The following is a 54,882-nucleotide window of genomic DNA, read 5'->3' on the forward strand; positions in this document are numbered from 1 at the left end:
GTGGGGAACCCCACCGCCTCGGCGTTAACGCTGGATCAGATAGCGGATGGTCGGCCCGTCCTGCTGGATATCCAGCACCTTGTAGCCGTGGTTGCGCGCATCGAGCGGGATGTTGTTGATCGACTGCGGGCAATCGCTGATCACCTCCAGAATTTCCCCTGGCTTCAGCTGCGGCATCGCCTCCAGCGTCGCCACCGCCGGGTACGGGCAAGGCTCACCCAGCATGTCCAGCCGGTAGTCCGGCACTATCGTCGTCTCTTTCATGGCAGGCTCCTCAAATTCACCACCTGCGCCTCAGGCCGGGCGCGGAAAAAGCGTTTCTCCCACCACAGCATGGCAGCGAAGGCCAGCGCCAGCAGCAGATAGGTCACCAGCAGGCCGCCGATCGGGCCGAAGGTATCGAGCAGGTTGATCTTGTCGTAGTCGGTCGCCAGCGCCGGCGCCAGATCGTCCCAGTAATAGGCCAGCAGCGTGGCGCCGATGATGTTGCCCAGCCCCACCCACCAGTAGTGCACCTGCCCTTCCACCGCGCGGTACATCCAGCCGGTCTCGCAACCGCCGGCCAGCACGATGCCGAAGCCGAACAGCAAGCCGCCCAGCACCGCATTCGGGCCGGCCCACATGATTTTCGGCGCCACGCCGAGCTGCACGTAGCTGAAGATGCCGATGGCGCTCACCGCCATGCCGATGATGATGGCTTTCGCCATGTGGGTGCGGCCGGTGATCCACAGATCGCGGAACGCCGAGGTGAAGCAGATCTGCGCGCGTTCGATCAGCAGACCGAAGCCGATGCCGAACAGCATGGCGATACCGAGCTTCGGCGCATCGAACAGCGTCCACAGCGACCAGGCCACCGCCAGGCCGAAGACCGCCATGCCCAGCCGGAAGCGGCGGCGCGCCTGCTCAGGTTTCTGCGTCAGCGGCGCGGCGGCCTTCACCTTTTGCAATTTGACCGGGATACGGAACATCGGCAGCAGCGTGAATTTGGCGCCGAAGTAGGAGCCGGCGGCGGTCGCCAGCGCGAAAAACCAGGCGTGCAGCGAAAACTGCGGAATGCCGGTGAAGAACGCCGCCAGGTTGCAACCCATTGCCAGGCGCGCACCGAAACCGGCGATAATGCCGCCCAGCAGCGCCTGCACGATGCGAATGCGGTGCTGCGGCTGGCGCAGCTTGATGTTGTTAGCCCACAGCGCGGCGGCGATGCAGCCGGCGAACATACCGATGATCATGCGCCCGTCGATGCGCTCCAGCGGCGTGCCCTGCAGGCCGATAACCTTGAAATAGCCCCACTGCTCAGGGTGCAGGCCGAACCACTGCAGCACATGGCCGCCCCAGCGAGTGAATTCGCCGGTCACCGCCCAGAAGGTGCCGGTCATGCCGAAGTAGTAGGTAGAAAGGATCCCGGCGGCGATCACCGCCGGCAGCGGCGCCCAAAAGCGCACCAGGTATTGAGATTTGAACTGCTGCCAACTCATGGCATCTCCCGTGCATATCATCCGTAAGAAAAAACCTTATGAATGATACGCCATTCAGGGGCGTTTGACGGCAACTTTCAGGCATAAAAAAACCAGCCTGCAGGCTGGTTTTTCAGAGCGCTTCACCGCGAACGGTGAATCAGCGATTACGCGTCGCCGAAACGACGACGTGGTGCGGCAGGTGCTGCGTCATCACGGCGTGGCGCTGGCTTACCGTCACGGTTGAAGTTACCGCCACGACGCTCGCCGCCGTTACCGCCTTCACGACGTTCGCCGAAGGAACGACGTGGGCCGCCTTCGCGACGTTCGCCGTTGAACGGACGACCGTTGCCGTTGCCACGACGCTCGCCGCCGTTGCCACCGTCACGACGCTCGCGACGTTCGAACGGCTGTGCATCGCCCAGCAGCTGCATGTTCATCGGCTTGTTCAGGATGCGGGTGCGAGTGAAGTGATTCAGGATCTCGCCCGGCATGCCTTTTGGCAGCTCGATGGTGGAGTGGGAAGCGAACAGCTTGATGTTACCGATGTAACGGCTGCTGATGTCGCCTTCGTTAGCGATAGCGCCAACGATGTGACGGACTTCTACGCCATCGTCACGGCCCACTTCGATGCGGTACAGCTGCATTTCGCCAACGTCACGACGTTCGCGACGCGGACGGTCGCCGTCACGGCTATCGCGGCTGTCGCGACGGTCGCCACGATCACCGCGACGATCGTCACGGTCGTTGAACTCGCGACGCTGACGCGGCTTGAAGACCGGATCCGGCGGCAGGATCAGCGGACGTTCGCCCTGTGCCATTTTCAGCAGCGCTGCGGCCAGGGTTTCCATATCCAGCTCTTCTTCCGGCTGCAGTTTGGTCAGCAGTGCGCGGTACAGATCCAGATCGCTGCTTTCCAGCTGCTGCTGAACTTTTGCGGCGAACTTGGCCAGACGACGCTCGCCCAGCAGTTCTGCGTTCGGCAGTTCCACTTCCGGGATGGTCAGCTTCATGGTGCGTTCAATGTTGCGCAGCAGGCGGCGTTCGCGGTTTTCCACGAACAGCAGCGCGCGGCCGGCGCGGCCCGCACGACCGGTACGGCCGATACGGTGAACGTAAGACTCGGAGTCCATCGGGATGTCATAGTTGACAACCAGGCTGATGCGCTCAACGTCCAGGCCACGGGCCGCAACGTCGGTCGCGATCAGGATATCCAGACGACCGTCTTTCAGGCGCTCCAGGGTCTGCTCACGCAGCGCCTGGTTCATGTCGCCGTTCAGCGCGGCGCTGCTGTAACCGCTGCGCTCCAGCGCTTCGGCCACTTCCAGGGTCGCGTTCTTGGTGCGCACGAAGATGATCGCCGCATCAAAGTCTTCAGCTTCCAGGAAACGCACCAGCGCTTCGTTTTTACGCATGCCGTAGACCGACCAGTAGCTCTGGCTGATGTCCGGACGGGTGGTCACGCTGGACTGGATGCGCACTTCCTGCGGCTCTTTCATGAAGCGGCGGGTGATGCGACGGATCGCTTCCGGCATGGTGGCGGAGAACAGCGCGGTCTGATGTTCAGCCGGGATCTCAGCCATGATGGTTTCTACGTCTTCGATAAAGCCCATGCGCAGCATTTCGTCGGCTTCATCCAGCACCAGACCGCTCAGGTTAGAGAGGTTCAGGGTGCCGCGCTTCAGGTGGTCCAGCAGGCGGCCTGGGGTACCCACAACGATTTGCGGGCCCTGGCGCAGAGCGCGCAGCTGCACGTCGTAACGCTGGCCGCCGTACAGGGCTACCACGTTGACGCCGTTCATGTGTTTGGAGAAATCGGTCATCGCTTCAGCAACCTGAACCGCCAGTTCGCGGGTCGGTGCCAGCACCAGGATCTGAGGTGCTTTCAGGTCTGCCTGCAGGTTGTGCAGCAGCGGCAGCGAGAACGCTGCAGTTTTACCACTACCGGTCTGTGCCATGCCCAGCACGTCGCGGCCGTTCAACAGGTGAGGAATACACTCAGCCTGGATCGGAGATGGTTTTTCATAGCCCAGATCGTTCAGGGCGGAAATGATTGGAGCAGACAGCCCCAGATCAGCAAAAGAGGTTTCAAACTCAGTCGTCATGTACACGTGCCTCATTAATAATGGCAGCCAGTCTACATAACTCGTCGAGAAAATTTTCAGTCATTTTCATTGAAAAGTGTGAACCGGCTCAAATTAGATTATAAAACGAACAAAAAAGCCCTCGCCCGTGAAGGCGATAACTTTGGTTAAAAACCAATGTCCATCAGGCTGATAGGTGTTCGTCAGCTATTGCTGGTCCGATTCCGATAGGTCGTCTTGCTCTTGGCCCAAAAGCGCCAATTCCAACAATGCATAGCGGTGCTCAACGAAGTTGTGAACGTTGTTAGACACCGTCAGTTTGAACAGCGCCGAAGCGGTGTCCTTGTCCCCCAGACTCAGGTAGTGTTTACCCAAATAGAAGTCAGTTTCACTGAGATGCTCAGCGAGCGAAGTGTTATCCGTTGCATCTGCCTTGAGGCGTTCCATCAGCGTTTTTTCGCTGATCTTGCCCAGGTAGAATTCGACAATATTCCATCCCCATTGCCCTCTGTCCGCTTTGTCATAGCGCTGCTGAAGCGCTACCTCGGCCTTCTTGGGATCGATTTCTCGCTCCACCAGATACAGCCATAATGAACGGAAGGGATCGTTTGGGTCGTCTTGATAAAACGCCTGCAGATCATCCTGCGCCAACGGGAAGCGGCCGCCATAATACAGTGCGATGCCCCGGTTTAAACGCGCGTAATTGTAAGTTGGATCAAGCTCTAGTACAGAATCAAACGCTTCATAGGCAGCATCAAAATTGCCTGCCTGCGTTAAGTAAATGCCCAGGTAGTTGAAAACTTCCGGCATGTCGGGACGTATCGCCAGCGCCTGCGAGAAATCGTTGCGCGCTAATGCACGTAACCCGAGGCTATCATACAGCACACCGCGCTCATATAAAAGCTGTGCGCGTTCGTCGTCCGTCAGTGCCCGGCTGGCAAGAATTTGTTCCATGCGCGCCAGGATCACTTCCTGCTGCAACGTTGGCTGCAACGGGATTGCCAAAACTTCGTCTTTACGCCAATCATGGTTGCTGCATCCTGCCAGCATGAGTGCTGTCGCAACGTAACACCAGCGCAAGAAAGGCTTCATTTCCCACTCCCGAAGACAAACATTGGATGAACGTCCTGTCCTCCGTTTGCTAAAACGCGGGCATCCTACCCGCGCGATACGAACAGCTCCCAACCCCATGGTGGGGAGCTGTAAAACTATCTATACAGTTATTCTGCTTCAGGCGCAGGTGAACCCGCTTCCGGCGCCATCGCTTCTTTGATGCTCAGACGCACGCGGCCCTGACGGTCAACTTCCAGTACCTTAACCGGCACTTCCTGACCCATCTGCAGATAGTCGGTCACTTTCTCGACGCGCTTGTCGGCGATCTGAGAAATGTGTACCAGACCTTCTTTACCACCGCCGATAGCGACGAACGCGCCGAAATCAACGATACGGGTCACTTTACCCTGATAGATACGGCCCACTTCGATCTCTGCCGTGATCTCTTCGATACGACGGATAGCGAATTTCGCTTTCTCACCGTCGGTCGCAGCGATTTTAACTGTACCATCATCTTCGATTTCGATGGTAGTGCCAGTCTCTTCGGTCAGTGCGCGGATAACGGAACCGCCCTTACCGATCACGTCTTTGATTTTATCCGGGTTGATGCGGATAGTATGAATACGCGGTGCGAATTCGGAGATATCGCCGCGCGGGGTGCTGATAGCCTGTTCCATCACGCCCAGGATGTGCAGACGCGCGCCCTTGGCCTGGTTCAGAGCCACCTGCATGATTTCGCGGGTGATACCTTCGATTTTGATGTCCATCTGCAGCGCGGTGATACCGTCGCGGCTACCGGCCACTTTGAAGTCCATGTCGCCCAGGTGATCTTCGTCACCCAGAATGTCGGACAGAACCACAAAGTTATCGGCTTCTTTCACCAGGCCCATCGCGATACCCGCAACGGCAGCCTTGATTGGCACGCCGGCGTCCATCAGCGCCAGAGACGCGCCGCACACGGAAGCCATGGAAGAAGAACCGTTGGATTCGGTGATTTCAGACACCACGCGAACGGTGTACGGGAAATCTTCCGGTTTAGGCATCATAGCCAATACGCCGCGTTTCGCCAGGCGACCGTGACCGATTTCACGACGCTTAGGTGAACCGACCATGCCGGTTTCGCCCACGGAGTACGGAGGGAAGTTGTAGTGGAACAGGAAGCTGTCGGTCTTTTCGCCCATCAGCTCGTCCAGGTTCTGTGCGTCGCGCGCGGTGCCCAGGGTCGCGGTAACCAGCGCCTGAGTTTCGCCACGGGTGAACAGCGCGGAACCGTGGGTGCGCGGCAGTACGCCGGTGCGCACGTCCAGGCCACGGATCATGTCTTTTTCACGGCCGTCGATACGCGGCTCGCCACGCAGTACGCGGCTACGCACCACGTTTTTCTCGACGTTGCCCAGGATGTCTTGAATTTCAGAGGCATCCAGAGTCTCGTCCTGCGCCAGCAGGGTTTCAACGACGCTGTCTTTGATCGCGTCAACCTGAGCGTAGCGCTCTTGTTTTTCGGTGATGTGGTAAGCGTCGCCCAGGCGAGCTTCGGCCAGTTCAGCCACGCGCGCGTGCAGCGCTTCGTTGACCGCAGGCGCCTGCCAATCCCACTTCGGCTTGCCGGCTTCGGCAACCAGCGCGTTGATGTTTTCGATAACCACTTGCTGCTGGTCGTGGCCGAACACCACGGCGCCCAGCATCTGGTCTTCGCTCAGCACGTCCGCTTCGGATTCAACCATCAGCACCGCACCCGCAGTACCGGCAACCACCAGATCCAGACGGCTTTCTTTCAGTTCGTCAGTCGTTGGGTTCAGTACGTACTGGTCGTTGATGTAACCCACGCGCGCTGCGCCGATTGGGCCGTTGAACGGAATACCGGACAGGCTCAGGGCTGCGGAAGCACCGATCATCGCAACGATGTCCGGGTTCACCTGCGGGTTAACGGAAACCACGGTCGCGATCACCTGAACTTCGTTCAGGAAGCTGTCCGGGAACAGTGGGCGGATCGGGCGGTCAATCAGACGGGAAGTCAGCGTCTCGCCTTCGCTCGGACGGCCTTCGCGACGGAAGAAGCTGCCCGGGATACGGCCGGCGGCGTAGGTACGCTCTTGGTAGTTAACGGTCAGCGGGAAGAAGCTCTGGCCCGGCTTGGCTTTTTTCTGGCCAACGACGGTAACGAAGACGGCGGTGTCATCCATGCTCACCATAACGGCGGCGGTGGCCTGACGAGCCATCATCCCGGTTTCGATGGTGACGGTATGCTGGCCATACTGGAATTTGCGAATGATCGGTGTCAGCAAAATTATATCCTTGATTAGCGGCGCGCAATCGCATTGACGACTCGACACGCCTGTGACTCGATTTGCCTTCTCACTACATCCTCGCGACTAATGACAATCCTTATCTCAGGCGGGAGATAAAGCCTCTCATTAGCCGCGCGAACCTCTGTAACGGAAGAACCTGTTTGGAAACATCAGTAATACATTAACCTGATTTGCTTATGCTTCCTAGAAGAAAGGGGCCAAAATAGGCCCCTTTCCACTGAAACTTGCTAGATTAGCGACGCAGACCCAGACGCTCGATCAGGCTGGTGTAACGTGCTACATCTTTACGCTTCAGGTAGTCCAGCAGCTTACGACGCTGAGAAACCATACGCAGCAGACCACGACGGCTGTGGTGATCTTTTTTGTGCTCGGAGAAGTGGCCTTGCAGATGGTTGATCTGCGCAGTCAGCAGGGCAACCTGAACTTCGGTAGAACCGCTGTCGTTAGTACCACGACCGAAATCAGCTACGATTTGAGCTTTAGCTTCAACACTTAGAGACATTGTAATACTCCAGATTATAGATAATAAAAACAGGCGCCGATCTCTAATTCAGCAACCCAATGCATAAGCTGCGCCATTCTACTCTTAGCGCAGTGCGATCGCAAGGCGACGCAGTGCCCCGCCGTCAGTCGAAATGCTCGACCACCAAGCGGCGCGGCGCCACGCGACCGTCCTCGGCGATGTCACCAACGCCGATGAATTTTCGCTCTTCACCCTCGGTGATCCGCACCAGGCCGGAAGCCGGCGCGCCGGCCACTTGCACCGGTTGCCCCTGCTTGACGTAGCCCGCCACCACCGGCAGCAAATTCACTTCCGGATAGTTCTCAACCGGGCTGTCCATCGGCATCAGCAGCGGATCGAGCAGTTCGCCGGGTGCGATGTCTTGTTCCTGCGCCTGTGCCAGCAAAGCGTTCAGCTGTTCCAGCGTCACCATGCGCGCGATCGGATAAGTCGCCACCTGCAGGCGGCGCAGATAGATCACGTGCGCGCCGCAGCCCAGCAGCTCGCCGAGATCGTCGGTGATGGTGCGGATATAGGTGCCTTTCGAGCAGTGGATCTCCAGCTCCAGCTCATCCCCTTCCCAGCGGATAAACTGCAGCTCGTACACCGTGATGCTGCGCGCTTCGCGCGGCACTTCAATCCCCTGGCGCGCATACTCGTAGAGTTTCTTGCCTTGGTATTTCAGCGCCGAATACATCGACGGCACCTGCTGGATATCGCCGCGGAAGGTGTCCAGCGCCGCGTCGAGCTGCGCCTGGGTAAAATTCACCGGGCGCTCCTGCACGATCTGGCCGTCGGCGTCGGAGGTATCGGTGCGCTGCCCCAGCTTGGCGATCACCCGATAACGCTTGTCGGAGTCGAGCAGGTATTGCGAAAACTTGGTCGCTTCGCCCAGGCAGATAGGCAGCATGCCGGTCGCCAACGGATCGAGCGCGCCGGTGTGGCCCGCTCGGTTGGCGTTGTACAGGCGTTTTACTTTTTGCAGCGCATCGTTGGATGACAAGCCCTGCGGCTTGTCCAGCAACAGCACGCCGTGGATATCACGGCCGCGGCGACGAGGGCGACTCATTAATCCTCCTTGTCATCGCCTGAGGCGGAACGGCGCTCGGCGTCGTTCTTCACCACGTTGGTCACCAGGTTGGACATGCGCATGCCTTCCACCAGGGAGTTGTCGTAGGCGAAGGTCAGCTCCGGCACCACGCGCAGGCGCATCGCTTTGCCCAGCAGGGTGCGGATGTAGCCGGAAGCGTCCTGCAACGCTTTAATGCCGTTGGTGACCAGATCCGGATCGTGGTTCTCGGTCAGCACGTTCAGGAAGGTGACGTAAACCTTGGCATACGCCAGGTCGCGGGACACTTCCACGCCGGAAACGGTCGCCATGCCGACGCGCGGATCTTTCACTTCACGCTGCAGAATGATCGCAATCTCTTTCTGCATCTCTTGCGCCACGCGTTGACCGCGGCTGAATTCTTTTGCCATTTTGGATTCTCCAGACAAATCGGGGGGCACAAAGGCCCCCCGTAAACAGATATAAGCAGATGTGCAATCGTTAAGCGATGGTGCGTTGGATCTCAATGATTTCGAACACTTCGATCATGTCGCCGACGCGCACGTCGTTATAGTTCTTAACGCCGATACCACATTCCATGCCGTTACGGACTTCGTTAACGTCATCTTTGAAGCGGCGCAGGGATTCCAGCTCGCCTTCATAGATAACCACGTTGTCGCGCAGTACGCGGATTGGGTTGTGACGCTTGATGGTCCCTTCGGTAACCATACAGCCGGCGATAGCGCCGAACTTAGGCGATTTGAACACGTCGCGCACTTCGGCCAGGCCGATGATCTGCTGCTTGTATTCCGGCGCCAGCATACCGCTCATCGCCTGCTTCACTTCGTCGATCAGGTTATAGATCACGGAGTAGTAACGCAGATCCAGGCTTTCCGCTTCGATTACGCGGCGCGCAGAAGCGTCGGCACGCACGTTGAAGCCCAGGATGATGGCGTTGGAAGCCGCAGCCAGCGTCGCGTCGGTTTCGGTGATACCACCTACGCCGGAGCCGACAATCTTCACCTTCACTTCGTCGGTGGAGAGTTTCAGCAGCGAGTCGCTGATCGCTTCGCAAGAACCCTGTACGTCGGACTTCAGTACGATGTTCAGCTCGGACACTTCGCCGTCGGTCATGTTGGCGAACATGTTTTCCAGCTTGGACTTCTGCTGACGCGCCAGTTTGACTTCGCGGAACTTGCCCTGACGGTACAGCGCCACTTCACGCGCTTTCTTCTCGTCACGCACCACGGTCGCTTCGTCACCCGCTGCAGGCACGCTGGACAGACCCAGGATTTCCACAGGGATAGACGGACCGGCGGAGGTCACTTCACGGCCCAGCTCGTCGCGCATCGCACGCACACGGCCGTATTCGAAGCCGCACAGGACGATATCGCCCTTGTTCAGCGTACCTTCCTGAACCAGCACGGTAGCCACAGGGCCACGGCCTTTATCCAGGAAGGACTCGATCACCACGCCGCTCGCCATGCCGCTGCGAACCGCTTTCAGCTCCAGCACTTCGGCCTGCAGCAGGATAGCCTGCAGCAGCTCGTCGATACCGGTACCGGCTTTCGCGGACACGTGGACGAACTGCGCTTCGCCGCCCCACTCTTCCGGCATAACGCCGTACTGAGACAGTTCCTGCTTAACGCGGTCCGGATCGGCTTCCGGCTTGTCGATTTTGTTCACCGCAACCACCAACGGCACCTGCGCCGCTTTCGCGTGCTGGATAGCTTCGATGGTCTGTGGCATCACGCCGTCGTCGGCCGCCACCACCAGAACCACGATGTCAGTCGCCTGAGCACCACGAGCACGCATCGAGGTAAACGCGGCGTGGCCCGGGGTATCCAGGAAGGTGATCATGCCGTTCTCGGTTTCTACGTGGTAGGCACCGATGTGCTGGGTAATGCCGCCGGCTTCGCCCGCCGCCACTTTGGTGGAGCGGATGTAGTCCAGCAGAGAGGTTTTACCGTGGTCAACGTGGCCCATGATGGTCACGACCGGCGCGCGCGGCTCGGCCGCAGCGCCCGTATCACGGTCGCTCATCAGCGCTTCTTCCAGCTCGTTTTCACGACGCAGGATAACTTTGTGGCCCATCTCTTCGGCAACCAGCTGTGCGGTTTCCTGGTCGATAACCTGGTTGATGGTGGCCATGGCGCCCAGCTTCATCATCACTTTGATGACCTGAGAACCTTTTACCGCCATCTTGTTGGCCAGCTCGGCCACGGTGATGGTTTCGCCGATCACCACGTCACGGTTAACCACCTGCGCCGGCTTGTTGAAGCCCTGCTGCAGAGCGCTAGGCTTGCGTTTGCCTTTACCGCCACGGGTAACGGCACGCGCTTCTTCGCGGTCCGCTTTGGACTCGGACAGCTTGTTGCCTTTCTTCTGCTTGGTGGCTTTGCCGCCGCGGGTGCGGCTGCGACGATCGCCTTCAACTTTGGCGTCGTTCTCGTCTTCTGCGGCACGGGCGTGCTGAGAGGTGGTCACGTGATAGTCGGCGCTTTCAACCGCGGCGCTTGCCGCGTCTGCCTGGGCCCACTTCTCGCCGTTCTCTTCGGCCATGCGACGGGCTTCTTCCGCCACGCGCTTGGCTTCCTCTTCAACCTTGCGGCGCACTTCCTCTTCCGCTTTGCGTTTCAGTTCAGCGGCTTCGGCTTCACGGCGTGCTTTTTCCGCCTGAGCTGGCTTGGTCATTTCGTCGGTATGTTGATTGGTCACTTTTTCTTTTTCCGCTGAATTACGCTTAGCAATCTCCGCGGCCTCACGTTTGGCTTGCTCTTCGGCAGCGCGCTTCGCTTCCGCTTCGCGTTTTGCGAGCTCTTCCGCTTCGCGCCGTGCCTGCTCTTCCGCTTCACGCTGTGCCTGCTCTGCCGCTTCAGCCAACTGGGCTTCCTGCGTATCGCGATTTACATAAGTGCGTTTCTTGCGGACCTCAATTTGCACCGATTTACTTTTACCGCCGGTGCTCGGGATATTCAAGGTGCTGCGCGTTTTGCGCTGCAAAGTGAGTTTACCCGGCGCGCTGCCGTGTTCACGGTTCAGGTGCGCCAGCAATGTTTCTTTTTCTTGCTGGGTAACAGAGTCCGACTCGGACTTGTTGATCCCTGCATCAGCAAACTGCTGTACCAGGCGATCAACCGGAGTCTGAATCTCTGCTGCCAGCGATTTTACGGTTACATCTGTCGTCATGCTGTTCCTTCCTGCTACAGTTATTACGCGTTGTCGCCAAACCAACAGATATTGCGTGCAGCCATGATCAGCTCACCGGCTTGCTCGTCGCTAAGCCCTTCAATATCAGCCAGATCGTCAACACCCTGCTCGGCAAGATCTTCCAGCGTACAAACCCCACGCGCGGCCAGTTTAAAGGCCATGCTGCGCTCAAGACCCGGCAGGTTGAGCAAATCGTCGGCCGGTTTGTTGTCGCCCAGGCTTTCTTCTTGTGCCAGGGCCAGCGTGGTCAATGCAGCTTTGGCGCGTTCGCGCAATGCTTCAACCGTATCTTCATCCAGACCGTCGATTTCCAACAGCTCTTTGATCGGCACGTAGGCCAGCTCTTCCAGCGTGGAGAAGCCTTCTTCAACCAGTACGGTGGCGAAATCTTCGTCGATATCAAGATACTTGGTGAAGGTATCAATAGCGGCATGAGCCTCGGCCTGGTGCTTGGCCTGCAGGTCGTCCGCCGTCATCACGTTCAGTTCCCAACGATCGTCGCCGCGGTGTTGTTTCAGCAGCTGGGAAGCCAAACGCACGTTTTGGCCGTTACGGCCGATCGCCTGCGCCAGGTTGCTGGCTTCAACGGCGATATCCATGGTGCAGTTATCTTCGTCTACCACGATCGACGCGACGTCGGCCGGCGCCATGGCGTTGATGACGAATTGCGCTGGGTTATCATCCCACAGGATGATGTCGATGCGTTCGCCGCCGAGCTCGCTCGACACGGCCTGAACGCGCGCACCGCGCATACCTACGCAGGCGCCGACCGGGTCGATGCGCTTGTCGTTGGTTTTCACTGCAATTTTCGCGCGGGAGCCAGGATCGCGGGCTGCCGCTTTAATTTCAATCACTTCTTCGCCGATTTCCGGCACTTCGATGCGGAACAGTTCTTTCAGCATTTCCGAACTGGAACGGCTGACGAACAGCTGCGCGCCGCGAGCTTCAGGACGCACGGCGTACAGTACGCCGCGAATGCGGTCGCCCGGACGGAAGTTTTCGCGCGGCAGCATGTCTTCACGACCAATCACCGCTTCGGCGTTGTTGCCCAGATCCAGCGCGATGCTGTCACGGTTCACTTTCTTCACCACGCCGGTGACGATCTCACCTTCGTGTTCACGGAAAGCGTCGACCACCATCGCACGCTCGGCTTCGCGCACTTTCTGCACGATAACCTGCTTGGCGGTTTGGGTGGTGATACGGTCGAAGGTCACGGACTCGATCTGATCTTCGACGTAGCCGCCGAGCTCGATGCTCGGGTCTTCAAACTGAGCGGCTTCCAGCGTGATTTCACGCGTTGGCTGAGTCACTTCATCTACGGCGACCCAACGGCGGAAGGTATCGAAATCGCCGGTTCTGCGGTCAATGCTGACGCGCACGTCGATTTCCTGCTCGTATTTTTTCTTGGTTGCGGTGGCTAATGCAGTTTCCAGCGCTTCGAAAATCTTCTCGCGCGGAAGGGATTTTTCATTGGAAACTGCTTCAACAACAGCCAGAATCTCTTTGTTCATCCTAGTTGCCTCTTCCAAACTTTAAAAGTGGGGTACCAGGTTCGCTTTCTGGATGTTGCTCAGCGCGAACACTTCATCTTTCCCTTCCACAGTAACCGTGATCATCTCGCCTTCGACAGACTTGATAATACCCTGCCACTTGCGACGGTTTTGTACCGCCATGCGCAGGACCAGGCTGACTTCTTCACCGAGGAAACGCGTATAGTGCTCAGCGGTGAACATCGGGCGATCAAGGCCAGGAGAGGAGACTTCCAAGTTGTAAGCGACCGTGATTGGATCTTCGACGTCCAATACAGCGCTGACCTGGTGGCTGACATCAGCGCAATCATCAACATTGATGCCGTTATCACTATCAATATAGATGCGGAGCGTCGATTGGCGCGCACGAATGAATTCGATGCCTACAAGCTCAAAGCCCAACGCTTCTACCGGTGCCGAAAGCATCTCTGTTAACTGTTGCTCTAATGTGGACAAGCCCACCCCCAAGACATAAAAAAAGGGCTAAATAGCCCAGTGATTCTGTTGCCAAATAACAAAAAACCCCGAAAAATCGGGGCTTTATGCAACTGGACCCTGTTTGCCGCTAGGCGGCCTCGGTACAACTTTCGAGCAAGTGTCATTTTCAAATGTTGATCGAGAAAAGCGGGTTTCAATCGAAAAGTGTATTTGAAAATAAACACTTAAAGGAAAGTGGTTGCGGGGGCCGGATTTGAACCGACGACCTTCGGGTTATGAGCCCGACGAGCTACCAGGCTGCTCCACCCCGCGTCCGAAAACGTGGCAAATACTACGCCGATAATCGCAAAATTGCAAGTTATCTCTGGGATTTGGTACCGAGGATGGGACTCGAACCCACAAGCCCGTTAGGGCACTACCACCTCAAGGTAGCGTGTCTACCAATTCCACCACCTCGGTACTGATTCTTACTGCTAACGGCCGTTGTTCTTTCGAGTTCACAACCACCGTTTTCAAACTTTGTTGCGGCTTACTGCGGGATATCGCTGCTCGGCTTGGCAGGTGCTGCCGGCGCGGTTGTCTGCTCAGTTTTCACTGGCTGACCCAGGTTTTCCCACTCGCTGCCTTTCTTGCTTTGGTTGCTGCTGAGGTTGCCCAGAATCAGGCTGATGACGAAGAACAGCGTCGCCAGCACAGCAGTCATGCGGGTCATAAAGTTACCGGAACCACTCGAACCGAACAACGTGCCTGATGCACCTGCTCCGAAAGAGGCTCCCATATCAGCGCCTTTACCTTGCTGCAGCATAATCAGAGCGACCAGCCCGATTGAGATCAGCAGGAAAATTACCAGAAGAGCTTCGTACATAGTAGTACCCGTATCCTTGCGGCCTCACCGCATGCCAAATGCTTCACACTCATCAAGCAGGCGTTTTTATAAACTGCCTACTGAAGCGGGTGTGAATACTAACCAAAGCCGCCAACCCGCGCAAGGGCAATTTGCAGCCGCCGGCGCGTTTGCGGAAAAAAACGCCAACAATCGCCTCTCCGGGCTCAGCTTTGCCGAGCCCGGCGGCTAACTGTCTGTTTTAACCAGCGGATTTCACCGCGTCGGCGATGCGATGCGCCAGCGCGGTCACCTGCTGTTCGTCCTCGCCTTCCACCATCACGCGGATCAGCGGTTCGGTGCCCGATTTGCGCAGCAGTACCCGGCCGCGGCCGGCCAGTTCGGCTTCCACCTGCTCGGTGACTTTACGCACCGCGTCGGACTCCAGCGGGTTGTGATCGCCGGCGAAGCGCACGTTGACCAGGATCTGCGGCAGCAGCTTCATGCCGCTGCACAGGTCATGCAGGCTCATGTGGTTGCGCACCATGGCGGTCAGCACCTGCAGCCCGGCCACGATACCGTCGCCGGTGGTGGTTTTGTCCAGCAGGATCACATGGCCGGAGTTTTCCGCACCGATGCGCCAGCCCAGCTCCTGCAGCTTCTCCAGCACGTAACGGTCGCCCACTTTGGCGCGAGCGAACGGAATGCCCAGCTGTTTCAGCGCCAGCTCCAGTCCCATATTGCTCATCAGGGTGCCGACTGCGCCGCCGCGCAGCTGGCCCTGACGCAGGCCTTCACGGGCGATGATGTACAGGATCTGATCGCCGTCCACCTTGTTGCCCAGATGGTCCACCATCATCACGCGATCGCCGTCGCCGTCGAACGCCAGGCCCACGTGCGCTTTTTCCTTGAGTACGCGCTCCTGCAGCTGACGCACGTCGGTAGCGCCGCATTTTTCGTTGATGTTCATGCCGTCCGGCTCAACGCCGATGGCGATCACCGTGGCGCCCAGCTCGCGCAGCACGCTCGGCGCGATGTGGTAAGTCGCCCCGTTGGCGCAGTCAACCACGATTTTCAGCCCCTTCAGGCTCAGCTCGCTCGGGAAGGTGCCTTTGCAAAATTCGATGTAGCGGCCGGCGGCGTCGATGATGCGGCTGGCTTTACCCAGCTCGGCGGACTCCACGCAGGTCAGCGGCTTTTCCATCTCGGCTTCGATCGCTTCTTCGACGTTGTCCGGCAGCTTGGCGCCGTCGATCGAGAAGAACTTGATGCCGTTGTCATAAAACGGGTTATGCGACGCAGAGATGACGATGCCGGCTTCGGCGCGGAAGGTGCGCGTCAGATAAGCCACCGCCGGGGTGGGCATCGGCCCGGTGAAGGAGGCGGACAATCCTGCGGCCGCCAGGCCGGCCTCCAGCGCGGACTCCAGCATATAACCGGAGATGCGCGTGTCCTTACCGATGATGATTTTGCGCGAACCGTGACGCGCCAGCACTTTACCCGCCGCCCAGCCCAGCTTCAGCACGAAGTCCGGCGTGATGGGGCTGTCCCCGACCTTGCCACGGATGCCGTCGGTGCCAAAATATTTGCGCTCGCTCATGTCTCTACTGTCCCTTAGCTGAAAGTGTTGCCTCGACGACACGCATCGCCTCGACGGTTTCTTTAACGTCATGCACTCTGACAATCTGCGCGCCCTGCATCGCCGCAATTACCGCGCAGGCCACGCTGCCGATAACCCGTTGATCCGGCGGTACGTTCAGCAGTTGTCCTATCATCGATTTGCGCGACATGCCGACTAACAGCGGCAAACCGAAATGATGAAACTCCGACAACCGTGCCAGAAGCTGATAGTTGTGCGCCAAATTTTTACCGAAACCGAAGCCTGGGTCGAGCAGCAATTTCTGATTTGTTATCCCCGCCTCGTTGCAGCGCCGAATATGGTGCTCGAAAAACGCCTGAACGTCGGCGATCAGATCGTCGTAGTGCGGTGCCTGCTGCATGGTGCGCGGCTGCCCTTGCATGTGCATCAGGCAAACCGGCAGGCCGCTTTCCGCCGCCGCCGCAAGAGCACCTGGCTCCTGCAGCGAGCGAATGTCGTTGATCAGGTGTGCGCCGGCGTGTGCCGATTCGCGGATCACGCCCGCTTTCGAGGTATCGACCGAGATAAAGACTTCAAAACGCTGCGCCAGCGCTTCCACCACCGGCACGACCCGTTCCAATTCTTCCTCTTCACTCACCTCCGCCGCCCCCGGCCGGGTCGATTCACCGCCGATGTCGATCATCGTGGCACCGGCCGAAATCAGCGCATGCGCGTGCAGCAGCGCCTGGTTCAGGGTGTTGTGGCGGCCGCCGTCGGAAAACGAATCCGGCGTCACGTTGAGGATACCCATCACCTGCGGATGGGAGAGGTTGAGCGTCATGTCGCGCACGGTTAACTGCATGGTTGGTCCACCTTACTGTTGCCTGGTTCACTGCCCGCCGGGCAAAAAAAAACCCCGGCGTACCGGGGTTTGATGTTATTACACAGCCGCTGTTACTTGTCGAGCTGTTCGGACATGGTGTTGCCCGGCGTTGGGGTGCGCGGCTCATCTACCGGCGTCGGGGCTTTCGGGGTGCCGCCGTTGTCGGAACTGTTGCCTTTGTTCGCATCGTCCCAACCCGCCGGCGGACGCACGTCTTTGCGGTTCATCAGATCGTCGATCTGCGGCGCATCGATGGTTTCGTACTTCATCAGCGCATCCTTCATCGAGTGCAGGATGTCCATGTTTTCCATCAACAGCGAGCGAGCACGCGTGTAGTTACGCTCGATCAGCGACTTCACTTCCTGGTCGATGATGCGCGCGGTTTCATCCGACATGTGCTTCGCCTTGGCCACGGAACGGCCCAGGAACACTTCGCCCTCTTCTTCCGCATACAGCAGCGGCCCCAGCTTCTCGGAGAAGCCCCATTGGGTCACCATGTTGCGGGCGATGGAGGTCGCCACTTTGATGTCGTTCGACGCACCGGTAGAGACTTTTTCCGGCCCGTAGATGATCTCTTCCGCCAGACGGCCGCCATACAGAGTGGAGATTTGGCTCTCCAGCTTCTGACGGCTGGCGCTGATCGCATCCCCTTCCGGCAGGAAGAAGGTCACGCCGAGCGCACGGCCACGAGGAATGATCGTCACCTTGTGTACCGGATCGTGTTCAGGAACCAGGCGGCCAATGATGGCGTGGCCCGCTTCGTGATACGCGGTCGACTCTTTCTGCGCTTCGGTCATCACCATGGAGCGACGTTCCGCACCCATCATGATCTTGTCTTTGGCTTTCTCGAACTCCACCATCGACACCACGCGCTTGTTGCCGCGGGCAGCGAACAGCGCCGCTTCGTTGACCAGGTTAGCCAGGTCGGCACCGGAGAAGCCCGGCGTTCCGCGCGCAATGACGGAGGCGTCGATGTCGGCAGCCAACGGCACGCGGCGCATGTGCACCTTCAGGATCTGCTCACGGCCACGCACATCCGGCAGCCCGACCACGACCTGACGGTCGAAGCGGCCCGGACGCAGCAGCGCAGGGTCAAGCACGTCAGGACGGTTGGTGGCCGCGATGACGATGATGCCTTCGTTGCCTTCGAAACCGTCCATCTCAACCAGCATCTGGTTCAGAGTCTGCTCGCGCTCATCGTGACCGCCACCCAGGCCGGCGCCACGCTGGCGGCCGACGGCGTCGATTTCATCGATGAAGATGATGCACGGCGCGGCTTTCTTCGCTTGTTCGAACATGTCGCGCACGCGGGATGCACCCACACCGACGAACATTTCGACGAAGTCAGAACCGGAAATGGTGAAGAACGGCACCTTCGCTTCGCCGGCGATCGCTTTCGCCAGCAGCGTTTTACCGGTCCCCGGCGGGCCAACCATCAGCACGCCTTTCGGGATCTTGCCGCCCAATTTCTGGAAACGGCTCGGCTCGCGCAGGTATTCCACCAGTTCGCTCACCTCTTCTTTCGCTTCGTCACAACCGGCGACATCGGCGAAAGTGGTCTTGATCTGGTCTTCCGTCAGCATGCGGGCCTTGCTCTTGCCGAAGGACATCGCGCCCTTGCCGCCGCCGCCCTGCATTTGCCGCATAAAGAAGATCCAGACCCCGATCAGCAACAGCATCGGGAACCAGGAGATAAAGATAGAAGCCAGCAGGCTCGGCTCTTCAGGCGGCTCGCCGACCACTTTCACATTCTTCGTTAACAACGTATCCAGCAACTTAGGATCGTTGACAGGGATGTAGGTCGTGTATTTGTTACTGTCTTTCTTGGTAACGTTAATTTCACGTCCGTTGATTCGCGCTTCGCGAACCTGGTCCTGGGTCAGTTCGGACATGAAGGTAGAGTAATCCACCCTACGGCCATTCGACTCGCTGGGCCCAAAGCTCTGGAATACAGACATCAACACTACCGCGATGACTAACCAGAGAATTAGGTTTTTCGCCATGTCACTCAAGGGATTAACCTCATCTTACAACTGTGTTAACAAACAGCGTTAGGGTACTACAGTTTGCGCCCTGTCGCTACAATGTACACTTCGCGCGAACGGGCGCGGGAAGCGTCTGGCTTACGAATCTTAACCTTCGTAAACAGGGAGCGGATTTCCCGTAGGTACTCGTCAAAGCCATCTCCCTGGAACACCTTCACCAGGAAACTTCCGCCTGGTGCGAGGACATCACGACACATATCCAGCGCCAACTCCACCAGATACATCGACCTTGGAATATCGACCGCCGGGGTGCCACTCATATTCGGGGCCATATCGGACATGACCACCTGAACCTTACTCTCGCCTACTCGTTCCAACAGCGCCTTCAGCACCAGTTCATCACGAAAATCGCCCTGAAGGAAATCGACGCCAACGATAGGATCCATTGGCAAAATATCACAGGCGATGATGCGCCCGGTACCACCGATTTGGGTGACCACATACTGCGACCAGCCGCCCGGTGCGGCACCCAGGTCAACCACGGTCATGCCCGGTTTGAACAGTTTGTCGCTCTGCTGTATTTCATCAAGTTTAAACCAGGCACGGGAACGCAGTCCCTTTTTCTGTGCCTGCTGTACATATTTATCGCTAAAGTGTTCTTGTAACCAGCGACTGGAGCTAGCCGAACGCTTTTTATTAGCCATCTCGTTTTCCAACTATCATAAAAAGAGTCTTATGTCAGGGTCGCTGCTCACGTAGACTCACACCGGTGAAGACCGATTTGGTGATATACATGAGATGGCGGTAGAATGTACCGTTTTCAATCCCAACTTAAGCAAAAAAGACAATGAATCTGAATAATAAACAAAAACAGCACCTGAAAGGCTTGGCGCATCCGTTAAAACCGGTGGTGATGCTGGGCAATAACGGTCTTACCGAAGGGGTGCTGGCTGAAATTGAACAGGCTCTGGAGCATCATGAGCTGATCAAGGTGAAAATCGCCGCTGAAGATCGCGAAACCAAAACCCTGATCGCCGACGCTATTGTGCGTGAAACGGGCGCCTGCAATGTGCAAGTTATCGGCAGCACGCTTATTCTTTACCGCCCGTCGAAAGAGCGCAAGATCAGTCTACCGCGTTAATAACCATCAGGTTAACGAAAAGGTGCCATGCGCCTGACCAAGATAAAAGGCCGCTTGCGGCCTTTTTCCTATCTTTACAAAACGTTGGCGCATTAATGACCAACGGCCTCGATCAGAGATACTCAACCTTCAGGATCTCATACTCGACGTCGCCGCCAGGGGTTTTGATCACCACCACATCGTCTTGCTCTTTGCCGATCAGGCCGCGCGCCATCGGCGAGTTTACCGAAATCAGATTTTTCTTGAAATCGGCCTCATCGTCGCCAACGATGCGGTAAGTCACTTCTTCTTCACTGTCCAGATTCATCACCGATACGGTGGCGCCGAAGATCACCCGGCCGGTGTTCGGCATCTTGGTGATATCGATCACCTGAGCATTGGACAGCTTGGCTTCGATTTCCTGAATGCGGCCTTCGCAAAAACCCTGCTGTTCGCGGGCGGCGTGGTACTCGGCATTCTCTTTCAAATCGCCGTGCTCGCGCGCTTCCGCGATGTCCGCAATGATTTTCGGACGGCGCACGCTTTTCAGATATTCGAGCTCTTCGCGCAGTTTTTCAGCGCCAAACAAGGTCATCGGAATTTGGTTCATCGTATAAATACCTCTAAATCTTTCCTGTTCAAATAACCGTCATCCTGACGTATTCGTATGAAAACACGGTTGGCATACCGCCACCCGCCTCCAGGCGACAAACAAAAGAAACCTGACTCGGAACGGGGCCCAAGCCAAGATCGGTTTTGCATTTTGATACGCATTTTAGCCTAGAGTTCCTTGAGGGTCATCGTTTACTTTTTCCCTGATTGCACCGTAGTATGACGGCACGTTATCCAGCTGTTATCCCGAGATTATGCGTTTTTCACGAATTGTCAGTGCATTGGCTTGCGCATTTGTTCTGAATGCGAATGCGGCCCCGGTTGAAGAGTACACACAATATCTGCCTGATGGGGCCAACCTTGCCCTGGTCGTTCAGAAGATCGGCGCCAGCGCGCCGACGATCGATTACCACTCTCAGCAGATGGCGCTGCCGGCCAGTACCCAAAAAGTGCTGACGGCGCTGGCTGCGCTATTGCAACTCGGGCCCGATTACCGTTTCACCACCACGCTGGAGAGCCAGGGCGATATTCGCGACGGCGTGCTGCGCGGCAACCTGATTGCCCGCTTCAGCGGCGATCCGACCTTCAAACGCCAGAGCCTGCGCAATATGGTGGCCGTCCTGAAGAAGCAGGGCGTGCGCCAAATCAGCGGCGACGTGCTGGTCGATACTTCGGTCTTCGCCAGCCATGACAAGGCGCCCGGCTGGCCGTGGAACGATCTGACGCAGTGCTTCAGCGCGCCGCCGGCCGCCGCCATCGTCGATCGCAACTGTTTCTCGGTCTCGCTCTACAGCGCGCCGAACCCGGGCGACATAGCGTTTATCCGCGTCGCCTCCTATTATCCGGTCAATATGTTTAGCCAGGTGCGCACCCTGGCACGCGGCTCCGCTGACGCGCAGTACTGCGAACTGGACGTGGTGCCGGGCGAGCTGAACCGCTTTACCCTGACCGGCTGCCTGACGCAGCGCAGCGAACCGCTGCCGTTGGCCTTCGCCATCCAGGACGGTGCCAGCTACGCGGGCGCCATCCTGAAAGACGAGCTGACGCAGGCCGGCATCCAGATCGACGGACATTTGAAACGCCAGACGCGCCCTGGCATCACCGGCACGGTGATCGCGCAAACCCAGTCAGCGCCGCTGCACGATCTGTTGAAGATCATGCTGAAGAAATCGGACAATATGATCGCCGATACCGTCTTCCGCACCATCGGCCACGAACGCTTCGGCGTGCCGGGCACCTGGCGAGCCGGTTCCGATGCGGTACGGCAGGTGCTGCGCCAGAAGGCCGGCATCGATCTGGGCAATACCATCATCGCCGACGGTTCCGGCCTGTCGCGCCACAACCTGCTGGCGCCGGCGACCATGATGCAGGCGCTGCAGTACATCGCGCAGCACGACAACGAGCTGAACTTCATCTCGATGCTGCCGCTGTCCGGTTATGACGGCACCTTGCGCTACCGCGGCGGCCTGCACGAAGCCGGCGTCGACGGCAAAGTGTCGGCCAAGACCGGCGCGCTGCAGGGCGTGTACAACCTGGCGGGCTTCATCACCACCGCCAGCGGCCAGCGCATGGCCTTCGTGCAGTATCTTTCCGGCTACGCCGTACCGCCGGAAGATCAGAAACAGCGCCGCGCACCGCTGGTACGCTTCGAAAGCCGCCTGTATCGGGATATTTACCAAAACAACTGAGGATCGTCATGAAGCTGTTGGTCGTTGAGGATGATGAACTGCTGCAACAGGGGCTGGCGCTGGCGCTGACCGGCGAAGGCTACGTCTGCGACTGCGCCGCCACGGCGGCGGAGGCCAACAGCTTGCTCATCACCAGCCAATACAGCATGGTGATCCTGGATCTCGGTCTGCCGGACATGGACGGCGCCGCGCTGCTGCGGCAGTGGCGCCGCCAGCAGATCGATCTGCCGGTGCTGATCCTGACCGCCCGCGACGCCCTGGAAGATCGCGTCGACGGGCTGGACGCCGGCGCCGACGACTACCTGGTCAAACCCTTCGCGCTGGTTGAACTGCAGGCACGCGTGCGCGCCCTCCTGCGGCGCTACCAGGGCCACAGCGACAATCTGATGCAGGTGGATGACCTGCAGCTGAACCTCTCCAGCCAGCAGGTCTACCTGCAGCAGCAGCCGGTGGAGGTTACGCCGAAAGAGTTCGCCATTCTGGCGCGTCTTATCATGCGTGCCGGCCAAACGGTCAACCGTGAACTCCTGCAGCAGGATCTCTACACCTGGCAAGACGACTTGGGCTCCAACACGCTGGAAGTGCATATCCACAACCTGCGCCGCAAGCTGGGCAAGGATCGCATCCGCACCGTGCGCGGCATCGGCTATCGTCTGGAACCTTCTTCATGATCAGCATGCGCCGCCGCCTGCTGCTGATGCTGGCGCTGATCCTGCTGGTCACGCAGCTCATCAGCGCCTTCTGGCTGTGGCACGAAAGCCAGGAACAGATCAGCTTCCTGGTGGACGAAACCTTGTCCGCCAAAGTGCGCAGCGAGCGCGTCGATACCGAGATAGCCGAGGCCATCGCGTCGCTGCTGGCGCCTTCGCTGATCATGATGATCGTCACGCTGCTGGCGTCATTCTGGGCCATCAGCTGGATCACCCGCCCGCTCAACCAATTGCAGCAGCGGCTGGAAAAGCGCTCTGCCGATAACCTGACGCCGCTGCCAATCAACAGCGACAGCCTGGAAATGGTGGCAGTCACCAATGCGCTCAATCAGCTGTTCTCGCGGCTGGACAACACCATCCAGCAAGAGCGCCTGTTCACCGCCGATGCGGCCCACGAGCTGCGCACGCCGCTGGCCGGCATTCGCCTGCATCTGGAACTGATGGAGAAACAGGGCGTCAAAGGCAGCCAGGCGCTGATCGCCCGCATCGATCAGCTGATGCACACCGTTGAGCAACTGCTGATGCTGTCGCGCGCCGGGCAAGACTTCGCCAGCGGTCATTACCAGCATTTCGATTGGGTGGCCGATGTGATTCAGCCGCTGCAGGAAGAACTCGGCGAAATGACCGCCCAACGCGCGCAGACGCTGGACTGGCAATTGCCGGCCACCGCTGCGGTGAACGGCGATCCGGTGCTGCTGCGGCTGCTGCTGCGCAACCTGGTCGAAAACGCCCACCGTTACGGCCCGGAAGGCGGCGCGATACAGGTGCGGTTAACGCCGCAGGACAGCGGCTATCTGCTGCAGGTCATCGACAATGGCCCGGGGATCAAGGAAGAGATGGTCGGGGAGCTGACGCAGGCGTTTCGCCGCATGGATCAACGCTACGGCGGCAGCGGGCTGGGCTTGAATATCGTGATCCGCATCGTGCAGTTGCACCAGGGGCGTTTGACGCTGGAAAACCGCCGCGATGCCCGCGGCCTGAACGCCCAGTGCTGGCTGCCGGAAAAGGCGCTCAAATAACAAGGGCCCAGCGTTGCTGAGCCCTTTATCACCGAATTACTTCTGGTAAATGATTTCGACGCCTTCGTCGTCGTCTTCGTCCCAGTCGTCATCCCAGTCATCTTCTGCTTCGGCTTCCACTTCCGCGATTTGCTCGCGGTGGTAGTCATCCCACATGAATTCGACTTTTTCCGGCGCGCTTTCTTCGATCGCCATCGCTTTCGGCTGGGTGTTGATGAAGTTCATTACGTCCCAGCACAGCGCGTTGACGCCTTCGCGGTTGGCGGCGGAGATCATGTAGTACTTCCCTTCCCAGCCCATGCCTTCCACAATCGCCTTGGCGCGTTCGGCGGCTTCTTCCTCACCAATCACATCAATTTTGTTGAACACCAGCCAGCGTGGCTTCTGCGCCAGATTTTCGCTGTATTGGTTCAACTCGTTGATGATGACTTTGGCGTTTTCCACCGGATCGGATTCGTCGATCGGCGCGATGTCCACCAGGTGCAGCAGCACGCGGCAACGCTCCAGGTGTTTCAGGAAGCGAATGCCCAGGCCCGCGCCTTCGGATGCGCCCTCGATCAGCCCCGGAATGTCGGCGACCACAAAGCTCTGCTCGTGGTCCATACGCACCACGCCCAGGCTCGGCACCAGCGTGGTAAACGGATAGTCGGCCACCTTCGGCTTGGCGGCGGACACCGCGCGGATGAAGGTCGATTTGCCGGCGTTCGGCAGGCCCAGCATGCCCACATCGGCCAGCAGCAACAGTTCCAGCAACAGGTCGCGCGCTTCGCCAGCGGTACCCAGCGTCTTCTGACGCGGTGCACGGTTGACCGAAGATTTGAAACGGGTGTTGCCCAAGCCATGCCAGCCGCCCTTGGCGACCATCAGCTTTTGCTCGTGGCGGGTCATGTCGCCGAGGATCTCGCCGGTGCCCTGATCCTTCACGCGCGTGCCGACCGGCACCTTGATGATGACGTCTTTCCCGCGTTTACCGGTACAGTCGCGGCTCTGGCCATTCTGGCCGCGCTCGGCGCGGAAAGACTTCTCAAAACGGTAGTCGATCAGGGTGTTGAGGTTCTCGTCCGCCAGCAGGTAGACGTCGCCGCCGTCGCCGCCGTCACCGCCGTCAGGCCCACCGTTCGGGATATATTTTTCGCGGCGGAAGCTGACGCATCCGTTGCCGCCGTCGCCTGCAACGACCAGAATCGCTGCTTCATCTACAAACTTCATTTACCGTCTCCGTAAATCATTCACCGGGCTGCTTCAAAGGAGCAACCAGGGGGGGTTCTGCCCGTCGCGGCCACCACCGGTGACCAATTGCGGAAAACATGGCGCCCGCCACGACCACAAACGCGCCAACATAGCCGACGACATTCAACGTCGGCGCGGCGAATGCCTGGGGCCAGGCCAACGCCAATAAATCTGAAAACAGCAGGGTAAACAGCGGGGTCAGCGTCACCAACGCGCTCACCTGCGCCGCCTGCCAGCGCGCCATCGCCTCTGCCAACGCACCATAGCCGATCAGCGTGTTGGCGCCGCAAAACAGCAGGCACGCCAATTGCCAGCCGCTAAGCTGGAAAATCACCTCGGGTTTGGCCAGAGGGAACAACGCTATCGCACATAAAGTGTACAACATAACCAGGATCTGCGGCGAAGCCAGCCGGCGCAGCAATACCTTCTGCGCCACGCCGTAGCTCACCCAAACCATCGCCGCACACACGCCCAGCATAACGCCCAGCGTGTAGTCCGTCAGCCGGGTGAAGATCTCTATCAGACTGACGTTGAAAAACAGCATCAGCCCGCCGATCAGCATCAGGGCGCCAATGACCTGGGTGATACGCATGCGTTCTTTTAAAATCAGCACGCTGGCGAACATCATGCCCACCGGCGACAGCTGGCCAATCACCTGCGACGCCGTCGGGCTCAGGTATTGCAGCGAGGAGCTGAAGAACACAAAGTTGCCCAGCAGCCCCGCCGTCGCGATCGCCAACAGCAGCAGCCAGCGCGGCTGGCGGAACATCGTCAGCGGCGGCAGCTTGCCGCGCACCGCGAGGATCGCGCCCAAACCGATGGCGGCCATGGTAAAGCGATACCAAACGACGGTAAACGGCTCCATCACCGTCAACACTTCTTTCATCGCGATCGGCAACGCACCCCAGCAAACCGCCGTGGTTAACGCCAGGGAAATACCAACGCCGACCTGCTGCTTCGTATCCATATCACCTTCGCCAACGCTGACAGGCCAACCCCCAGGCAGCCCATAAATGTAAAAAGCCCCGCAACGAATTGCGGGGCTTACATCTATTTCGTAAGGCTCGAAAAATTATTCAGCTTCGATGCTGATGAATTTACGATTGCTCGGGCCTTTAACTTCGAATTTGACTTTACCGTCTTTCAAAGCAAACAGAGTGTGGTCTTTGCCGCAACCCACGTTGGTACCAGCGTGGAATTTGGTGCCGCGCTGACGAACGATGATGCTGCCTGCCAGTACTGCTTCGCCGCCAAAGCGTTTTACGCCCAGACGTTTAGCTTCTGAATCGCGACCGTTACGAGTCGAGCCGCCAGCCTTTTTGTGTGCCATTAATCCGCTCTCCTAACTTAAGCGCTGATGCCGGTGATTTTAACGTCAGTGAACCACTGACGGTGGCCCTGCTGCTTACGGTGGTGCTTACGACGACGAAACTTAACAATCTTAATTTTCTCGCCACGACCGTGAGCAACGACTTCAGCTTTGATCTTGCCGCCATCGACGAAAGGAACGCCGATTTTGATATCTTCGCCATTAGCGATCATCAGAATCTGGTCAAACTCAACCGCTTCACCAGTTGCGATGTCCAGCTTTTCCAAGCGAACGGTCTGACCTTCGCTTACTCGGTGTTGTTTACCACCACTTTGGAAAACCGCGTACATATAAAACTCCGCTTTCCGCGTGCCCGACTGTGTTAGTTCAGAGCGCGCTATAAATATTCACAATAGGGCGCGAATTCTACGCAAAAAAGCAGCGCATGACAAGAGCAGAATAAGACCAGAAGGAGAAAAAAGAAGAAAAAAAGCGCAGTTTCTTTCGTGGCGTTTATCTGAACCGTTTTTCAAGTACAATCATAGGGACAGTTACCGCCATGTACCGATGTGAGCAGCGATCTCAACGCGGTGAAGAGAAACACAGCTGAAAAAAACACAATGAACCTAGATCAAATTACCGAGTTAACCGCGCAAGATATGGCGGCCGTGAACGCAACAATTCTCGAACAGCTGAATTCCGATGTCACGCTCATCAATCAGCTTGGCTATTACATTATCAGCGGTGGCGGTAAGCGCATCCGGCCGATGATCGCCGTCCTGGCGGCGCGGGCGTTGGGCTATGAAGGCAACAAGCACGTCACCGTTGCCGCCCTGATCGAATTCATTCATACCGCCACGCTGCTGCATGACGACGTCGTCGACGAATCGGACATGCGCCGCGGCAAAGCCACCGCCAACGCGGCGTTCGGCAACGCCGCCAGCGTGCTGGTCGGCGACTTTATCTATACCCGCGCCTTCCAGATGATGACCAGCCTGGAATCCCTGCGCGTGCTGGCGCTGATGTCGGAGGCGGTCAACGTCATTGCCGAAGGCGAAGTGCTGCAGTTGATGAACGTGCACGATCCCGACATCAGCGAAGAAAGCTATATGCGGGTGATCTACAGCAAAACCGCCCGCCTGTTCGAGGCAGCGGCGCAATCGTCGGCGATCCTGTCCGGTGCCAGCGCCGAACAAGAGCAGGCGCTGCAAGACTATGGCCGCTACCTCGGCACCGCTTTCCAGCTGATCGACGATCTGCTCGACTACAGCGCCGACGGCAGCACCCTGGGCAAAAACACCGGCGACGATCTGAACGAAGGGAAACCGACCCTGCCGCTGCTGCACGCGATGCACAACGGCGACGACGCGCAGCGTGACATGATCCGCGGTGCGATTGAGCAAGGTAACGGTCGTCATCTGTTGGAGCCGGTACTGCAGGCGATGCAACAATGCGGTTCGCTGGAGTACACCCGCAAACGCGCCGAAGAAGAAGCCGACAAGGCGATCGCCGCGCTGCAGGTCTTGCCGGCATCGGAGCACCGTACGGCGCTGGAGGGCCTGGCCCATCTGGCGGTGCAACGCGACTTTTAAGAAATTAATATTTCTTAAAAACCATCAGGCCCGCGTACGCGGGCCTGCCTAGCTATTGCTCTCTTCGTCGATGCGCGCCAACAGGCCGCCGATCCCTTCCCGCATCAGGAAAGCCACCATTTTCTCGCGCTCGCTCTCCGTCAAATGGTAGTAATACTCGATCCAGACCGCCAACGGATCCTGACGCTCTACGTCATATACCGCCCCGTCCTCCTTCAGCACCAGCAGGTTACGCACGTTTGAAGGCAGGCTGTCGATATGGTACTCCAACGCTTTTCCCTGCACGCCTTTACGCCTGCGGCTGATCCAGCCTTCGCGCCGGGCCATCAGATTAATTCCCTGTGGTGAGGAAGGTAATCCTGCGATGCCTGTCAGTTCCTTGGCGGCAAACCACTCGTTTTTCATGGCCATCATCTCTGGGCAATAGTGGGCAACGTCATTTTTGGAAATTACTTGGGTATTTTTTTGGAAATTTAATGGTATTCTGGTTTCTGAATAAGCGATTCACGTTGTGCAAACGCCTAACCTTGACCCGTTAGTTATACCACTAACGCAACTTTGGCTAATCAGAAAAGGAATGTAAACATGAATTCAAGGAACCCAGATTGGCATCCGGCAGATATCATCGCGGCGCTCCGCAAGCAGGGCACCACGCTGGCGGCAGTGTCGCGCAAGGCCGGATTAAGCTCATCAACGCTGGCCAACGCGCTGTCGCGACCATGGCCAAAGGGGGAGTGGCTGATCGCCGAAGCGATAGGCATCCACCCTTCGGAGATCTGGCCAAGCCGCTATTACGATCCGCGCAGCGATTGCCTGCTGGATCGCAAGGCACGCATCAAATCGTGAACGCGGGGCAAAAAAAACCGCCGGAACAGCGTCCGGCGGCGTTTATCGGCTGACTATCGGCAACGATCAGTTATTGATGAACTTCTCGCCCAGCTCGATATCTTTGTGCAGCACGTCCAGCATCTCGTTCAGCGCTTTCTGCTCGAAGGCGCTCAGGGTGCCGATATCTTTGCGCTCTTCAACGCCGTTTTTGCCCAGTACCAGCGGTTGTGCGAAGAAGCGAGCGTATTTGCCGTCGCCTTCAACGTAAGCGCATTCCACCACGCCTTTCTCGCCCTGCAGCGCACGCACCAGAGACAGACCGAAACGTGCGGCCGCTTGGCCCATGGACAGCGTTGCAGACCCGCCGCCGGCTTTGGCTTCCACCACTTCGGTGCCGGCGTTCTGAATGCGTTTAGTCAGATCCGCCACTTCCTGATCGGTGAAGCTCACGCCAGGGATCTGCGACAGCAGAGGCAGGATGGTCACGCCAGAGTGGCCGCCGATGACCGGCACGTTCAGCTCTTCCGGCTGTTTACCTTTCAGCTCGGCCACGAAGGTGTTGGAACGGATGATATCCAGCGAAGTCACGCCGAACAGTTTGTTCTTGTCGTAAACGCCGGCTTTTTTCAGCACTTCCGCCGCGATGGCGACCGTGGTGTTAACCGGGTTGGTGATGATACCGATGCAGGCTTTCGGGCAGGTTTTCGCCACTTGCTCAATCAGGTTACGCACGATGCCGGCGTTAACGTTGAACAGGTCAGAGCGATCCATGCCAGGCTTACGGGCCACGCCGGCGGAAATCAGCACCACGTCCGCACCGTGCAGAGCCGGGGTCGCGTCTTCGCCGCTGAAGCCTTTGATTTTAACTGCGGTTGGGATGTGGCTTAAGTCGACGGCAACGCCTGGGGTAACGGGGGCAATGTCGTAGAGAGAGAGTTCAGAACCTGAAGGAAGCTGGGTTTTGAGTAGAAGGGCGAGGGCCTGGCCGATACCGCCAGCAGCACCGAGAACTGCAACTTTCATCCTATACTCCTTTATTATCTTAAATATATAAAGCGCCGTGAATGTGTTGGTTACGGACCTTAAGTTATTACACCTTTAAAAACAATAAATTAGCCAATTCTTGCCTGCAGGTGTAATAAAACGGCCGCTGTCGCGCCCATTTTAGATTAAATCGCTTACGCATGAAGGGCATAGCGCACATTAATCAAAAATAGTGCGAGGTTATTCACGAGCAAGTTAACCGGCCGTTACATTACACCCTTACGCAACATCAGAACAACATCATTTTAATAACATTTTATTTACCACCGCAGGCCGATTTTCCGTCGTCAAAAGGGCATATTCATCGCTGCCGGATTTTGTTAAAATGCCGTCCTTTCCTCGCCGCCCGGTCATGTTTATTTTCTTTGGGTCGGCCTTTGTTGCATAAAAATTCATCTATATGCATAATCATGACTTCCACTATCAACATTCCACGGTGCAAAATGCGTAATCCCGCAAAACAGGAAGATCTGATCAAGACGTTCAAAGCGTTATTGAAAGAAGAAAAATTCAGTTCTCAAGGCGAGATCGTTTTGGCGCTGCAAGAAGAAGGCTTCGAAAACATTAACCAATCCAAAGTATCGCGCATGCTGACCAAGTTCGGCGCGGTACGTACGCGCAATGCCAAAATGGAAATGGTGTATTGCCTTCCTGCCGAACTCGGCGTGCCGACCACCACCAGCCCATTGAAGAATCTGGTGCTGGACGTCGACCATAACGACGCCGTCGTGGTGATCCACACCAGCCCGGGCGCCGCGCAGCTGATCGCTCGCCTGCTCGACTCATTGGGTAAATCCCAGGGCATCCTCGGCACAATTGCCGGCGACGATACGATTTTCGTCACCCCCTCCAACGGCTTTACCGCTCAGAAACTGCATGAAGCTATTCTGGGCGTGTTCGAGCAAGAGCTGTGAAACCTGGCGCTAACAAAGTGCGGCTGTAGCCCGCACTTTGTTAGCGCTTCTTTAACCCCCGCGTTACCTTCCCTGCCTTCAACCGCGTTTAACACTGCTTTTTCATCCCTCAGCAACACATTTCCATGACATCTCCATGTAACCAGCAGTACCCACTGTGATCTTCCGCACTTTTGGTCAAAAGCACTTACCTCATTGAAATTACATAAATTTAACATCAAAAGATCGTTTTATGAGCGTTTTTTATTCCTTATGGTTATAAAAAATAAGGATCATGAGGTTAAAGTTTCACTAGCAACTGTTAGCGAACTATTAATTTTTCGCGTTACTAGCTGTATACTCATTTTCGTGAACTGAATCACAGTTCGTTGGAACTGATAAAAGAATACGATGAGGTGAGATGATGAAAATTAAAACTACCGTTGCAACCCTGAGCGTTCTGTCCATGCTTTCATTTGGTGCATTCGCAGCACAATCTGTTGACGCAACTCAGGCCGCAAAACTGCAGCCGGCCGGTGTGATCACCGTGAGCGGCGTTGCCGCAGCGCCTTCCGACATTCGCCAGGCGCTGTCCGACAAAGCTGACGCCAAAGGGGCGACCGCTTACCGCGTAATCGAAGCCCGCAATGACGGCAACTTCCACGCGACCGCTGAAATCTACAAATAAGTACCGGCATTACCCGGCAACGGGCAATACATCTCTGGAATCAAACGCTGTCGTAACGGCCTTCAAGAATAAAAATCGCTGCCAAGCCCTTCCAGGCTGTTATGACCAAGGATCGCTATCATGAACATGAAAACTACTGTTGCTGCACTCGGCCTGCTGTCTGTCATCTCCTTCGGCGCTTCTGCCGCCCAATTGGTGACTAACGATCAGACCGCCAACCTGCAATCTATCGGCACCATTACCGTCAGCGGCATCGACGGCGCGCCGACCGACATTCGCCAGGCGTTGTCGGAAAAAGCCGACGCGAAAGGCGCAACCGCCTACCGCGTGATCGAAGCGCGTAATGAAGGCAACTACCACGCCACCGCCGAGATTTACAAATAACAACTCTGGGAACGGCTTTGCAGAGCTGATTACCCTCGTCACTGCCACTGCCGAGTTCTGACGCAAACGCCGATTTCCCAGAGACCCTCTCGTCGTCCTATCCGACGAACCCCGTTGCCCTCGCTCGCGAGGGCTTTTTTATGGACGTAAAAAAGGCCGCGAATGCGGCCCTTGGATTGTCTGATGCGGCTGAGCGATCAGTAGGTGACTTTCGGTTCCTGCTTTTTCGCCAGCGCGTCCAGCAGGCGATCGTGAATGCCGCCGAAGCCGCCGTTGCTCATCACCAGAATGTGATCGCCCGGCTGTGCGGTTTTCACCACCATGTCCACCAGCGTGTCGAGATCCGCGCTCCAGTGCGCCGGCTGCACGCAGGCATCCGCCACTTCCGCCACCTGCCACGGAATGTGGTGCGGCTGGAACAGGAACACTTCGTCGGCGCGGCCGAGCGAAGGCGCCAGATCGTTTTTGCTGATGCCCATTTTCATGGTGTTGGAGCGCGGTTCCAGCACCGCCAGAATGCGCGCCGTGCCGCCGACCTTGCCGCGCAGCGCGGCCAGAGTGGCGAGGATCGCCGTCGGGTGGTGTGCGAAGTCGTCGTAAACCGTGACGCCGTTGGCTTCGCCACGCAGTTCCAGACGGCGGCGGGCGTTGATGAAATCGCCCAACGCGCGGCAGGCGTCCGCCGGCTGCACGCCGACATGACGGGTGGCGGCGATGGCCATCAGGCCGTTATGCATGTTGTGCTCGCCCACCAGCGCCCAATTCACTTCGCCGACCTGTTCGCCGTCGAGGAACACCGCGTAATGGCTGGCGTCCGGCGTCAGCTTCTGCGCGCGCCAGGTGCCCTCTTCCCCCACCAGCTCCTGCTCGCTCCAGCAGCCCATCGCCATCACCTGCTTCAGGTGGCTGTCGTTGTCCGGCAGGATGATCTTGCCTTTGCCCGGCACCAGACGCACCAGGTGGTGGAACTGTTTCTGGATGGCTTTCAGATCGTCGAAGATATCGGCGTGATCGAACTCCAGGTTATTCATGATCAGCGTGCGCGGGCTGTAGTGCACGAACTTGGAGCGCTTGTCGAAGAACGCGCAGTCATACTCGTCGGCCTCGATCACGAAGAACGGGCTGCCGCCAAGGCGAGCCGAAACGTCGAAGTTGCCGGGCACGCCGCCGATGACGAAGCCGGGCTGGTAGCCGCAGGCCTCGAGGATCCAGGTCGCCATGCCGGCGGTGGTGGTTTTGCCGTGGGTGCCGGCAACCGCCAGTACCCAGCGATCGCGCAATACGGCGTCGTGCAGCCACTGCGGGCCGGAAACGTAAGGAATGCCACGCTCCAGCACCGCCTCCACGCACGGGTTGCCGCGCGTCATGGCGTTGCCGATGATCACCAGATCCGGCGCCGGATCCAGCTGGGCTGGATCATAACCCTGAATAAGATCGATCCCCTGGTTCTCCAGCAGCGTGCTCATCGGCGGATAGACGTTGGCGTCCGAACCGGTGACGTCATGCCCCAGTGAGCGCGCCAGCATCGCCAACCCGCCCATAAAGGTGCCACAGATCCCAAGAATGTGAATGCGCATAGGTTTCTCATGTGAGTGCATCGAATGTCGGCATATTCTAACGCTCAGAATCGTCCAGAAGAAATGGATTTGCCTATGAATGGCGCGCATCTTTGGGCTACACTGCACGCGAAAACGTTGGCGGTTTGTTAACAGGCCGCTATCCATCCGTAGATTCAGGGATTGTGTCATGAAAACGTTAGGCGAATTTATCGTCGAGAAACAGCACGACTTCTCGCACGCCACCGGCGAGCTGACCGCGTTACTTTCTGCAATTAAACTGGGCGCCAAAATCATCCACCGCGACATCAACAAGGCCGGCCTGGTTGATATTCTGGGAACCAGCGGGGTGTCCAACGTACAGGGCGAAGTTCAGATGAAACTGGACCTGTACGCGAACGAAAAACTGAAAGCGGCGTTGAAAGCGCGTGGTGAAGTTGCGGGTATCGCTTCCGAAGAAGAAGATGAAATCGTGATATTCGACGGCGAGCGAGCTGAAAATGCCAAATATGTCGTTTTGATGGATCCGTTGGACGGTTCGTCCAACATCGATGTCAACGTCTCGGTCGGTACGATTTTCTCTATCTACCGTCGCATCACGCCGGTCGGCACGCCGGTGACCGAAGAAGACTTCCTGCAGCCGGGCAGCGCCCAGGTCGCAGCGGGTTATGTGGTTTACGGTTCGTCCACCATGCTGGTGTACACCACCGGTTACGGCGTCCACGCCTTTACTTATGACCCGTCTCTGGGCGTGTTCTGCCTCTCCCACGAGAAAGTGCGCTTCCCGGCGAGCGGCAACATGTATTCCATCAACGAAGGCAACTACATCAAGTTCCCTCTCGGCGTGAAGAAATACATCAAATACTGCCAGGAGCAGGATGAAGCGACGCAGCGCCCTTATACCTCGCGCTACATCGGTTCTCTGGTGGCGGACTTCCACCGCAACCTGCTGAAAGGCGGCATCTACATCTACCCAAGCACCGCCAGCCACCCGCAAGGTAAGCTGCGCCTGCTGTACGAATGCAACCCGATGGCGTTCCTGGCCGAACAGGCCGGCGGTAAGGCCAGCGACGGCAAAAACCGCATTCTGGACATCACGCCGGTGAAACTGCACCAGCGCGCGCCATTCTTCGTCGGCACCAAGTCGATGGTAGAAGACGCAGAACGCTTCATCGCCGAAAACCCGGACGAGTAACGCGTTCTTTGCAAGGGTTCGGCGCCGCGCCGAACCCTTATCGCCTTACAGCTTGAACGCCGCCATGCTCTGCGCCAGCAGCTGAGCCTGATCTTCCAGCGAGCGCGTCGCCGCCGCCGACTCTTCCACCAGTGCCGCATTCTGCTGCGCCACCTGATCCATCTGCGCCACCGCCAGGTTCACCTGTTCGATGCCGCTGCTTTGTTCCCGCGTCGCCGCCGAGATCTCACGCATCAGCGCCGTGACCCGGCCCACTTCGCCGGTGATGCCGCTCATGGTCTGCGCCGCCGACTCCACCATCTGCTCGCCTTCCTGCACCCGGTTTTGCGACGCTTCGATCAACCCTTTGATCTCTTTCGCCGACTGGGCGCTGCGCTGCGCCAGATTGCGCACTTCGCCGGCCACCACCGCGAAACCGCGGCCCTGTTCGCCGGCACGCGCCGCCTCTACCGCCGCGTTCAGCGCCAGGATATTGGTCTGGAAGGCGATGCCGTCCATCACGCTGATGATGTCGGCGATGCGGCGCGAGCTGTCGGTGATCGCCTGCATCTTGCTCATCACCTGGCTGACCACGTCGCTGCCCTGGTTGGCGATATCGGACACGCTCAGCGCCAGTTGGTTGGCCTGTTCGCAGTTCTCGGCGTTCATTTTCACCGTCGAGGTCAGCTGTTCCATGCTGGCGGCGGTCTCTTCCAGCGACGCGGCCGATTCTTCGGTGCGCTGCGCCAGATGCAGGTTGCCGGCCGCCAGTTCGCGTGAACCGGTGTCGATCTGGCTGCTGGCGTCACGCACTTTGCTGACCGAACTGGCCAGCGCCTGCTGCATGCGCTGCATCGCCCGCACCAGGCGGCCCATCTCGGTATCCCCCTCGCCGCGGATCTCATGGGTCAGATCGCCGCCGGCGATGTGTTCCAGCTGCGCGATGGACTCGTCCAGCGGGCGCAGAATGATCACCCGCAGCGCGAACCAGGCCAGCACCGCCAGCAGCACGCTCAGCAGGCCCGCCACCACGATCAGCGAGATCTTGGTGCTGGCGTTGTTTTCCGCGTCATACACCTGCTGCGCGCCAAGCTTCATCGCGAAACTGCGGAAATCGCTGAGATCCTTTTCGAACGCGATGCTCAGCGCGGAGATGCGCGTTTCCTGGATGTGATAATACTCATCGATCTTGCCGGCCTTAATGGCGGCGGCCATCGGCTTCACGCCCTGCTCCAGATAGGCACGGTAGCTGTTTTGCAGGCGGTTGGAGAGTTCACGGCCGCGATCGGTCACGGTGCCGACGCCGACAAAGCGCGCCATTTCCTTGTTCGACTGCTCGAGGTAACCGTAGATGCGGCCCACGGTGGCGTCGGAGACATCGACCTGGCCGATCTCCCGTTGGCGCACCGCCAGCGAAGCGGCGGTTCGGGCGCGCAGCGTCAGGTTGGAGCTGTTGGCCAGCGAGCCCAGCTCTTCGCCGAGGATCTGGTTAAGGGTATGGATCGAGCGCGATCCTTCGTTAATCGCGTTGACGCCAATAACGCTGACCATGATCAGCAGCATGGTCATCAGGCTCAGCAGGGCGATCAGCCCAGCCTTCACCGTAATCTTTTTTAGCATGAGTTCTTCCCGGCTTCAGAATAGTGAGATCAGACGTAGTAGGGGTGGCAAAACGCGGAGCCAGCTTTGCTGGCTCATTATTGTTTGTTGAAGTTATCGGCAGGCGAAGGCAAAACTTCATGCCGCGGCGGGATTAATCTGGAAATTCTCCGTGCGCCGGCACGCTGGGTTTTCAACGATGAAAAGGGCAGGAAATCGCAAAAGAGTCCGCTATAATAGCCGCCACTCCATTTCTGGTTTGATGATTAAAGGAAACCGACATGAGCTTGAATCTGGTCCCTGCTGGCAAAGACCTGCCGGAAGACATCTACGTAGTAATCGAAATCCCGGCCAACGCCGATCCAATCAAATACGAAATCGACAAAGAAACCGGCGCGCTGTTCGTTGACCGTTTCATGTCCACCGCGATGTTCTACCCGTGCAACTACGGCTACATCAACCACACCCTGTCTCTGGACGGTGACCCGGTTGACGTGCTGGTCCCAACCCCGTACCCGCTGCAGCCGGGCTCCGTGATCCGCTGCCGTCCGGTTGGCGTGCTGAAGATGACCGACGAAGCCGGTGAAGACGCCAAGCTGGTTGCGGTACCGCACAGCAAGCTGACCAAAGAGTACGATCACGTGAAAGACGTGAACGACCTGCCGGAACTGCTGAAAGCCCAGATCGCTCACTTCTTCGAGCACTACAAAGATCTGGAAAAAGGCAAATGGGTGAAAGTGGAAGGCTGGGCAGACGCTGCCGCAGCTAAAGCGGAAATCATCGCCTCCTTCGAACGCGCTGCCAAGAAGTAATGCCAGCCGCCGTCCGATGAAAAAACACCGCTCATTGAGCGGTGTTTTTTTTCTTACTGTTCGTCGAGACGCTTCAGCCAGTCGCCGCTGGTAATCCGCGGGTAACCGTCCACGCTGTGTTTGTACAGGTAGATCCACGCACTCCCATAAGGCGTCTGAATCAGCTCGCGCTTATAGTCCTTGGTGTTGCTTTTCAGTTCGTCCAGCTCTGCCAGAATCGATGAGTTAATACGATACACCTCGCAATGTATCGTGCCCTCTCCAGGGATCGCCGCCGGGTAATGGCCCAGATTATAAATCTGATAGCCTTCGAGCTCGTGCTCGCCGAGCCATTGGGCGTTGGTCATCCAATGGCTGTTTCCCTGTTTGCGCCGTAAACTGCCGTAGACAATTATTCGCATCGCTAAAACTCAAACTGATAGAGCAAATCTAATGCCTGGTCGAGACCAGACACCGCTTCAAGATACAACTTAGGCATCAGGCGATAACGCAACGTCAGCGTGGCCAGCGAGTCGAAAATGCCCACCCCATATTTTACTTGTAAGCCTGGGAGGACATAGCCGCTCACGACAACCTGGGAATTGTCGCCAACCCCCTGAGTGTCCAGAGCCAAATTACTCACGCCGAATGCCTCGCCGATTTTACCCACAAGTTGACCACTTTGTGCAACCCCCATGCCGATTAACATCGAGGTCATGGCGTTGCCGTCGGCGCCGGAGCTGCTCAAGCCCTGGCCGCGCAGCAGATAAGACAAGGCTTCCTGCTGCGATTTGGCCGGATCGGAGAACACTTCCAGCTTCGGCGCATCCGCCAGGCCGGTCACGCGCACGCCGGCGGTCACATCGTCCTCGGTGGATTCCGGGTTGCGGATCGCCTCGATATTCAGCAGCGGCTGATCCGGCGGGCCGGAGAACATCAGCTGCCCTTTACGCACGATCAAATCCTGACCATAAGCATGGAATCGGCCGGAAGGGATGTCAATCTGGCCGTTGAGGCCCAGCCCTTTCTTGTCCTGCACCACCTTAAGATCGCCCTTCAAGCGGGCTTTCAGGCCAAAGGCGTCCAGCCGCACGTCGTTGCCGACGTGGATCATCAGATTGCTGTTGATCGGGATCGACGCGGTCTTCGGTTGAATCGGCTTCAGCTGGTCGTCCAGCATCACCTCGTCGGAAGAGACGCCCACCGCGCTTTCCGGCAGCTCCTGCACCGTGATGCGCGCCCAGGGAATGTCGACCTTGCCGTTGAGCGAGAACAGCTGCGGCGTGGCTTCAAACACCAGATCCGGCGACACGTCGATGCGGATCATCGGCGGCACCGTCACCCGCAGCTTGTCGCCCTTGGCGGCAATGCGCGCACGCCAGGCGTTGATATCGCGCCAGTCGGCATCGCCCGCCAGATTCAGCTGGCCGCGCGTGGTGCTGAGCAACCCTTCCAGCGTCGAGGTCATGCCGTTGAAATTCACCGCCAGCCGCGCGTCGGTCATGTCGAACGGCATCCAGTGCCCCTGCACCTTCGCCCGATCCAACGCCAGGCGCCCGAACACCAGCGGCTTCTGCGCGCTGCCGCCCAGGCGCAGGTTGGCGTTCAGCATGCCCGCCGCGCTTTCGCCCTTCATCAGCGCCGGGTTGATCAGCGCCAGCGAGATGTTGGTGATATTGACGTTGCCGCTGATGGTGCGCCGCACCTGCGGATCCGCCACCTGGATATTGCCGTCGAACTGGCCGTTGTTGGTCAGTTTGAGCCGCCAGTCGGCCTGCGCGCGGCCGTTGTTCAAGCCGGCGTTGAGGGTCAGCGTATCGAAGGCGACCGGCAGCGCGTTGCCCTGCACCTGCTGCACCACCTTGACGCCGTTGCCGGCCAGCGTGACTTTCGCCTCCGGCAGCGCGCCGCCCGGCTTCCAGCTGACGTCGGCCCGGCCGGTGAACACGCCGCTCAGGGCGGTGTCCGGGCCGAGGAACGGCTTGATCATCGCCAGGTCGAACCGGTTGAGCACCACGCTGGCCTGGCCGCTCTGGCCGGCTTCAATGGTCTTAGGCACGCACAGCTCGGCGTTCGGGTTCTGCCAACAGTGCGGCCCGACGCTGATTTTCTGCTCGGTGTTCAGGTAGTCCAGCGCGATGGCGCGCGTCAGGCGCCATTCCCCGACCGGCGTATCGAAGCGGGTATTGTTCAGATTGCCGCGCCAGCGCTGCTGCTGACGATCGAAGCTGCCCTGCAGCGCCAGCTGGCCGGAGACCGGCTTGCCGTCAATCTTCAGCTGCAGCTGGTGCTGCTTCTCGCTGCCTTTGGCGTCGAGGGTCAGCAGGCTGACCTCCAGCGCGTCCTGCTTCAGCTGTTCGACGCGTACCGCCAACTGCCCCTGGATCTGATCCGTGGAGCGCACGTCGCCGTCTATTTTCACGCGGTTGATGCGCAGCGCCTGCCACTGCAAGCCGGAAGCGGTCAGGTCTGCCAGCAGCTGCGGCGCCTGCAGATTGCCGCGCAGTTTCAACAGCCCTTTGGCGGTGCCGCCCAGGCCCGGCAGCGCGCCGTCCAGACGCGGTGCGTCGATGTTGGCGTCCAGGTTCCAGCTCTTCTCGTCCAGCTGCCCTTTGACGTTCAGTTGGTTACGCCCCAGCGCCAGATCGATGCCGGGGATTTTCCACTGCCCGGCGGCGTTGCCGCTCAGCGTACCGCGCGCCGTGACCTTGTTCTGCTTCACGTTGCCGTCCAGCTGCAATACCGGCACCTGCAGCTGCCAGCTGCCGCCGTGCAGGCTGCCGCGCGTGGTGATCTTGCCATCCAGCTTCGCCGGCCATTCCGGCCACTGCTTGGCGGTATTGATGCCGCTCAGCGTCAATTGCGAGGTCCAGCTGATGGCTTTGCTCCAGTCCACCAGCGCGGTAAGATCGGTATTGCCCTGCAGCGCCGCCAGGCGCAGGCGCTCCAGCTTGAACTGCTCGACGTTGCCTTTGCCGTCCAGCGTCAGCACCGCCGGCGGCAAGTCCTGGCCTTTCAGATTGGCGCGCGTCGACAGCGCGTAGTCGGTCGCCTTGCCGTTAAAGCGCAGGCGGAAGTCATTGACCTGATACTGCGCCTCGCCGCTCAGCGGCCATTTCAGCTGCTTGCTCTGCAACGTCAGCGCCAGCGGCAGGCCGGCTTCGGCCAGCCGGGTTTGCACATCGAGCTGGGCGCCGACCGGGCCGGACAGGTTCAGCGCCACCTTCAGCTCGTCACGCAACCCACCGCCGATGTTCAGCTTCACCTTCTCGCCCTTCAGCGGTTCGATATTCAGCGCGCTGTTGGCGGTCAGGGCCACCGGCCAGTCGCCGGTCAGGGTTGCCTGCCCCTGCACTGACAGCGTGCCCTGAGGCGACTTCACGTCGAAGTTGTCCAGTTGGATATGCTGATCCTGCGTGCTGGCCTGCAGTAACAGGCTCGTGATTAGCACGTCGGTATCGCCGGTCAAGCGCAGCTGCTCGCCGCTGATCTCTTTGACGGTGATATCCAACGGCAGGCGGATGTCCGGCAGATCCGGCAACAGCGGTTTGGCGAACAGTTCTTTCAGCGTTTCGCCCAGCGGCTTCTCTTCCGGCTGAGGTGCCGGCTTCGCCGCGTCGGTAACCTGCTCGCCGACCTTTTTCGCCACCTCGACAGCCGGCTGCACCGCTTCCGGCAACGGGTTTTGCGGCGTTTTCGGCAAGGCGATCAGCAGCGAGCCGATCTTGGTCGGCATCAGCGTCAGCGCGCGCTCTTGCCACTGCGCGCCGGTGCGGAACTCGGCCAGAGAGATGGCAGTGTCGTTGACGGTGACCTTGACGTTGTTCAACGCCAACAGGCGCAGCGTGATAGGGTAAGGCGTGCTGAGATTGGTGGTCGGCTCACTGCTCTCCTCCACCGGCGCGGAAGGCGCCATCTCTTTGGTGTTCACCGCCACGTCCACATCCTGGGCGGTCAAGGCATTGACGCACAGCGAGCTGCGTTTAAAGCAGGACAGGTCAAGGGAGAGATGGAACTGCCCGGCGTTGACCGTCACGCCCGGCATCTGATATTTCACGCCCTTCAGCGTCAGATCGCGCCAGCCGCCGCTGACGCCGGCGATCTCCAGCCCCGGCACCCAGCGCGCCGCGCCGTTGATGACCATATGCAAACCGGTGGTGGTGCCTATCAGGAAGGCCAGCCCGCCGATCAGCAACAGCAGAACGACCAGAAATCCGAGACAAATCTTTTTAACCAGGCTCATAGTTCAGGCCCCAAACCGATGTAGAACTGCATCCCGTGGGTGTCCTTGTCTCCCACAGGCGCGGCGATATCCAGCTTCACCGGCCCCACCGGCGACTGCCAGCGCACGCCTACGCCGGCGCCGGTCTTGAAGTTGCTTTTCTTGATATCGTTCACCGCTTCACCGGAGTCGACGAACATCGCCCCCCACCATTTGCCGGTCACGTTGTACTGGTACTCCAGCGAGCCGGTCAGCATCTTGGAGGCGCCGGTCAGCTTGCCGTCGCCATCGCGCGGCGAAATGTCTTTGTACTTGTAGCCGCGAATGCTGCGGTCACCGCCGGCGAAGAAGCGCAGATCCGGCGGCACCTTGTCGAAGTCGTTGGTTTCGATCCAGCCCACCTGGCCACGCGCCACGAAACGGTGCTTGTCGGCCAGCGTGCGGATCCACACGTTCTGCGCCTGCATCAGCGCGAAGTCCACGCCGGAACCCCAGGTGGTGTCGGACACGTCGATAGAGTAGCGCTGGCTGTCGCCCCAGGTCGGCATCAGGCCGCCGCGCGAGCGGGTGCGGTTGAAGCTGACGCCGGGATACAGCAGCATGGTGGTGTTGCTGACGTTACCCTGGGTAAAGTTATCCCAGCGCCAGGTCAGGTTGATCGCCCGCTGCCAGCCGCTGGAGAGATCCCAGTTGCGCGAGGCCACCACTTTGGAGGTGACGGACTTGGTGTCGTTAAGATTGACATTCTTGAGGCCGCCCTGCAGCAGGTAATACTGCTCCAGCGGGTTCTTGAGCAGCGGGATCTTGTAGGTCAGATCCAGCTGCTGCTCCGGCGCCGATACGCTGGCGCTGGTTTCCAGGCTATGCCCGCGATCGTTGAGCCAGGGCTTTTTCCAGGTGCCTTTCACCCGCGGGCCGACGTCGGTGGAGTAACCGATACCGGTTTCGACGGTGTTGCGCGTGCGCGGCGTCACCAGCGCGTCCAACGGCAAAATCTTGTTCTCTTTGGCATCGTTGAAATCAGGGGATACCACCACCGAGTTGAACCAGTTGGTGGCGGACAAACGGCGGTTCAGCTCGGCCAAATCCTCCGAACTGTAGTAATCCCCCTGATGAAAGGGCACCAGATTTTGCAGATAGTCTTCGCGGATTTGCGAGCCGGTGAATTTTACCTTGCCGAAGCGGTAACGTTCGCCGCTGTTGAAATCGATATCCCAAAACGCCTTGTGCAGATCTTCGGCCACGCCGAGCTGGCTTTTGGTCATGTCGGCATCGAAATAGCCTTTGCGCAGCGCCAGGCCGGTGAGCGAGCCTTTGAAACTGTCATACTTGCCGTGGTTAAGGATCTCGCCGATGGTCGGCCGGTCCTTCTTTACCAGCGCCAGGTAGTCCTCATCGGTCTTCGCGCCGCCTTCCAGCACGATGTTGGCGCCGGCGATACGCACCGGTTCGCCCGGATTGACCTTGGCATGCAGCACCGGGCGCGACATCCCCGGCCGATCGTCCAGCGTAAATTCGATGGTCGGCTGATAATAGCCGAGCGCGCGCAGCCCCTGGCGCACCGCCTCATCCACCCGTGCGCGGAAGCGACCGTCGGTGCCGACCTCTTCAGGCGTGATCGACGACAGGCGCACCCGAACGTTTTTTTCCAACTCTCCGCTTAACCCTTCCACCTGCAACCGCACGTTCGCCGCGTAGGCTGCAGGTGCCGCAAGCAACACAGCTATCAAGCACATGACCGGGTACTTTGGCACGTGTTCTCCTTATTGATTTTACTTTCCTGTTATGGTGTTCGCTCCGGGGCCAGGGCAGACTCCGCGCTATCATGACGGCAGCCCTCTTCAGCCTTGTTCCGGACGCCGCCCGCCGCGCTTTGCCACCGCCGCGCAACAGGCGAATTCTTCACTTTTGGCGCTCAAAATACTGCGTTAAGCTTATACATAAACCCAACTTGCCACTTATTGTGGGCAAAGACGCGGTGAGATACAACCGAACCGCCCCCATGTAGGGTCAATTCTTACTGTGACAACAGGAGTCAACCGTGGTGCCATTTTTTGATAAATCACAAACCGTCGATAAGGCAAGCGCGCTGCCTGGCCGCACCACGCCAATGCCTGTCGCAACGCTCAACGTGGTCACCGAACACTCGATGACCCAGGTGCCGGCAGGCATGGAAGTGGCGATCTTCGCCATGGGCTGTTTCTGGGGCGTTGAGCGCCTGTTCTGGCAGCAGCCGGGCGTCTACAGCACCGCCGCCGGCTACAGCGGCGGCTACACGCCGAACCCGACCTACCGCGAAGTGTGCAGCGGCCAGACCGGCCACGCCGAAGTGGTACGCGTGGTGTTCGATCCGCAGGTCGTCAGCTACAAACAGCTGCTGCAGGTATTCTGGGAAAATCACGATCCGGCGCAGGGCATGCGCCAGGGCGGCGACGTCGGCACCCAGTACCGCTCGGCGATTTACACGCTGAGCCCGGAGCAGCAGGTCGAGGCGGAAAGCAGCCTGCAGCGTTTCCAGCAGGCGATGGACGCGGCGGGCGACAAGCGCGTCATCACTACCGAGATCGCGCCGGCGCTGCCGTTCTATTACGCGGAGGACGATCATCAGCAGTACCTGTTCAAGAATCCGGAAGGCTACTGCGGGCTGGGTGGCATCGGCGTTTGCCTGCCGCCGCAGGGCTAATCCGATGCCGGCCGGCGGCACTTTTTTAACCGCTGGCGGCCCCTGTGGGGCAACTGCTATACTATGCGGGCCGCTTCTGCGGCCCGATAGCTTCCCTTCTGGTTGTTATCGCTGCTTTTTTTACTATGTACTACCCTTCCTCAAGAGCGCCGGCATCCCGTCGGCACGTATGGATAGATTATGTTAAACAGTATTTTACTGATTCTTTTTCTGATCGCGGTGAGTGCGTTCTTCTCACTGTCGGAAATCTCTCTGGCCGCCTCGCGCAAGATCAAACTGAAGCTGATGGCGGACGAAGGCAACATCAACGCCGCCAGAGTGCTTAAACTGCAAGAAACCCCAGGCATCTTCTTCACCGTGGTGCAGATCGGCCTGAACGCCGTGGCCATCCTCGGCGGTATCGTCGGCGATGCGGCTTTTTCTCCCACTTTCAAGGTGTTGTTCGATCGTTTCCTGTCGCCCGAACTGGCGGAACAGGTCAGCTTCATCTGCTCCTTCGTGCTGGTGACCAGCCTGTTTATCCTGTTCGCCGATTTGACCCCGAAGCGCATCGGTATGATTGCACCAGAGACGGTCGCCGTCCGGATCATCAACCCGATGCGTTTCTCCATCATGATCTTCCGCCCGCTGGTGTGGTTCTTCAACGGCATGGCCAACCTGATCTTCCGCATGTTCAAGCTGCCGATGGTGCGTAAGGACGACATCACCTCCGACGACATCTACGCGGTGGTGGAAGCCGGTGCCCTGGCGGGCGTGCTGCGCAAGCAGGAACATGAGCTGATTGAAAACGTGTTCGAACTGGAATCGCGCACCGTGCCGTCTTCGATGACCTCGCGTGAAAGCGTGGTGTACTTCGACCTGCGCGAAAGCGAAGAGAGCATCAAGGAGAAGGTCTCGACCCATCCGCACTCCAAGTTCCTGGTGTGCGACGGCCATATCGATCAGGTGGTCGGCTACGTCGATTCCAAAGACCTGCTGAACCGCGTGCTGGGCAATCAGAGCCTGGTGCTGAGCAGCGGCGTACAGATCCGTTCTGCGCTGATCGTGCCGGATACGCTGACGCTGTCCGAAGCGTTGGAAAGCTTCAAGACCGCCGGCGAAGACTTCGCGGTGATCCTCAATGAATATGCGTTGGTGGTGGGCATCATCACCCTTAACGACGTGATGACCACGCTGATGGGCGATCTGGTTGGCCAAGGCCAGGAAGAGCAGATCGTGGCGCGCGACGAAAGCTCATGGCTGATTGAAGGCGGCACGCCGATCGACGACGTGATGCGCGTACTGGACATCGACGAGTTCCCGCAGGCGGGCAACTACGAGACCATCGGCGGCTTTATGATGTATATGCTGCGCAAGATCCCGAAACGCACCGACTTCGTCAAATACGCCGGCTACAAGTTCGAAGTGGTGGATATCGACAGCTACAAGATAGACCAGCTGCTGGTCACCCGGCTGAGCGACAAACCGGCGGCGGTACTGCCGAAAGCCCCGGAAGACACCCCGGCGGCTTGACGCCAGCCGGCAAAAACATCAGCGGCCCCATCGGGGCCGCATTTTTTTTACCGCTGTCAGCGCAGTGTTCAGCCAAACTCGGCCTGCAACAGCAGCACCTGGCGGTTTACTTCAGACATCACGCTGAAATGGCGCTTGTCACGAATCTTCGGCGGCAGGATTTTCCCCTCGTCGAATTCAAATGCGCCCACGTCCTTGATATACAGCCTTCCGCGAAACAGGGTCTTAACGTACTTTGCCACTTTCAAAGGGTTATAACGCTGGAAGATTCTCATTCTTTTACGCTCCTCCCGTTGATCCATGCGCTCAGCGAGCCGCCAAAGGTGGCAGCCTCGAAATTCAGAACGCAACTTGATTGCATGTAGTAGACCCAGTAAAGACCAGAACGTTCACTTCTGCCCGGTGATCTACGCTGGATTTACACTTTTTGACAGAATTGTATATGATAATTTATAACGTTTTCAGTATATCCCTTCAAAATCTGATGATTAGCGAACCAAGGGAAAATCTGCGATCCGGTTAACAGGACAGACCTCTTATCACATCCTATGCTTTAGGCTGTCGAAGTGCTGTCGCACAAATTCCACTCATTACAAGGAGAAAGCATGAAAACAAGTCGCATGCTGATGGTATCCCTGCTGCTCGCCCCGCTTTTCGCTTCCGCGCACAACTTCCAGCTCCAGCAGCGCGTAGCGCCGGTCGGCGTCAGCGACAAAGGAGAGCTCAATTACGCTGACGGTAATTTTAGCTACCAGAACTGGAACAGCGCGCAGCTCAGTGGAAAAGTGCGAGTGATACAACATATTGCCGGCCGCAGCTCCGCCAAAGACATGAACGACCCACTGATTGAAGCGATCAAGAAGGCGAAGCTACCACACGATCGTTACCAAACGACGACAATCGTCAACACCGACGATGCCCTGATGGGCACCGCGATGTTCGTGCGCAGCAGCATTGAGGACAGCAAGAAGGAGTTCCCGTGGTCGCAGTTTATCGTCGACAGCGACGGCAACGTGCGCAAAGCCTGGGATCTGCAGCCGAAAGGCTCAGCTATTGTGGTGCTGGATAAGCAAGGGCGCATTCAGTTCGCCAAAGACGGCGCGCTGACGCCGGAAGAGGTGCAGCAGGTGATGTCCAAGCTGCACCAGCTGTTGGCGAACTAACTCAGAACAGCGACACCCGGAAGCCGGGGTTGAGGAAAGATTCACGCGGGGTATAGAGCAACGGCTTGCCCTGCCAATCGTGAATTTGCGCCCCGGCGGCCACCGCCACCGCATGTCCTGCGGCGGTATCCCAAATGTTGGTCGGCCCGAAGCGCGGATAGAGCTGCGCCTTGCCTTCCGCCACCAGGCAGAACTTCAGCGAGGAGCCGACGGACACGGTCTGGTGCTCACCCAGCTGCTGCAAATAGTCTTTCAGTTCGTCGTCGATATGCGAGCGGCTCACCACCACCAGCGGCGGATGCGCGTTGCTAACACCGATCGCCTGCCGCACGCCCTTCTCTTCTTTCCAGGCCTTGCCGCGCTCCGCCAGATACAGCACGTCGATCGCCGGGGCGTACACCACCCCCATCACCGCCTGCCCGTCTTCAATCAGGGCGATATTGACCGTGAACTCACCGTTGCGGTGCAAGAACTCTTTAGTGCCGTCCAACGGATCGACCAGCCAGTAGCGCGTCCAGTTGCGGCGTTCTTCCCACGCCGGCGGATCTTCTTCCGACAGCAGCGGCACCTCGGGCGTCAGCGCCGCCAGGCCACGCTTGATGATGTGATGCGCCGCCAGATCGGCCGCCGTCACCGGTGAATCATCTTTTTTCTGTGCGACATCAAGCGGTTGTTCACCGTCGTACACCGCCATGATCGCCGCCCCCGCCTCGCGGGACAGTTGGCAAATTCGCTCTAACATCATGCACCTCAACTCTGCATCTCCGTGGGAAATTTCCCCCTGTCTCTGCTAGCAGACTAGTTTTTTTTACGCTGAATATCCATCTCAACCGGCTAACCCCCGGGAATTCCTCAGATCTTGTTGGGCACAACTGTGAACTTCCCCGCGTTACCTGCCGCCGTTTTCTGCCACACTTCACAGTTTGCTGTGGCAAGCAATGTTAATTACATTTCCCTCTGCGATAACACTCGAATAATGGAATGGAGAGAGCCCAAAATGATGAAGCATCCCCTGACGCTGTCCGCGCTTGCGCTGCTGGTGTGCGCCTCGGCGCAGGCGGCCACCGTCGACCTGCGCGTGCTGGAAACCACCGACCTGCACAGCAACATGATGGACTTCGATTACTACAAGGACACGCCGACCGATAAATTCGGCCTGGTGCGCACCGCCAGCCTGATCCAGCAGGCGCGCCAACAGGCTACCAACGCAGTGTTGGTGGACAACGGCGACATCATTCAGGGCAGCCCGCTCGGCGACTACATGGCGGCCAAGGGGCTGAAACCGGGCGACGTGCATCCGGTCTATAAGGCGATGAATACGCTGAACTATGTGGTCGGCAACATCGGCAACCATGAATTCAACTACGGGCTGGACTACCTGAAGAACGCCATCGCCGGCGCCAAGTTCCCGTATATCAACGCCAACGTCATCGACGCCAAAACGCAAAAACCGCTGTTCACGCCGTACATCATCGTCGATACGCCGGTGAAAGACCGCGACGGCAAAGCGCATACGCTGCGCATCGGCTACATCGGCTTCGTGCCGCCGCAGATCCTGGTGTGGGACAAGGCTAACCTGCAGGGCAAGGTGACGGTGGACGACATCACCGCCACCGCCAAACGCTACGTGCCGGAAATGCGTAAACAGGGCGCCGATCTGGTGGTGGCGATCCCGCATTCCGGGCTGTCCAGCGAGCCTTACAAGGCAATGGCGGAAAACTCGGTCTACTACCTCAGCCAGGTACCGGGCATCGACGCCATCATGTTCGGCCACGCCCATGCGGTGTTCCCGAGCAAGGACTTCGCCAACATCAAAGGCGCGGATATCGATAAGGGCCTGCTGAACGGCGTACCGGCGGTGATGCCGGGCCAATGGGGCGATCATCTCGGCGTGGTCGACCTGCAGCTCAACAACGATAGCGGTAGCTGGAAAGTGACCGCCGCCAAAGCGGAAGCACGGCCGATCTACGACAAAGAGAACAAGAAATCGCTGGCGGCGGAAGACGCCGCGCTGGTGAAAGTGTTGGCGGACGATCACAAGGGCACGCGCGAGTTCGTCAGCCAGCCGATCGGCAAATCCGACGGCAACATGTACAGCTACCTGGCGCTGGTGCAGGACGATCCGACGGTGCAGATCGTCAACAATGCGCAGAAGGCCTACGTTGAACATTACATTCAGGGCGATCCGGATCTGGCCGATCTGCCGGTGCTGTCGGCGGCGGCGCCGTTCAAGGTCGGCGGCCGCAAGAACGATCCGGCCAGCTTCGTCGAAGTGGAAAAGGGCCAACTCACCTTCCGCAACGCCGCCGATCTCTATCTCTACCCCAATACCCTGGTGGTGGTGAAGGCCAGCGGCAAAGAGGTGAAAGAGTGGCTGGAGTGCTCCGCAAGCCAGTTCAACCAGATCGACGTCAACAGCGCCAAGCCGCAGGGCTTGATCAACTGGGACGGCTTCCGCACCTATAACTTCGACGTGATCGACGGCGTCAATTACCAGATCGACGTCAGCCAGCCGGCGCGCTACGACGGTGAATGCCAGCTGATCAACGATAAGGTGGAGCGCATCAAGCAGTTGACCTTCAACGGCAAGCCGATCGATCCGAACGCCACCTTCCTGGTCGCCACCAACAACTACCGCGCCTACAGCGGCAAATTTGCCGGCACCGGCGACAAACATATCGCCTTCGCCTCGCCGGATGAAAACCGTTCAGTGCTGGCGGCCTACATCAGCGCCGAAACCCAGCGGCACGGTGCGGTGCATCCGCAGGCGGACAACAACTGGCGTTTGGCGACCTTCAGCAGCCAGCAGCCGCTGGATATCCGCTTCGAGACCTCGCCGTCGGACAAAGCGACGGCGTTTATCAAGGAGCACGCTCAATACCCGATGACCGCCGAAGGCAATGACCGCATCGGTTTCGCGGTGTATCGCATCGATCTTAGCGCGAAATAATCACCCGGCCGGGGCCTCACCCCGGCCACCTTCTCTTCGATTTTCCCGCTGGCGCGCCCTTTAAATTGTATTTAAAATGCATGTTATAAGATTCCTTCGTTTAAAGAGGCACTACCATGGATTACCGCAATCAATCCCTTGGCGCGCTCGCTATCGCCATTCCCCGGGCATCCCGTCTGTTTCGCCAGCATCAGCTGGATTTCTGCTGCGGCGGTCGGCAATCGCTGGCACGCGCCGCCGAGCGCAAAGGGTTAGATATCGACAGGCTGGAAAACGAACTGGCCGCCCTGGCCGCCACGCCGGAGCCAAGCCGGGACTGGCGCACGGCGCCGCTCGGTGAGGTGATCGACTACATTCTGCTACGCTTTCATCAGCGGCACCGCGAGCAGCTGGCAGAACTGGTGCTGATGGCGGAAAAGGTCGAACGCGTGCACGGCGACAAGCCCAGCTGCCCGCGCGGGTTGGCGAAGCAGCTGAACCTGATCCGCCTGGATCTGGAGAATCACATGATGAAAGAGGAGCAGATCCTGTTCCCGCTGATCAAACAGAGCATGGGGCCGCAGGCCGCCGGACCGATCTCGGTGATGGAGCATGAACATGACGAGGCGGGTGAGCAGCTGGAAGTGGTGAAGTTCCTCACCGATAACGTCACGCCGCCGGAGGGCGCCTGCACCACCTGGCGAGCGCTGTACACCGGCATCGACGAGTTCATCGGCGATCTGATGGAGCACATCAGCCTGGAAAACAATCTGCTGTTCCCGCGCGCGCTGCGCGGCGCATAAAATAAGGGCGCCACGAAGGCGCCCAGAGCAATCCTCGGTGGGATTACAGGATTTCCAGCAGCTCGACGTCGAACACCAGCGCGCTGAACGGCGGGATGGACGCGCCAGCGCCACGCTCGCCGTAGGCCAGGTTGTGCGGGATATACAGCTGCCATTTGGAGCCGACCGGCATCAGGGTCAGCGCTTCGATCCAGCCTGGGATCACGCCGCTGACCGGGAATTCTGCCGGCTGGCCGCGCTCGACCGAGCTGTCGAACACGTCGCCGTTGATCAGACGACCGGTGTAGTGCACACGCACGCGGTCCTGACGGGACGGGATCGGGCCGTTGCCCTGCTCCAGCACGGAGAACTGCAGGCCGGACTCGGTCAGCGTCACGTCGTCGCGCTTGGCGTTGTCGTCCAGGAATTTCTGGCCTTCAACGGCCATCGCCTGCTGGCGCTCGCGGCGCACCGCGTCCGCACGCTCGTGGATTTCACGCAGCGCACGGTGCACCACGTCTACCGGAACCGCCGGGGCATTCCCTTCCAGCGCGTCGCGCAGACCCGCCAGCAAAGCTTCCGGTTGCAAACCTTCCAGCCCGGACTCTTGCAGCTGCTGGCCGACCTGTAAACCAATCCCGTAACTTGCTTGCGCTTCAACGCTGTCAAAAGAAGGGGTTGTCATGGGGTTTTCCTTAAGTCTGTAAAAAGTCGAAAGCGCAGCATAACAGCGCGTCAATGCCGGGTAAAATCTTGTGTGGAGAATGATGACTTTTGTCGTAGAAAAAGAAACAATAACCTTCTGTTAACGCCCGCAGCCGCAAACCGCGGCTCTGCCGCTCAGCTGCCTTTCGCTTCAATCAGTTAGCGGACTATACTGAAAGCAGGATATCGGGCAGGCGAGGCGCTTGCCGCGCCGCGCTAATTACTACGCCGTCGAAGAGAGGTCACCATGGGCAGAATCGCGCCCAGGAGAAGGAAAACCACCCGCATCTACCAGCCGCTGCTGCGCACCTGGCTGAATGTCAGCCAGCGCCTGAAACCGGGCGCCGCACCCACGTCTGAAGGCGCGGAACCGCCATCGGAGCCACCGCCGGCCAACGACAAAATGCAGCAGGTCAAAGCGCTGCTGGCCAAAGTCTGGCATCTGCCGGACGGTTTCCATTGGATGGAGCCACTGCCCTACTTCCACCGCCGCTGGGTGCTGATCTTCGGCATCATCCTGCTGCTGGCCCTGTTGTGGCCGTACTCGCCCGAAAGACAGCCGTTCCCGGTTTCCCAGCAGGAAACCAGCGTGCCGCTGCAGGCCGATCTGCAAAACGGCGGCACCACGTCTGCCAACGAACCAACGCCGGCGGGCAACTGGCAGCGTTATCAGATCCAGCCCGGCCAGACCCTGGCCCAGCTGTTTCGCGACAACAATCTGCCGGTGAATGAAGTGTTCGCCATGGCGCAGGTGGAAGGCGGCGACAAGCCGCTGAGCAACATGAAAGCCGGCCAGGAAGTGCGCATCGAACGCGACGCCAACGGCGTGATTAACGCGCTGTCGGTCACTACGGTGGACAACAGCCAGGCGCTGTTCCGCCGCCAGGCCGACGGCAGCTACCGCCGGGAACGCTAATCCCTACAGCTGCGCCAGCAAAAACTCGCGCAGCACCACGCCCTGGTTGTGCTCGGTATCTTTGCTGCCATACAGCAGCGTCAGCGTTTGCCCCTGCCGTAACAGCGCCACCAGCGGCTGCCAGGCGTCGTTGGCCGCTAGCTGTTGGCGGTAACGCGCCTCGAAGACCGCCCACTGGTCGGTATGCTGATGGAACCACTTGCGCAGTTCGTCATCCGGCGCCACCTGTTTCAGCCACTGCACGCCCGTCAGCCGCGCCTTGCTGATGCCGCGCGGCCATAGCCTGTCTATCAGATAACAGTGTTCCGGCGCCGGCGCGCTGAAATCATAAACCCGCTGTAGCGTAATCTTTGCCATCGCACGCTCTCCTTTTCATCCCGTCTTCAAGCGTAGCGCGTTTTGCCGGGCGCAGAAAAGCAAAACGCCAGCGCGAGGCTGGCGTTTTAACCGGGTTAACAGCAGCGTAAATTACGCTTCTGCAACCACAACTACATTCAGCTGTGCGAACACGTCGCTGTGTACCTGGAAGTGCACTTCGTGCTCACCAGTGGTACGCAGAACGCCGTTCGGCAGACGAACTTCGCTCTTGGCAACTTCAACGCCTGCCGCAGTCACTGCGTCAGCGATGTCGCGGGTGCCGATAGAGCCGAACAGTTTACCTTCGTCGCCAGATTTGGAAGCGATGGTGACTGAACCCAGTTCGTTGATCTTGGTTGCGCGAGCTTCAGCAGCAGCCAGAACGTCAGCCAGTTTGGCTTCCAGTTCAGCACGGCGTGCTTCGAAGAACTCAACGTTTTTCTTGGTAGCAGGAACAGCTTTGCCCTGTGGTACCAGGAAGTTACGAGCGTAGCCCGCTTTAACGTTAACTTGATCACCCAGGCTGCCCAGGTTTGCTACTTTATCAAGCAGAATAACTTGCATTACCTTATCCTCTCAAAGTCGTTAATGGACAGTGGCCGATTACTGATGACGATCAGTGTACGGCAACAAAGACAGGTAGCGCGCGCGCTTGATAGCACGGGCCAGCTGGCGCTGATATTTTGCACGAGTACCGGTGATACGGCTCGGTACAATTTTACCACTTTCGGTGATGTAGTTTTTCAGCGTAGCGATGTCTTTATAGTCAATCTCTTGAACGCCTTCCGCGGTGAAACGGCAGAACTTGCGACGACGGAAATAACGTGCCATTTGGCTAGTCTCCAGAATCTATCAATTCAATCTGCTCGGCATGCAGAACCAATTTGCTCAGCCCGTTGCGCCCTTGATGGCAGCTTACAAAGCCTTGCACGGTAATCTGACTGCCGACCGTTAATCTTTGAGTTAGTGCTTGTGACTGTTGTCCGCTGACAACCACGGGCATTCGGCACCATGCTTGTCTGCTGAATCCGGCTTCCATCTGCTGCGAACGGTGCTCTAGCACAAATTGGCAGTGCGGTATCCCGGAAGGACTCACTTTTCGAACCGGCGCCTTGCACACAGTGCCCGACAAAACCAGACGATTAGCCGTCACGGCGGCAATTACTCTTCAGAATCCCCAGCATCTGCATCATCTGCGGTTTCGTTAGCGAAGTCTTCGCGGCGATCGCCACGACGTTCGTCTTTCGCTTTAACCATCGGAGATGCTTCAGTTACCGCGTGCTTAACGCGCATAACCATGCTGCGGATAACGGCGTCGTTGAAGCGGAAGTTAGTTTCCAGCTCATCGATCGCTTCCTGCGGCGCTTCAACGTTCAGCAGAACGTAGTGAGCCTTGTGCAGTTTGTTGATCGGATAAGCCAGCTGACGGCGGCCCCAGTCTTCCAGACGGTGAATCTGACCTTGCGCGTTAGTGATGGTAGCACTGTAACGCTCGATCATGCCCGGAACCTGTTCGCTTTGGTCAGGATGGACCATAAAAACGATTTCGTAATGACGCATCGAATTGCTCCTTACGGATTATTCAGCCTCCTGTCAGGGTCAACCGCGGCCCATGGAAGCAAGGAACGTGTTTAGTGTGCGGCTGAAAAATGACGCGTAATCATACTGACGCAGGGCGGGAAACTCAAGGACTGCGTGGGTTTTATTCGCGTTAATGCGAGGCGCTATGGGAAATAGCACAATTTGCTCGTGGGAGAACCTATGTACGCCGATCCATCGGTTTCAAAAATCTTTCAATGAAATCAGCGCTGAGTCACAAATCTATTTCACTTTTTTTGAAAGAGGTCATCAAAAGCCCCCGCTTTTTAATCCGCCGCAACGGACTAAAATTAACCATATCCGCCGCAGACAGCGCGACGAAAAAGATTTCAGGTTATTCAATGCAGATAAATGACTTTTTGCCGCAGCGACATTCGCTGTCAGGCCGTAACGGCAAAGGGTTAAGAGAGGCACTATGAAACGCATCATGCTCGCAACGGCGCTGGCCGCCCTGTTTTCCGCCAACCTAATGGCCGCAACGGAGATCACCTCGCACCAGGCCGATCAACGCCAGAGCGTCGGCTTCGTCACCCTGAACCAGAACGTGGTTTCGCCGGATGACGCCAGCAGCCAGGTCAGCAAAATCGCCGATCAACGCGGCGCAAGCTCTTATCGCATCATCGCCCTGCACGAACCGGGCGACAACAGCACGATGCACGTCAGCGCCGAGCTGTACCGCTAAAAACGCACGCCACGCCAGGGAAATCCCCAGGGCTTCATCAGAAAGCCCGTTCAGTCCGCACCGGAGCGCCGCCCATTGGGCGCTCCGCTTCCCTCATCACAGCTTGAGCAGCGTCGGCATGCTGAACGCCTTGCCCGGATTATGTAATTGCAGCGCAATCTGCAGATAATTTGTCCGCGTTTGCAACAGCTCGGCGCT

At 58.4% G+C, this 54,882-nt stretch carries 57 protein-coding genes and 2 tRNA genes (1 of these 59 running past the window's edge); 19 read left to right on the forward strand and 40 right to left on the reverse strand.

Features of this window, described 5'->3' with window-relative positions:
- Window positions 1-24: 24 nt before the first annotated feature.
- The 19 genes from yedF to rlmE all read right to left on the reverse strand — a co-directional run bounded on the left by yedF (window position 25) and on the right by rlmE (window position 19,601).
- Window positions 25-264, reverse strand: coding sequence for a sulfurtransferase-like selenium metabolism protein YedF (gene yedF / locus WCL58_RS10700; protein ID WP_004933486.1), 240 nt, complete (start codon window positions 262-264; stop codon window positions 25-27).
- The gene (gene yedE, locus WCL58_RS10705; RefSeq protein WP_033648664.1) at window positions 261-1,475 is read right to left on the reverse strand and encodes a selenium metabolism membrane protein YedE/FdhT; all 1,215 of its coding nucleotides are present in this window, start codon (window positions 1,473-1,475) and stop codon (window positions 261-263) included. The genes yedF and yedE overlap by 4 nt, the downstream gene beginning before the upstream one ends.
- 146 nt (window positions 1,476-1,621) lie before the next feature.
- Window positions 1,622-3,559 carry a DEAD/DEAH family ATP-dependent RNA helicase gene (locus tag WCL58_RS10710; protein ID WP_063991603.1) on the reverse strand — a complete coding sequence of 646 codons (1,938 nt, stop codon included), beginning with the start codon at window positions 3,557-3,559 and terminating at the stop codon, window positions 1,622-1,624.
- Window positions 3,549-3,629: a protein YrbN gene (gene yrbN / locus WCL58_RS25365; protein WP_099032700.1), complete on the reverse strand. Its 81-nt coding sequence runs from the start codon at window positions 3,627-3,629 to the stop codon at window positions 3,549-3,551. The genes WCL58_RS10710 and yrbN overlap by 11 nt, the downstream gene beginning before the upstream one ends.
- Window positions 3,630-3,745: 116 nt before the next feature.
- Window positions 3,746-4,630, reverse strand: a complete 885-nt coding sequence (gene nlpI / locus WCL58_RS10715; RefSeq protein WP_004933495.1) for a lipoprotein NlpI — start codon at window positions 4,628-4,630, stop codon at window positions 3,746-3,748.
- 128 nt (window positions 4,631-4,758) lie between these two features.
- The gene (gene pnp, locus WCL58_RS10720) at window positions 4,759-6,876 is read right to left on the reverse strand and encodes a polyribonucleotide nucleotidyltransferase (RefSeq protein ID WP_047729246.1); all 2,118 of its coding nucleotides are present in this window, start codon (window positions 6,874-6,876) and stop codon (window positions 4,759-4,761) included.
- 256 nt (window positions 6,877-7,132) lie between these two features.
- On the reverse strand, window positions 7,133-7,402 hold the full coding sequence (gene rpsO, locus WCL58_RS10725; protein WP_004933502.1) for a 30S ribosomal protein S15: 270 nt from the start codon (window positions 7,400-7,402) through the stop codon (window positions 7,133-7,135).
- Window positions 7,403-7,526: 124 nt separating this feature from the next.
- Window positions 7,527-8,471 carry a tRNA pseudouridine(55) synthase TruB gene (gene truB, locus WCL58_RS10730; RefSeq protein WP_060421943.1) on the reverse strand — a complete coding sequence of 315 codons (945 nt, stop codon included), beginning with the start codon at window positions 8,469-8,471 and terminating at the stop codon, window positions 7,527-7,529.
- Entirely contained in the window at window positions 8,471-8,881 is a 411-nt protein-coding gene (gene rbfA, locus WCL58_RS10735) for a 30S ribosome-binding factor RbfA (protein WP_004933508.1), read from the reverse strand. Before rbfA ends, truB begins: the two co-directional genes overlap by 1 nt.
- A 70-nt stretch (window positions 8,882-8,951) precedes the next feature.
- On the reverse strand, window positions 8,952-11,639 hold the full coding sequence (gene infB, locus WCL58_RS10740; protein WP_004933511.1) for a translation initiation factor IF-2: 2,688 nt from the start codon (window positions 11,637-11,639) through the stop codon (window positions 8,952-8,954).
- 23 nt (window positions 11,640-11,662) lie between these two features.
- Window positions 11,663-13,171 carry a transcription termination factor NusA gene (gene nusA, locus WCL58_RS10745; protein WP_019453340.1) on the reverse strand — a complete coding sequence of 503 codons (1,509 nt, stop codon included), beginning with the start codon at window positions 13,169-13,171 and terminating at the stop codon, window positions 11,663-11,665.
- A 21-nt stretch (window positions 13,172-13,192) separates the two neighbouring features.
- A complete protein-coding gene (gene rimP / locus WCL58_RS10750; protein ID WP_028127574.1) occupies window positions 13,193-13,645 on the reverse strand; it encodes a ribosome maturation factor RimP in 453 nt (150 codons plus the stop codon).
- Window positions 13,646-13,862: 217 nt separating this feature from the next.
- Window positions 13,863-13,939: transfer RNA gene (locus WCL58_RS10755), tRNA-Met, on the reverse strand.
- Window positions 13,940-13,999: 60 nt separating this feature from the next.
- Window positions 14,000-14,086: transfer RNA gene (locus WCL58_RS10760), tRNA-Leu, on the reverse strand.
- 70 nt (window positions 14,087-14,156) lie between these two features.
- Window positions 14,157-14,492 (reverse strand): preprotein translocase subunit SecG, encoded by a 336-nt coding sequence (gene secG / locus WCL58_RS10765; RefSeq protein ID WP_004933519.1) that lies wholly within the window; start codon window positions 14,490-14,492, stop codon window positions 14,157-14,159.
- A gap of 220 nt (window positions 14,493-14,712) precedes the next feature.
- Window positions 14,713-16,050, reverse strand: coding sequence for a phosphoglucosamine mutase (gene glmM, locus WCL58_RS10770; protein ID WP_038879137.1), 1,338 nt, complete (start codon window positions 16,048-16,050; stop codon window positions 14,713-14,715).
- Between the two features lie 4 nt (window positions 16,051-16,054).
- On the reverse strand, window positions 16,055-16,891 hold the full coding sequence (folP, locus tag WCL58_RS10775; protein WP_084826937.1) for a dihydropteroate synthase: 837 nt from the start codon (window positions 16,889-16,891) through the stop codon (window positions 16,055-16,057).
- Between the two features lie 92 nt (window positions 16,892-16,983).
- Window positions 16,984-18,915, reverse strand: coding sequence for an ATP-dependent zinc metalloprotease FtsH (ftsH, locus tag WCL58_RS10780; RefSeq protein WP_004933529.1), 1,932 nt, complete (start codon window positions 18,913-18,915; stop codon window positions 16,984-16,986).
- Between the two features lie 56 nt (window positions 18,916-18,971).
- Window positions 18,972-19,601 (reverse strand): 23S rRNA (uridine(2552)-2'-O)-methyltransferase RlmE, encoded by a 630-nt coding sequence (rlmE, locus tag WCL58_RS10785; protein ID WP_004933533.1) that lies wholly within the window; start codon window positions 19,599-19,601, stop codon window positions 18,972-18,974.
- Between the two features lie 143 nt (window positions 19,602-19,744).
- Between rlmE and yhbY the strand changes: the two genes are divergently transcribed.
- Window positions 19,745-20,038: a ribosome assembly RNA-binding protein YhbY gene (gene yhbY / locus WCL58_RS10790; RefSeq protein ID WP_004933536.1), complete on the forward strand. Its 294-nt coding sequence runs from the start codon at window positions 19,745-19,747 to the stop codon at window positions 20,036-20,038.
- Window positions 20,039-20,150: 112 nt separating this feature from the next.
- Here yhbY and greA read toward each other — a convergent pair whose 3' ends face one another.
- Window positions 20,151-20,627, reverse strand: coding sequence for a transcription elongation factor GreA (gene greA / locus WCL58_RS10795; protein ID WP_004933539.1), 477 nt, complete (start codon window positions 20,625-20,627; stop codon window positions 20,151-20,153).
- A gap of 256 nt (window positions 20,628-20,883) precedes the next feature.
- Here greA and dacB point away from each other — a divergent pair, with 256 nt between their 5' ends.
- From dacB to pmrB, 3 genes are read left to right on the forward strand one after another with little or no spacing between them, the layout of a single operon-like run.
- Window positions 20,884-22,317, forward strand: a complete 1,434-nt coding sequence (gene dacB / locus WCL58_RS10800; protein ID WP_180548040.1) for a serine-type D-Ala-D-Ala carboxypeptidase — start codon at window positions 20,884-20,886, stop codon at window positions 22,315-22,317.
- An 8-nt stretch (window positions 22,318-22,325) separates the two neighbouring features.
- Entirely contained in the window at window positions 22,326-22,988 is a 663-nt protein-coding gene (gene pmrA, locus WCL58_RS10805) for a two-component system response regulator PmrA (RefSeq protein ID WP_019453348.1), read from the forward strand.
- Window positions 22,985-24,046 carry a two-component system sensor histidine kinase PmrB gene (pmrB, locus tag WCL58_RS10810; RefSeq protein WP_141957784.1) on the forward strand — a complete coding sequence of 354 codons (1,062 nt, stop codon included), beginning with the start codon at window positions 22,985-22,987 and terminating at the stop codon, window positions 24,044-24,046. Before pmrA ends, pmrB begins: the two co-directional genes overlap by 4 nt.
- Window positions 24,047-24,082: 36 nt before the next feature.
- Here pmrB and cgtA read toward each other — a convergent pair whose 3' ends face one another.
- From cgtA to rplU, 4 genes are all read right to left on the reverse strand, one after another.
- Window positions 24,083-25,255 (reverse strand): Obg family GTPase CgtA, encoded by a 1,173-nt coding sequence (cgtA, locus tag WCL58_RS10815; protein ID WP_004933553.1) that lies wholly within the window; start codon window positions 25,253-25,255, stop codon window positions 24,083-24,085.
- Between the two features lie 16 nt (window positions 25,256-25,271).
- A complete protein-coding gene (locus WCL58_RS10820; protein WP_055311901.1) occupies window positions 25,272-26,243 on the reverse strand; it encodes a DMT family transporter in 972 nt (323 codons plus the stop codon).
- Between the two features lie 105 nt (window positions 26,244-26,348).
- Entirely contained in the window at window positions 26,349-26,606 is a 258-nt protein-coding gene (gene rpmA, locus WCL58_RS10825; protein WP_004933559.1) for a 50S ribosomal protein L27, read from the reverse strand.
- Between the two features lie 17 nt (window positions 26,607-26,623).
- Window positions 26,624-26,935, reverse strand: a complete 312-nt coding sequence (gene rplU / locus WCL58_RS10830) for a 50S ribosomal protein L21 (RefSeq protein WP_004933561.1) — start codon at window positions 26,933-26,935, stop codon at window positions 26,624-26,626.
- Window positions 26,936-27,205: 270 nt separating this feature from the next.
- Here rplU and ispB point away from each other — a divergent pair, with 270 nt between their 5' ends.
- Window positions 27,206-28,177, forward strand: coding sequence for an octaprenyl diphosphate synthase (gene ispB, locus WCL58_RS10835; protein WP_047729263.1), 972 nt, complete (start codon window positions 27,206-27,208; stop codon window positions 28,175-28,177).
- 48 nt (window positions 28,178-28,225) lie between these two features.
- Here the strand turns inward: ispB and WCL58_RS10840 are convergent, their stop codons facing one another.
- Window positions 28,226-28,582 carry a DNA-binding protein gene (locus tag WCL58_RS10840; RefSeq protein WP_038879765.1) on the reverse strand — a complete coding sequence of 119 codons (357 nt, stop codon included), beginning with the start codon at window positions 28,580-28,582 and terminating at the stop codon, window positions 28,226-28,228.
- Window positions 28,583-28,762: 180 nt separating this feature from the next.
- On the opposite strand from WCL58_RS10840, the gene WCL58_RS10845 reads away from it, so the two are divergent.
- Complete coding sequence (locus WCL58_RS10845) at window positions 28,763-29,023, forward strand: helix-turn-helix domain-containing protein (RefSeq protein ID WP_038879152.1); 261 nt, start codon at window positions 28,763-28,765, stop codon at window positions 29,021-29,023.
- A gap of 66 nt (window positions 29,024-29,089) precedes the next feature.
- Here WCL58_RS10845 and mdh read toward each other — a convergent pair whose 3' ends face one another.
- Window positions 29,090-30,028 carry a malate dehydrogenase gene (gene mdh / locus WCL58_RS10850; RefSeq protein WP_004933569.1) on the reverse strand — a complete coding sequence of 313 codons (939 nt, stop codon included), beginning with the start codon at window positions 30,026-30,028 and terminating at the stop codon, window positions 29,090-29,092.
- A 464-nt stretch (window positions 30,029-30,492) separates the two neighbouring features.
- Here mdh and argR point away from each other — a divergent pair, with 464 nt between their 5' ends.
- The 3 genes from argR (at window position 30,493) to yhcN (WCL58_RS10865) (ending at window position 32,014) form a co-directional block, all read left to right on the forward strand.
- A complete protein-coding gene (argR, locus tag WCL58_RS10855; protein ID WP_004933572.1) occupies window positions 30,493-30,963 on the forward strand; it encodes a transcriptional regulator ArgR in 471 nt (156 codons plus the stop codon).
- A gap of 403 nt (window positions 30,964-31,366) precedes the next feature.
- Window positions 31,367-31,630 (forward strand): peroxide/acid stress response protein YhcN, encoded by a 264-nt coding sequence (gene yhcN, locus WCL58_RS10860; RefSeq protein ID WP_038879766.1) that lies wholly within the window; start codon window positions 31,367-31,369, stop codon window positions 31,628-31,630.
- A gap of 120 nt (window positions 31,631-31,750) precedes the next feature.
- Complete coding sequence (yhcN, locus tag WCL58_RS10865; protein WP_004933578.1) at window positions 31,751-32,014, forward strand: peroxide/acid stress response protein YhcN; 264 nt, start codon at window positions 31,751-31,753, stop codon at window positions 32,012-32,014.
- 197 nt (window positions 32,015-32,211) lie between these two features.
- Here yhcN (WCL58_RS10865) and mpl read toward each other — a convergent pair whose 3' ends face one another.
- Window positions 32,212-33,591 carry a UDP-N-acetylmuramate:L-alanyl-gamma-D-glutamyl-meso-diaminopimelate ligase gene (gene mpl, locus WCL58_RS10870; protein ID WP_033636810.1) on the reverse strand — a complete coding sequence of 460 codons (1,380 nt, stop codon included), beginning with the start codon at window positions 33,589-33,591 and terminating at the stop codon, window positions 32,212-32,214.
- 169 nt (window positions 33,592-33,760) lie between these two features.
- On the opposite strand from mpl, the gene fbp reads away from it, so the two are divergent.
- A complete protein-coding gene (gene fbp / locus WCL58_RS10875) occupies window positions 33,761-34,765 on the forward strand; it encodes a class 1 fructose-bisphosphatase (protein ID WP_004933587.1) in 1,005 nt (334 codons plus the stop codon).
- Window positions 34,766-34,810: 45 nt separating this feature from the next.
- On the opposite strand, the gene WCL58_RS10880 is transcribed toward fbp, so the two are convergent.
- Complete coding sequence (locus WCL58_RS10880; RefSeq protein WP_060421931.1) at window positions 34,811-36,364, reverse strand: methyl-accepting chemotaxis protein; 1,554 nt, start codon at window positions 36,362-36,364, stop codon at window positions 34,811-34,813.
- 260 nt (window positions 36,365-36,624) lie between these two features.
- On the opposite strand from WCL58_RS10880, the gene ppa reads away from it, so the two are divergent.
- On the forward strand, window positions 36,625-37,155 hold the full coding sequence (ppa, locus tag WCL58_RS10885; protein ID WP_004933594.1) for an inorganic diphosphatase: 531 nt from the start codon (window positions 36,625-36,627) through the stop codon (window positions 37,153-37,155).
- A 53-nt stretch (window positions 37,156-37,208) separates the two neighbouring features.
- On the opposite strand, the gene WCL58_RS10890 is transcribed toward ppa, so the two are convergent.
- The 3 genes from WCL58_RS10890 to tamA are packed head-to-tail and all read right to left on the reverse strand — an operon-like array spanning window position 37,209 to window position 43,092.
- A complete protein-coding gene (locus WCL58_RS10890; protein WP_033648686.1) occupies window positions 37,209-37,556 on the reverse strand; it encodes a gamma-glutamylcyclotransferase family protein in 348 nt (115 codons plus the stop codon).
- A gap of 2 nt (window positions 37,557-37,558) precedes the next feature.
- Complete coding sequence (gene tamB, locus WCL58_RS10895) at window positions 37,559-41,377, reverse strand: autotransporter assembly complex protein TamB (protein WP_336851138.1); 3,819 nt, start codon at window positions 41,375-41,377, stop codon at window positions 37,559-37,561.
- Window positions 41,374-43,092 carry an autotransporter assembly complex protein TamA gene (gene tamA / locus WCL58_RS10900; protein WP_204275932.1) on the reverse strand — a complete coding sequence of 573 codons (1,719 nt, stop codon included), beginning with the start codon at window positions 43,090-43,092 and terminating at the stop codon, window positions 41,374-41,376. The genes tamB and tamA overlap by 4 nt, the downstream gene beginning before the upstream one ends.
- 308 nt (window positions 43,093-43,400) lie before the next feature.
- On the opposite strand from tamA, the gene msrA reads away from it, so the two are divergent.
- The gene (msrA, locus tag WCL58_RS10905) at window positions 43,401-44,039 is read left to right on the forward strand and encodes a peptide-methionine (S)-S-oxide reductase MsrA (RefSeq protein ID WP_197778994.1); all 639 of its coding nucleotides are present in this window, start codon (window positions 43,401-43,403) and stop codon (window positions 44,037-44,039) included.
- A gap of 180 nt (window positions 44,040-44,219) precedes the next feature.
- Complete coding sequence (locus WCL58_RS10910) at window positions 44,220-45,551, forward strand: hemolysin family protein (protein WP_049270169.1); 1,332 nt, start codon at window positions 44,220-44,222, stop codon at window positions 45,549-45,551.
- 68 nt (window positions 45,552-45,619) lie between these two features.
- Here the strand turns inward: WCL58_RS10910 and WCL58_RS10915 are convergent, their stop codons facing one another.
- Window positions 45,620-45,826, reverse strand: coding sequence for a DUF1107 domain-containing protein (locus WCL58_RS10915; protein ID WP_019453363.1), 207 nt, complete (start codon window positions 45,824-45,826; stop codon window positions 45,620-45,622).
- 330 nt (window positions 45,827-46,156) lie between these two features.
- On the opposite strand from WCL58_RS10915, the gene WCL58_RS10920 reads away from it, so the two are divergent.
- The gene (locus tag WCL58_RS10920; protein ID WP_025159587.1) at window positions 46,157-46,714 is read left to right on the forward strand and encodes a YtfJ family protein; all 558 of its coding nucleotides are present in this window, start codon (window positions 46,157-46,159) and stop codon (window positions 46,712-46,714) included.
- Between the two features lies 1 nt (window position 46,715).
- Here WCL58_RS10920 and cysQ read toward each other — a convergent pair whose 3' ends face one another.
- On the reverse strand, window positions 46,716-47,456 hold the full coding sequence (gene cysQ, locus WCL58_RS10925) for a 3'(2'),5'-bisphosphate nucleotidase CysQ (RefSeq protein ID WP_033644177.1): 741 nt from the start codon (window positions 47,454-47,456) through the stop codon (window positions 46,716-46,718).
- Window positions 47,457-47,711: 255 nt separating this feature from the next.
- Here cysQ and WCL58_RS10930 point away from each other — a divergent pair, with 255 nt between their 5' ends.
- Both WCL58_RS10930 and ytfE read left to right on the forward strand, forming a co-directional pair.
- On the forward strand, window positions 47,712-49,664 hold the full coding sequence (locus WCL58_RS10930) for a bifunctional 2',3'-cyclic-nucleotide 2'-phosphodiesterase/3'-nucleotidase (RefSeq protein WP_336851140.1): 1,953 nt from the start codon (window positions 47,712-47,714) through the stop codon (window positions 49,662-49,664).
- Window positions 49,665-49,780: 116 nt separating this feature from the next.
- The gene (gene ytfE / locus WCL58_RS10935) at window positions 49,781-50,446 is read left to right on the forward strand and encodes an iron-sulfur cluster repair protein YtfE (RefSeq protein WP_336851141.1); all 666 of its coding nucleotides are present in this window, start codon (window positions 49,781-49,783) and stop codon (window positions 50,444-50,446) included.
- A 43-nt stretch (window positions 50,447-50,489) separates the two neighbouring features.
- On the opposite strand, the gene fklB is transcribed toward ytfE, so the two are convergent.
- Complete coding sequence (fklB, locus tag WCL58_RS10940) at window positions 50,490-51,110, reverse strand: FKBP-type peptidyl-prolyl cis-trans isomerase (protein WP_004933618.1); 621 nt, start codon at window positions 51,108-51,110, stop codon at window positions 50,490-50,492.
- Between the two features lie 267 nt (window positions 51,111-51,377).
- Between fklB and WCL58_RS10945 the strand changes: the two genes are divergently transcribed.
- Window positions 51,378-52,046, forward strand: coding sequence for an OapA family protein (locus WCL58_RS10945; RefSeq protein WP_047729278.1), 669 nt, complete (start codon window positions 51,378-51,380; stop codon window positions 52,044-52,046).
- A gap of 3 nt (window positions 52,047-52,049) precedes the next feature.
- On the opposite strand, the gene WCL58_RS10950 is transcribed toward WCL58_RS10945, so the two are convergent.
- From WCL58_RS10950 to rpsF, 5 genes are all read right to left on the reverse strand, one after another.
- Window positions 52,050-52,403 carry a DUF488 domain-containing protein gene (locus WCL58_RS10950; RefSeq protein ID WP_047569644.1) on the reverse strand — a complete coding sequence of 118 codons (354 nt, stop codon included), beginning with the start codon at window positions 52,401-52,403 and terminating at the stop codon, window positions 52,050-52,052.
- 111 nt (window positions 52,404-52,514) lie between these two features.
- Window positions 52,515-52,967, reverse strand: a complete 453-nt coding sequence (gene rplI / locus WCL58_RS10955; RefSeq protein WP_004933629.1) for a 50S ribosomal protein L9 — start codon at window positions 52,965-52,967, stop codon at window positions 52,515-52,517.
- A 39-nt stretch (window positions 52,968-53,006) separates the two neighbouring features.
- Window positions 53,007-53,234, reverse strand: a complete 228-nt coding sequence (gene rpsR / locus WCL58_RS10960; RefSeq protein WP_000135199.1) for a 30S ribosomal protein S18 — start codon at window positions 53,232-53,234, stop codon at window positions 53,007-53,009.
- Window positions 53,235-53,238: 4 nt separating this feature from the next.
- Entirely contained in the window at window positions 53,239-53,556 is a 318-nt protein-coding gene (gene priB, locus WCL58_RS10965; protein WP_049233092.1) for a primosomal replication protein N, read from the reverse strand.
- 8 nt (window positions 53,557-53,564) lie between these two features.
- On the reverse strand, window positions 53,565-53,963 hold the full coding sequence (gene rpsF, locus WCL58_RS10970; RefSeq protein ID WP_004933634.1) for a 30S ribosomal protein S6: 399 nt from the start codon (window positions 53,961-53,963) through the stop codon (window positions 53,565-53,567).
- 236 nt (window positions 53,964-54,199) lie between these two features.
- Between rpsF and WCL58_RS10975 the strand changes: the two genes are divergently transcribed.
- Together WCL58_RS10975 and WCL58_RS10980 are read left to right on the forward strand one after the other, a co-directional pair.
- Window positions 54,200-54,421, forward strand: coding sequence for a hypothetical protein (locus WCL58_RS10975; protein ID WP_126179771.1), 222 nt, complete (start codon window positions 54,200-54,202; stop codon window positions 54,419-54,421).
- Window positions 54,418-54,684, forward strand: coding sequence for a DUF1471 domain-containing protein (locus tag WCL58_RS10980; RefSeq protein ID WP_060421907.1), 267 nt, complete (start codon window positions 54,418-54,420; stop codon window positions 54,682-54,684). Before WCL58_RS10975 ends, WCL58_RS10980 begins: the two co-directional genes overlap by 4 nt.
- 96 nt (window positions 54,685-54,780) lie before the next feature.
- On the opposite strand, the gene WCL58_RS10985 is transcribed toward WCL58_RS10980, so the two are convergent.
- Window positions 54,781-54,882, reverse strand: the 3' portion of a protein-coding gene (locus WCL58_RS10985; protein ID WP_141957774.1) for a hypothetical protein. Its footprint extends 261 nt past the window's final position; the window shows 102 of its 363 coding nt (coding positions 262-363); its start codon lies off the right edge, out of view — the gene reads right to left on this strand; the stop codon is at window positions 54,781-54,783.

It is taken from the genome of Serratia sp. TMDUHS_CL, from assembly GCF_037137105.1.
Taxonomy (GTDB): domain Bacteria; phylum Pseudomonadota; class Gammaproteobacteria; order Enterobacterales; family Enterobacteriaceae; genus Serratia; species Serratia nevei.

Excerpts from the sequence above, each read along its gene's own strand:
- rpsR (WP_000135199.1), bottom strand. The coding sequence starts at position 53,234 with ATGGCACGTTATTTCCGTCGTCGCAAGTTCTGCCGTTTCACCGCGGAA.
- WCL58_RS10945 (WP_047729278.1), top strand. The coding sequence starts at position 51,378 with ATGGGCAGAATCGCGCCCAGGAGAAGGAAAACCACCCGCATCTACCAG.
- ytfE (WP_336851141.1), top strand. The coding sequence starts at position 49,781 with ATGGATTACCGCAATCAATCCCTTGGCGCGCTCGCTATCGCCATTCCC.
- yedE (WP_033648664.1), bottom strand. The coding sequence starts at position 1,475 with ATGAGTTGGCAGCAGTTCAAATCTCAATACCTGGTGCGCTTTTGGGCG.
- nusA (WP_019453340.1), bottom strand. The coding sequence starts at position 13,171 with ATGAACAAAGAGATTCTGGCTGTTGTTGAAGCAGTTTCCAATGAAAAA.
- yhbY (WP_004933536.1), top strand. The coding sequence starts at position 19,745 with ATGAATCTGAATAATAAACAAAAACAGCACCTGAAAGGCTTGGCGCAT.
- yrbN (WP_099032700.1), bottom strand. The coding sequence starts at position 3,629 with ATGAAAATGACTGAAAATTTTCTCGACGAGTTATGTAGACTGGCTGCC.
- rpsO (WP_004933502.1), bottom strand. The coding sequence starts at position 7,402 with ATGTCTCTAAGTGTTGAAGCTAAAGCTCAAATCGTAGCTGATTTCGGT.
- cysQ (WP_033644177.1), bottom strand. The coding sequence starts at position 47,456 with ATGTTAGAGCGAATTTGCCAACTGTCCCGCGAGGCGGGGGCGGCGATC.
- cgtA (WP_004933553.1), bottom strand. The coding sequence starts at position 25,255 with ATGAAGTTTGTAGATGAAGCAGCGATTCTGGTCGTTGCAGGCGACGGC.
- ppa (WP_004933594.1), top strand. The coding sequence starts at position 36,625 with ATGAGCTTGAATCTGGTCCCTGCTGGCAAAGACCTGCCGGAAGACATC.
- yedF (WP_004933486.1), bottom strand. The coding sequence starts at position 264 with ATGAAAGAGACGACGATAGTGCCGGACTACCGGCTGGACATGCTGGGT.
- folP (WP_084826937.1), bottom strand. The coding sequence starts at position 16,891 with ATGCAGTTAACCGTGCGCGACATGACGCTCAACCTCTCCCATCCGCAG.
- WCL58_RS10930 (WP_336851140.1), top strand. The coding sequence starts at position 47,712 with ATGATGAAGCATCCCCTGACGCTGTCCGCGCTTGCGCTGCTGGTGTGC.
- WCL58_RS10920 (WP_025159587.1), top strand. The coding sequence starts at position 46,157 with ATGAAAACAAGTCGCATGCTGATGGTATCCCTGCTGCTCGCCCCGCTT.
- WCL58_RS10915 (WP_019453363.1), bottom strand. The coding sequence starts at position 45,826 with ATGAGAATCTTCCAGCGTTATAACCCTTTGAAAGTGGCAAAGTACGTT.
- mpl (WP_033636810.1), bottom strand. The coding sequence starts at position 33,591 with ATGCGCATTCACATTCTTGGGATCTGTGGCACCTTTATGGGCGGGTTG.
- tamB (WP_336851138.1), bottom strand. The coding sequence starts at position 41,377 with ATGAGCCTGGTTAAAAAGATTTGTCTCGGATTTCTGGTCGTTCTGCTG.
- ispB (WP_047729263.1), top strand. The coding sequence starts at position 27,206 with ATGAACCTAGATCAAATTACCGAGTTAACCGCGCAAGATATGGCGGCC.
- secG (WP_004933519.1), bottom strand. The coding sequence starts at position 14,492 with ATGTACGAAGCTCTTCTGGTAATTTTCCTGCTGATCTCAATCGGGCTG.
- WCL58_RS10890 (WP_033648686.1), bottom strand. The coding sequence starts at position 37,556 with ATGCGAATAATTGTCTACGGCAGTTTACGGCGCAAACAGGGAAACAGC.
- WCL58_RS10710 (WP_063991603.1), bottom strand. The coding sequence starts at position 3,559 with ATGACGACTGAGTTTGAAACCTCTTTTGCTGATCTGGGGCTGTCTGCT.
- rlmE (WP_004933533.1), bottom strand. The coding sequence starts at position 19,601 with ATGGCTAATAAAAAGCGTTCGGCTAGCTCCAGTCGCTGGTTACAAGAA.
- WCL58_RS10910 (WP_049270169.1), top strand. The coding sequence starts at position 44,220 with ATGTTAAACAGTATTTTACTGATTCTTTTTCTGATCGCGGTGAGTGCG.
- WCL58_RS10980 (WP_060421907.1), top strand. The coding sequence starts at position 54,418 with ATGAAACGCATCATGCTCGCAACGGCGCTGGCCGCCCTGTTTTCCGCC.
- yhcN (WP_004933578.1), top strand. The coding sequence starts at position 31,751 with ATGAACATGAAAACTACTGTTGCTGCACTCGGCCTGCTGTCTGTCATC.
- ftsH (WP_004933529.1), bottom strand. The coding sequence starts at position 18,915 with ATGGCGAAAAACCTAATTCTCTGGTTAGTCATCGCGGTAGTGTTGATG.
- rbfA (WP_004933508.1), bottom strand. The coding sequence starts at position 8,881 with ATGGCAAAAGAATTCAGCCGCGGTCAACGCGTGGCGCAAGAGATGCAG.
- rplU (WP_004933561.1), bottom strand. The coding sequence starts at position 26,935 with ATGTACGCGGTTTTCCAAAGTGGTGGTAAACAACACCGAGTAAGCGAA.
- WCL58_RS10840 (WP_038879765.1), bottom strand. The coding sequence starts at position 28,582 with ATGAAAAACGAGTGGTTTGCCGCCAAGGAACTGACAGGCATCGCAGGA.
- pmrB (WP_141957784.1), top strand. The coding sequence starts at position 22,985 with ATGATCAGCATGCGCCGCCGCCTGCTGCTGATGCTGGCGCTGATCCTG.
- rpmA (WP_004933559.1), bottom strand. The coding sequence starts at position 26,606 with ATGGCACACAAAAAGGCTGGCGGCTCGACTCGTAACGGTCGCGATTCA.
- WCL58_RS10880 (WP_060421931.1), bottom strand. The coding sequence starts at position 36,364 with ATGCTAAAAAAGATTACGGTGAAGGCTGGGCTGATCGCCCTGCTGAGC.
- dacB (WP_180548040.1), top strand. The coding sequence starts at position 20,884 with ATGCGTTTTTCACGAATTGTCAGTGCATTGGCTTGCGCATTTGTTCTG.
- WCL58_RS10845 (WP_038879152.1), top strand. The coding sequence starts at position 28,763 with ATGAATTCAAGGAACCCAGATTGGCATCCGGCAGATATCATCGCGGCG.
- nlpI (WP_004933495.1), bottom strand. The coding sequence starts at position 4,630 with ATGAAGCCTTTCTTGCGCTGGTGTTACGTTGCGACAGCACTCATGCTG.
- WCL58_RS10950 (WP_047569644.1), bottom strand. The coding sequence starts at position 52,403 with ATGGCAAAGATTACGCTACAGCGGGTTTATGATTTCAGCGCGCCGGCG.
- yhcN (WP_038879766.1), top strand. The coding sequence starts at position 31,367 with ATGAAAATTAAAACTACCGTTGCAACCCTGAGCGTTCTGTCCATGCTT.
- WCL58_RS10820 (WP_055311901.1), bottom strand. The coding sequence starts at position 26,243 with ATGGATACGAAGCAGCAGGTCGGCGTTGGTATTTCCCTGGCGTTAACC.
- rplI (WP_004933629.1), bottom strand. The coding sequence starts at position 52,967 with ATGCAAGTTATTCTGCTTGATAAAGTAGCAAACCTGGGCAGCCTGGGT.
- WCL58_RS10975 (WP_126179771.1), top strand. The coding sequence starts at position 54,200 with ATGAAATCAGCGCTGAGTCACAAATCTATTTCACTTTTTTTGAAAGAG.
- fklB (WP_004933618.1), bottom strand. The coding sequence starts at position 51,110 with ATGACAACCCCTTCTTTTGACAGCGTTGAAGCGCAAGCAAGTTACGGG.
- rpsF (WP_004933634.1), bottom strand. The coding sequence starts at position 53,963 with ATGCGTCATTACGAAATCGTTTTTATGGTCCATCCTGACCAAAGCGAA.
- pmrA (WP_019453348.1), top strand. The coding sequence starts at position 22,326 with ATGAAGCTGTTGGTCGTTGAGGATGATGAACTGCTGCAACAGGGGCTG.
- infB (WP_004933511.1), bottom strand. The coding sequence starts at position 11,639 with ATGACGACAGATGTAACCGTAAAATCGCTGGCAGCAGAGATTCAGACT.
- greA (WP_004933539.1), bottom strand. The coding sequence starts at position 20,627 with ATGAACCAAATTCCGATGACCTTGTTTGGCGCTGAAAAACTGCGCGAA.
- argR (WP_004933572.1), top strand. The coding sequence starts at position 30,493 with ATGCGTAATCCCGCAAAACAGGAAGATCTGATCAAGACGTTCAAAGCG.
- truB (WP_060421943.1), bottom strand. The coding sequence starts at position 8,471 with ATGAGTCGCCCTCGTCGCCGCGGCCGTGATATCCACGGCGTGCTGTTG.
- mdh (WP_004933569.1), bottom strand. The coding sequence starts at position 30,028 with ATGAAAGTTGCAGTTCTCGGTGCTGCTGGCGGTATCGGCCAGGCCCTC.
- fbp (WP_004933587.1), top strand. The coding sequence starts at position 33,761 with ATGAAAACGTTAGGCGAATTTATCGTCGAGAAACAGCACGACTTCTCG.
- glmM (WP_038879137.1), bottom strand. The coding sequence starts at position 16,050 with ATGAGCGAGCGCAAATATTTTGGCACCGACGGCATCCGTGGCAAGGTC.
- tamA (WP_204275932.1), bottom strand. The coding sequence starts at position 43,092 with ATGTGCTTGATAGCTGTGTTGCTTGCGGCACCTGCAGCCTACGCGGCG.